Consider the following 57671-nt stretch of genomic DNA (forward strand, 5'->3'; position numbering starts at 1 on the left):
GGTTGATAGGCCAGATATGGAAGCGCCGTAAGGTGTGGAGTTGACTGGTACTAATAGGCCGAGGGCTTGTCCTCAGTTGCTCGCGTCCACTGTGTAGGTTCTGAAGTAACGACCGTTGAGCTGTGCTCCGGTTGGTTAACTTCATAGTGTTTCGGTGGTCATTGCGTTAGGGAAACGCCCGGTTACATTTCGAACCCGGAAGCTAAGCCTTTCAGCGCCGATGGTACTGCAGGGGGGACCCTGTGGGAGAGTAGGACGCCGCCGAACAATCTTTGGAAAATGCCTCGTTCCCCGAGTTTCGACTCGGGGAACGAGGCATTTTTGCGTTGGGGCATCGGCCCGAAGAACGGCGCGGCGATGGAGCATGGTGCGGGGTTTTTCCGCGTCTAGGGAACAGGTGTTCAGGGGAGAGGGCATGCCAGCGGGCGGGCAAATCAGTAACTCTTGATCGGGCGGTGGCTGTCACGGCCCCCGTAGCGCCCTCGATGAACCGCCCGCCCCCACACAGCAGACAACCCTGCCCCTCTCTTAGGGCAGGTTTTGTGCTGTGTGGGGGCGGGCGGTTCTGTCAGAGGCGGCCGGTGGACTTCAGGGTGAGGTAGGCGTCGGCCAGGTCTGGCGCCAGGTGGGTGGGGGTGGAGTCGATGACCGTGATGCCTTGGTGGCGGAGGCGGTCTGCGGTGCGGCGGCGGGCGGCCCGGGACTGTTCTGCGGCGGCGGCTGCGTAGACGGCCTGGGGAGTGTGGCGGCCGGCGGCCATTTCTTCGATGCGGGGGTCGGCGACGGCGGCGACGATGAGTTCGTGGCGCTGGGTGAGGCCAGGGAGGACCGGCAGGAGAGCCTCCTCTACGGGAGCCGTGTCGAGGCCGGTAAAGAGGACGATGAGGGACCGGCGCGGGGTGCGGTGGCGGATTGCGGCGGCCAGGCCGCGGGCGTCCGCCTCCACAAGCTCGGATTCGAGGGGGGCCAAGGCGTCGGTCAGGGCCGGGAGCAGGTCGAGGGCGGTGCGGCCCTGTACGGAGGTTCGTACACGGCGGTCGTATGCGAGGAGGTCCACCCGGTCGCCGGCGCGTGCAGCCAGGGCGGCGAGGAGGAGGGCAGCGTCCATGGAGGCATCGAGGCGGGGGATGTCGCCGACGCGGCCTGCTGAGGTGCGGCCGGTTTCCAGGACGAGCAGGATGCGACGGTCGCGTTCGGGCCGCCAGGTGCGGACGGCGAGGGTCTGACGGCGGGCGGTGGCGCGCCAGTCGATGGAGCGGGTGTCGTCGCCGGGCGCGTAGTCGCGGAGGCTGTCGAATTCGGTGCCTTCACCCCGCGTCAGGATGCTGGTGCGGCCGTCGAGTTCGCGGAGCCGGGCGAGCTTGGCGGGAAGGTGTTTGCGGCTGGTGAAGGGTGGCAGGACGCGCAGCGTCCAGGGGACGTGGTGGCTTCCCTGCCGGGCAGCCAGGCCGAGTGGTCCGTAGGAGCGGACCGTCACGCGGACTGAGTGATGGTCACCGCGGCGGGTGGGGCGGAGCGTCGTGGTGAGGCGTCTGCGTTCGGCGCCGGGGATGCGGACGGTGTTGCGGGATGCGGGGATGTCCGTGCCGGGGTGGAAAGAGCTTGGGGGCCATGCGTCGCGGATCTGGGCGCGCAGGGTGCGACGGCCAGGGTTGGTGATGGTGAGGCTGGTGTGAGCCTCGCCAGCGAGTCGAACGGTTGTGTCACCGGTTCGGGTGAAATGGAGCTTTCGCACTGGCGCAGCGAGTGCGAGGTCGCACAAAATTGCTATCAGCAGGGTGAGTTGGACGGTGAGGACACCGAGCCAGTTGGGGAGCACGAAGCCGACGAAGAGGGCTCCGACTGCGGCGATGAGGGTGGTGCGTCCGGTGAGGGCCACGGCGTCGCTCAGCGGGGGACGGGGAGGTGAGCGAGCACGGCGTTGATTACGGAGTCTGCGGTGACTCCCTCCATCTCCGCCTCGGGGCGGAGCTGGATGCGGTGTCGGAGTGTGGGGAGCGCAAGGGCTTTGACGTCGTCGGGGGTGACGTAGTCGCGGCCGGTGAGCCAGGCCCAGGCTCGAGAAGAGGAGAGCAGGGCGGTGGCGCCTCGGGGGGAGACGCCGAGAGAGAGCGAGGGGGATTCGCGAGTGGCACGGCAGATATCGACGATATAGCTGGTGACTTCGGGGGAGACGGCGGTCTTGGCGACTGCGTCTCGAGCCGCTTCGAGGTCGGCGGCGGACGCTACGGGGCGTAGGCCTGCGGCGTTGAGGTCACGGGGGCTGAAGCCGTCGGCGTGGCGGGTGAGGATGTCCAGCTCGTCCTGACGGGTGGGCAGCGGGATCGTCAGCTTGAGCAGGAATCGGTCGAGTTGGGCCTCTGGCAGTGGATAGGTGCCCTCGTACTCGACGGGGTTCTGGGTGGCGGCCACGAGGAACGGCTCGGGGAGGGGCCGGGGGGTGCCGTCGACGGTGACCTGGCGCTCTTCCATTGCTTCAAGGAGGGAGGCCTGGGTCTTGGGGGGTGTGCGGTTGATTTCGTCGGCGAGGAGGAGGTTGGTGAAGACGGGGCCGGGCTGGAAGGAGAACTCGGCGCTGCGGGCGTCGTAGACGAGGGAGCCGGTGACGTCGCTCGGCATCAGATCCGGGGTGAACTGGACGCGCTTGGTGTCGAGTTCGAGGGTGGCTGACAGGGCGCGTACGAGCAGGGTCTTGGCGACGCCGGGGACGCCTTCGAGGAGCACATGGCCGCGGCAGAGCAGCGCGACGACCAGGCCGGTGACGGCGGGGTCCTGGCCGACGACGGCCTTGGCTATCTCGGTGCGGACAGCTTCGAGTGAGGCTCGGGCGCTGTCAGCGGTCGGGGTGCTCACGGGGGGCGTGCCTCTCTTGGGAAACGATCGAGATTTCGAGTGCGTCGAGTTGGTCGGCCAGTTGCACCAGGGCCGTGTCGTCCGCGGGTGCCGGGCCGAAGAGCAGGGTGTGCAGCTCGGCTTCGGCTGTGGGTGCCTGGGGCAAGTGGGCGTGAACGGCAGGGAGAAGGGAGTCCGGGGTGTGGGCGTGCGCGGGAGGCACGCCGATGAGGGGGGCGAGTCGGGTGCGGGTGGCGGCGCGCAGGACGGTGGAGGCGCGGTCGCGGGCGTTGGCCTGCTCGTAGAGGCGGGCATGGCCTTCGGTGGTCTCGGCGGCCGGCACCGTGACCGGGAGGTGTTCGGGCACCAGGGGGCCGAGCCGGCGGGCGCGCCAGAGGGCCGCGAAGGCGGCGGCGAAGGCGAGTTGGAGCAGGCCCCAGCTCCAGCCGGAAGGGATGAGGTCGAGGAAGCCGCGCTGGTCGTCCTGGGCGGACGACGGGTCACTTAGGGAGGGGAGGTACCAGATCAGATGCTTGTGGGCGCCGAGAAGTTGAAGTGCCAGCGAGGCGTTGCCGTGCTTGGCGAGGTGGCGGTTGTAGAGGAAGTCGGGGGAGCCGAGGAGCACGGTGTCGCGGCCGGCGTCCGGGGCCGGGAGCCGCAGGAGGGTGGGCCGGCCGCCGCTGAGGTAGCAGCGGTCGGCCGTGCCGTCGGGGGCCACGTAGCGGAGGCCGCCCATGAGGGCAGTGCCCGCCCGGCGGGCTGCGGGCAGCGAACAGGCGGGGGCGCGGGTCGAGTTGTCGGTCGGGTGCTCCGCCGTGATGTGGGGGGTGAAGGTTTCGAGGGTGGCCGGACCGGGGGCGAGCAGGACGATACGGCCGGGGGTGTGTGCGGTCGCGGTGCGCAGTCCGGTCAGCTGCTGTGGGGTGAGGATGTCGGGGTCGGTGAGGAGGAGCGTGGTGCCGGGGCCGGCCGCGGCGGCGGCCTCCTCGGAGGTGGTCACGACCTGGGAGGTGACGCCGTGGGCGGCCAGGAGCTGCGCGAGGGCACGGCTGCCTGTGCGGTCCGCCGAGCGGGGGTCGAGTCTGCCGTGCTGTTCGCCGGACTGGAGGGCCGCGAGCACCACGCCGGTGACAACGAGGAGGAGGAGCGCGAGCAGCAGCCCTCGGGACCGCCGCCACAGATGGCCGACGGTGGGGGGGAGCGCGACGGGGTCCGTGGTGGCCGTGGTCATCCGCGGCTCCTGGTCGGGGCGGCAGTGAGACGGGGCTTGGCGTGCTGCAGGTCGTTGTCGAGGGCGGTCAAGAGGTCGTACTCCCGCTCCGTACCAGAGCGGCCGCCGTATGTGACGTCGTCGAAGAGGCGGGCCGCGGCACCGAGTCGGTCGGCATGTGGGGGAAGTGCCCGTCCGGCTGCTGCGGCGGCCTCGTCGGCGGTACGGCCCGGACCGGGCGTGAGCACCGCACGTTCTTCGAGGGCGAGGACGATCGCGCGCATGCGTTCCTGCATCGCCTGGTTCCAGTGGCCCTCGGCGGCATGCCGGTCGGCGGCCGAGCGGTGCTCGGCGGCGGTCCGGGGGACATCGGCGAAGAGCGCGCCGCCGGTGGTCGGGGTGCGGCGCATCGCGCCGAGCCGCCGCCGTAGTGCGACGATCAGCAGCAGCACCACCGCGGCGACGGTGACGAGGCCGATCCAGCCGCCCGGTGTGGTGCCGGCAGCCACGCCGAAGAGATCGTCGATGCGTTCCCAGAACCAATTCAGGCCCTGCTGCACCGGATTGGGATCGTGCTGGTGGTACCGGGGGTCGGACAGCTCGCGCTCCGCCGCTTCGCGGGCGGGCAGGCGCGGGGTCCGTACCGGTATGTCATCGCCGGCGCGCGCCATGAGCCGTCCGAGCGCGGCCGTGTTCCCCCCTGTTGTCACCGCATCAGCTTCCCGGAGTGGTGTCTGCGGGGGTGCCGGGGCCGACCGTATCCGTGCTGTCTGCACCGTAGCCGGGGAGGCCTGCGGCGCGGGCGAGTTCGAGGTCGAGGGCCTCGCGGCGGATGCGCTGGTCCATGTAGAGGAGGGAGGTCACCCCCGCGCTGATGGGGAAGGTGAGGGCGGAGCTGATGACGGAGCCGATGCCCATGACGACCAGGAAGTTCCAGCCGGTGTTGTTGCTGGAGCCGTACACCCAGTCCATCAGGCCGTCGCCGTCGAGGAGGAAGGCGATGGCGGTGGCCGGGATCTGGACGATGAATGCGACCAGCGCAACCAGGAGGTAGGCCAGAAGCTGAATGCCCAGCACCCGCCACCAGGAGCCCCTGACGAGCTTGGCGGAGCGGCGCATGGAGGTGATGATGCCCTGCTTCTCCAGCATCAGTGCCGGGGCGGCGAGGCTGTAGCGGACCCACAGCCAGACGGTCACGATCATCGCGGCCAGCCCGCCGAGCAGGATGAGGAGGACAGCCATGGCCGATGCGCCGGACATGGCGAGGACGATGCCCGGGGCCAGACCGACCGCTGTGACGGCCAGGAGCATGGCGGGAAGCAGGAGCAGCAGGCCGAGCAGGCGCGGGAGTTGGCCGCGGGCGTCCTGCCAGGCCCGCGCGGTGGTCACCGGGCGGCCGAGGACGGCACGGCTGATGACCATGGTCAGCAGACCGGTGGAGATGAGGGTGGCGAGGAGCCCGATCAGCGAGGTGACGCCGTTTACGGCGAGGGAGTTGCCCTGGTCGCGCATGACCTCGTGCAGGGCAGGGGTGGAGGAGCCGTCCAAGGCGGACCGGCTGCCGGGGCCCCGCAACCACAGCCCGTTGATGATCGTGATGAGGGTCTGCGAGGCGACCGCGATGACCAGCGATATACCCAGCACGGTGCGCCAGTGCGCGCGCATGGTGGAAGCCGCGCCGTCGAGTATCTCGCCGACGCCGAGGGGGCGCAGCGGGATGACGCCGGGTTTGGCGGCCGGTGGCGTCGGGGCCCAGCCGGATCCGCCGCCCCACATCGGGGAGCCCGCCGGGCCGTTCCAGCCGCCCTGGCCGGGGATGGTGCCGCCGGCGCGGGTGCGGCCGCTGCCGTGGGCGTGGTGGTCGGCCGGGCCTGCCTGGCCGGGGATCCCGGTGGGGGACGACCACTGGCCGACGGGCGGCTGTTCCTTCGACCAGTTCGGCGGGGACGGCTGCTCGGCGGCGGGTTCGTCCGGGGCGGTCTGGTGGGCGGGCTGCTCCTGGGTGCCGCGGTCCGGCTCGTCGGAGGGAGAGGATCCGGGCGAGGCCCAACCCGGAGAGTCGTTCATCTTCGCTCCTTCTTGCTGCCCGTCCGCCGGAGCGGCCGGGGTCCGGGGTCCGCGGTGTCAGTCATCGTGTCATGGCGGATGGCTCTGTGTACCCGAGCCCTGAGCAGTGAAGGACCTTCTGTTCGGAGCGGTGTCGGCGGCAGACTGAACCAATGGCCGATCAGTACGAGGTATCCGAGGCGGGCGCGCAGGCGCTCCCCATCCCGTCGTTGCGTTGGGAGGAACCACCCGAGGGACCCGTTGTGGTCCTCCTTGATCAGACCCGCCTGCCGGCGGAGGAGGCCGAGCTGGTCTGTACGGACGTTCCGGCGCTGGTTCAGGCGATCCGGACGCTGGCGGTGCGCGGTGCGCCGCTGCTGGGCATCGCGGGTGCCTACGGTGTCGCGCTGGCCGCGGCGCGCGGGTTCGATGTGGACGATGCGGCGGACTCGCTGGCGTATGCCCGGCCGACCGCGGTCAATCTCGGCTACGGCGTGCGGCGGGCGGCCGCCGCCTATCGCGAGGCGGCCGACCGCGGGGCCGGTGTCGATGCTGCCGCGGCGGCCGCGCTGGCCGAGGCGCGGGCCGTGCATGCGGAGGACATCGAGGCCAGCGCGCGGATGGCGGAGCACGGCCTGGCGCTGCTGGGAGAGCTGCTGCCGGGCGGCGGCCACCGGATTCTCACCCACTGCAATGCGGGTGCGCTGGTGTCCGGAGGCGAGGGGACCGCCCTGGCGGTGGTGCGGGCGGCGCACCGGGCCGGTGAGCTGCAGCGGCTGTGGGTGGACGAGACGCGGCCGCTGCTGCAGGGGGCGCGGCTGACGGCGTACGAGGCGGCGCGCGCGGGCATGGCGTACAGCGTGCTGGCGGACGGGGCGGCGGGGTCGCTGTTCGCCGTGGGTGAGGTGGACGCCGTACTGATCGGCGCGGACCGCATTGCGGCGGACGGGTCGGTGGCCAACAAGATCGGCAGTTATCCGCTGGCGGTGCTGGCCAGGTATCACCATGTGCCGTTCGTGGTGGTGGCGCCGACCAGCACGGTGGATCTGGAGACGGAGCAGGGGGCGGACATCGAGGTGGAGCAGCGGCCGGGCAGCGAGGTGACGGAGCTCTCTTTGCCGTACGGACAGGGTTCCGGGGCGGGATCCGGCGCCGGGATCGCGGTGGCGCCGTTGGGCGCGCAGGCCTACAACCCGGCCTTCGATGTGACTCCTCCCGAGCTGGTGACGGCGATCGTGACGGAGGCCGGAGCGGTCTCGCCGGTCACGCGGGACGGGCTTGCTCGGGTGTGTTCCACGTCACGATGGAGTAAGTCACGATCAGGTAATGGGATGATGGCCGAATGAAGGGACGCGTCCTGGTCGTCGACGACGACACCGCACTGGCAGAGATGCTCGGCATCGTGCTGCGCGGCGAAGGCTTTGAACCGTCGTTCGTGTCGGACGGTGACAAGGCCCTTGCCGCTTTCCGCGAGACCAAGCCCGATCTTGTACTTCTCGATCTGATGCTGCCCGGACGGGACGGCATCGAGGTGTGTCGGCTGATCCGGGCCGAGTCCGGGGTGCCGATCGTGATGCTGACCGCGAAAAGCGACACCGTGGATGTGGTGGTCGGGCTCGAGTCGGGGGCGGACGACTACATCGTCAAGCCGTTCAAGCCGAAGGAGCTGGTAGCCCGGATCCGGGCCCGGCTGCGGCGTTCGGAGGAGCCCGCGCCCGAGCAGCTGGCGATCGGTGACCTGGTCATCGATGTGGCCGGCCACTCGGTGAAGCGGGACGGGCAGTCCATCGCGCTGACCCCGCTGGAGTTCGATCTGCTGGTGGCGCTGGCGCGCAAGCCGTGGCAGGTGTTCACGCGTGAGGTGCTGCTGGAGCAGGTGTGGGGCTATCGCCACGCCGCCGACACCCGGCTGGTCAATGTCCATGTGCAGCGACTGCGTTCCAAGGTCGAGCGGGATCCGGAGCGTCCGGAGATCGTGGTGACCGTGCGCGGGGTCGGCTACAAGGCCGGGCCGAGCTGAGATGACCCGGGACGGTGCGGCCCCGGAGGGAAAGCGGGGGCGTTCCGTCGACCCGAAGGGGAAAATGTCCTTTTCGGGTAGATTGTCGGCTCGATTGCTGCGCGGTGGGCAGCTGCTGCCCGACGGCGCGGTCAGCGGACCGGTACACCCCGTGCTGCGGCTCTTCAGCCGCTGGGTGCGGCGGCCGCTGCTGCCCGCCCTGCGGCTGTGGCGGCGCAACATCCAGCTGCGCGTCGTCGCGACCACTTTGCTGATGTCGCTCGCGGTGGTGCTGCTGCTCGGCGTCGTGGTCGTCGGCCAGGTCCGTAACGGCCTGCTCACCGCCAAGGCGCAGGCCGCGCAGAGCCAGGCCGTGGGCGGCTTCAGCGTCGCCCAGAAGATGGCCGACGGTGCCGACGACACCCGGCCCGAAGACGCCGCCCGCACCGGCAACCGCGGCACCCAGGATTCCGCGACCTGGCTGACCGGCCTGGTCGAGCAGCTCGCCAGCGGCGGGCAGGGCGTCTTCTCCGTCGTGGCGCTCAGCTCCGACTCCGACGAACCGTTCGGCGACTCCAGCCCCGGCACCCGCGGCCCGCGCGCCTCCGGGGACGTCGATCCCGAGCGCAGCGTGCCCGCCGAGCTGCGGCGCAAGCTGGACATCAAGTCCGGGACGTTCCGCCAGTACACCCAGATCAAGCGGATCGGGTCGGACGACGGCGTGCCGGCGCTGATCATCGGCAAGCGCCTCAACGACGTCAACAGCAACCAGTACCAGCTCTACTACCTCTTCCCGTTCAGCCAGGAAGCGGAGTCCCTGAAGCTGGTGACGGGGACGCTCGCGACAGCCGGGGTGTTTGTCGTGATCCTGCTCGGGGCCATCGCCTGGCTCGTGGTGCGGCAGGTTGTCACACCCGTACGGATGGCCGCGGGGATCTCCGAGCGGCTGGCCGCGGGCCTCCTTCAGGAGCGGATGAAGGTCACCGGCGAGGACGACATCGCCCGGCTCGGCGAGTCCTTCAACAAGATGGCGCAGAACCTCCAGGTCAAGATCCAGCAGCTGGAGGAGCTGTCCCGGATGCAGCGCAGGTTCGTCTCCGACGTCTCGCACGAGCTGCGTACGCCGCTGACCACCGTACGGATGGCCGCCGACGTCATCCATGAGGTGCGGGACGAATTCGACCCGGCCACCGCGCGCTCCGCCGAGCTGCTGCGCGGCCAGCTCGACCGCTTCGAGTCGCTGCTCGCGGAACTGCTGGAGATCAGCCGGTTCGATGCGGGCGCTGCCGCGCTGGAGGCCGAGCCGATAGACCTGCGCGATGTCGTCCACCGTGTCATCGAGGGCGCCGAACCGCTCGCCGAGGCCAAGGGCACCACCATCGTGGTGCGCGGCGCCGAGCGGCCCGTGATCGCCGAGGCGGACACCCGGCGGGTCGAGCGGGTGCTGCGCAACCTCGTCGTCAACGCCGTCGAGCACGGCGAGGGCCGCGATGTCGTGGTGCGGCTGGCGTCCGCCGGCGGCCACTCCGGGGGCGCGGTGGCCATCGCGGTGCGTGACTACGGTGTCGGCCTCAAGCCCGGCGAGGCGACCCGGGTCTTCAACCGCTTCTGGCGCGCGGACCCGGCACGGGCCCGTACGACGGGCGGCACGGGCCTGGGCCTGTCCATCGCCGTCGAGGACGCCAGGCTGCACGGCGGCTGGCTGCAGGCCTGGGGCGAGCCCGGCGGCGGCTCGCAGTTCCGACTGACGCTGCCCCGTACGGCCGGTGAGGCGCTGCGCGGCTCCCCCATACCTCTCGAGCCGGAGGACTCGCGGCGCAACCGCGGCCTGGACGAGGCGGGGCAGCGCGCCGGCGGCAAGGCGTCCACGATCCCGGTGCAGCCGCGCGCGGCGGAGCCGCGGGCCGCGGCGCGCCCCGCGGCCGATCCGACGGCGCTGCCCGGCAGCGGCGGCGCCCGCGTGGTGTCGCAGACCGGGGGCGTACGGAGTGACGGCACGGCGCACGGCGAGGACGCGCGCACCGACGGGCCGTCCCATGGCGGCGCGGCCGGCGACGGAGGGACCGGGCAGGACACCGGACGGGGCGTGGAGCGGGAAGGCGAGCTGCGTGGACACTGAGCGCGGAGGCGAGGGGCAGGCGGGACACACGTCCGGTACGGGCCCCCGCAGGGGAACCGGCAGGGCGCGGAAGACCGCGCTGCTCGGCTGCGTCGCCGTACTGCTGGCCGGGTGCGCCTCGATGCCGGACAGCGGCGACGTCAAGGGGGTCGATCAGTCGCCGCGCGCCGACGGCGACTCGCAGGTGCGGGTCTACGGCGTTCCCCCGCAGGACGGCGCGCAGCCGACGAACATCGTCCGCAGCTTCCTGGACGCGACGACCAGCGACGAGGCGGATTTCCGTACCGCCAGGCAGTATCTGGCCAAATCGGCCCGCAACTGGCAGCCGTTCCGCGTCACCGATGTGCTCCAGGAGCGCCCCAAGCCGGAGCCGCAGGTGCAGCCCAACCGTGAGAACGGGAAGGGCTACACCGTCACGCTGTCCGGCAGCCAGGTGGCGAAGGTGGACGCCAATCACGCCTACACGCCGGAGGAGAAGCAGTACCGCCAGACGATCCACCTCATCAAGGAGGACGGGCAGTGGCGCATCGACCAGCTGCCCGACGGGCTGGTGCTCGGGCAGTCCGACTTCCAGCGGATCTACCGTTCCGTCAACAAGTACTACTTCGCGTCCTACAAGTCGGAGTCGTCGGGACCGAAGGCGAGCCGGAACGTCCTGGTCGCCGACCCGGTGTATCTGCGCCAGCGGATAGAGCCGATCACGGCCAGTGTGGAGGCGCTGCTGTCCGGACCCACGGACTGGCTCAGCCAGGTGACGTCGTCGGAGTTCCCGTCCGGCACCCGGCTCGCCACGCGTGATCTGTCGCTGGACGACTCCAACGCGCTACGGGTGAAGCTGAGCAAGCACGCGACCAGCACCGACAACAGCCAGTGCAAGCGGATGGCGGCCCAGCTCTTCTTCACCGTCCAGGACATGACACGCGCGTCGAAGATCAGCCAGGTGGACCTGGAGGACGCCGACGGCAACTCCCTGTGCGCGCTGAACCAGGAGCAGGCCGAACGCGACTTCTCGCCGACCCGGAACGCAGGTCACTCCGCCCAGGAGTACTTCATCGACGCCGACCACAAGGTGGTCGCCATGTCCGACTCCGCCACCGAACCGACACCGGTGCGCGGCCCGTTCGGCACCGGCAAGACCCCGCTGCGCTCGGTCGCCATCTCGCGCGGCGAGACCACCGCGGCCGCGGTGTCGGGCGACGGCCGGTCGCTGTACGTGGCCGGCCTGGAGGACGGCATCCAGCGCGGCGCCCCGCTGCTGACCTCCGAGGGCTCCGTCAAGGACCCGGACGAGGGGCTGACCGCGCCGAGCTGGGACGGCCTGGACGACCTGTGGATCGCGGACCGCGACTCCCACGGCTCGCGGCTGCTGCGGATGCGTGAGGGGCAGGGCGACCCCGAAGAGGTCGCGGTGCCCGGTCTCGGGAAGCGCCGGATCAAGGCGATCCGGGTGGCTGCGGACGGCATCCGGATCGCGATGCTGGTGGAGGACAAGGGCCGTACGACGCTCCAGCTCGGCCGGGTCGAGCGGGGTGGTTCCTCGGCGCACCCGGAGCTCTCGGTGGAGGAACTGCGTCCGATCGCACCGCAGTTGGAGGACGTCGTGGCCGCCTCCTGGGCGGGCGGCAGCCGCCTGGTGGTCGTCGGGCGGGAGTCCGGCGGGGTGCAGCAGATGCAGTTCATGGAGACCGACGGCTCGGCATCCAACGCGCAGACACTGCCCGGAGTCAACGGCGTCAAGGCGGTGGCGGCCTCGGAGGACGAGACCCGGCCGCTGATCGCCGACGCCACCGAGGGCATTGTGCGGCTGCCTCCGGATGCGAACTGGAAGACGGTGGCGACGGAAGGTACGGCGCCGGTCTATCCGGGGTGAGGCCGGTCCGTCCGGGGTGAGCTCGCGGCACGGTCCGCCGAGGTTGTCCACAGGGGTGGTGGCCCGGCGCCGTCGGCGGGACCCTGGAGTCATGCAGGGTGTATGGCGGGAGCTGGCCGGTCTGGTGCTGCCGGTCGACTGCGCGGGGTGCGGCCGGCCGCGTACGGAGCTGTGTGCGCACTGTCGCCGGGCGCTGTCGCGTGACGGGCGCGGTGCGCGACGGGTGACACCGCGGCCGGGACCTGCCGGGCTGCCCCGGGTGTGGGCCGGAGCGCCGTACGACGACGAGGTGCGGGCCGTACTGCTGGCGCACAAGGAGCGCGGTGCCCTGCGGCTGGCACGGCCGCTGGGGGCGACGCTGGCCAGGGCCGTGCGGCGGGTGCCGGCCGGCGGCCGGGCCACGGTGCTCGTACCGGTGCCGTCGAGCCGAAGATCCGTGGCCGGCCGGGGCCATGATCCGGTACGCAGAATCGCGCTGGCGGCCGCCGCCGACCTGCGGCGGAGCGGCGCCGGGGTACGGGTGCTCACGGTGTTGCGGCAGCGCCGCACGGTGGCCGACCAGGCGGGGCTGAGCGCCCCGCAGCGACTGGCGAATGTGGCCGGTGCACTGGAGGTGCCGGGCGCGGCCGGGAGGCTGCTGACGGGGGCGCCAGTGGTGCTGGTGGACGATCTGGTGACGACGGGGGCCACGCTCGCGGAGGCGGCGCGGGCGGTTGCCGCGGCGGGCGGCCGGGTGGCCGGGGCGGCGGTGGTCGCGGCAACCCGCAGCGCATTCGCACTCAACTGGAACTGACCAAGGGAATTGATCGTTGCAGGTAATGACAGGCAAAAATCACCCAAACGGAGCTGGTGGTCGCAAGGGGGTGCCGACAGCCCTCCAGGAGAGCTATGTTCGGTTGTGAGGACTTGGCAGACGCTTTGCCTCGGATGTCGTGATGGGTGCGTTTGGGAGCATTTGAGGCAACCCTGAAAACGTGGGAGTGGAGAGCTTGTCCTTGGGGGAGGAGGAGGTGAAAGTCGCCAAGTCCGAGGCTTCGGCACTCACCGGAGCCTGGTGCAAGAAGGAGTCGCTCCGCCTGCGTAGCGGAGCGATCCGGGAACGGAGTTCTGCGTGGACATCGTCGTCAAGGGCCGCAAGACCGAGGTGCCCGAGCGGTTCCGCAAGCACGTGGCCGAGAAGCTCAAGCTGGAGAAAGTCCAGAAGCTCGACGCCAAGGTGATCAGCCTGGACGTCGAGGTGTCCAAGGAGCCCAACCCGCGGCAGGCCGACCGTTCCGACCGAGTGGAGATCACCCTCCGCTCCCGTGGCCCGGTGGTCCGGGCCGAGGCGGCCGCAGCCGACCCGTACGCCGCGCTGGACCTGGCCACCGCCAAGCTCGAGGCGCGCATGCGGAAACAGCACGACAAGCGCTTCTCACGTCGCGGCAACGGCCGCATCCCGGCGAGTGATGTCGCCGTCAGCGTCCCCGACGCCGCGCGCCTGAACACCAATGGTGAGCTCGCCACCGAGAGCGAGACCGAGCCGACGGTGCCGACCACGAAGATGGGCTCGCTCGACGTCCTGGGCGAAGGTCCCCTGGTGGTCCGCGAGAAGACCCACTCGGCAGCGCCGATGACGCTCACCCAGGCGCTCTACGAGATGGAGTTGGTCGGACACGACTTCTATCTCTTCGTCGACGCCGACACGAAGCTGCCGAGTGTCGTCTACCGGCGGCATGCATACGACTACGGCGTCATCCACTTGAACCCCGATTCGTTCGGGGACGAAGAGCCGGGGGGCGCGGGCGGCGCGCTCGGCGGCTGACAATCGTCCGCTCGGTGCCCCCGGCGCGCGCCGGGGGCACCATCGTGCCTGAAGAAAGCAGGAGTTGAAGCCGTATAGTGTTTGTGCCAGCCAGGGAGTTTGTGGACGCGAAACGCCTACTTGCCGGGGAGACGGTCGTATGGCATTGATCGGGCTGGCCGCACGGGGCTGTTGTCAACCAGCCTTATATCCAAGCTCTGGCCCTTCGGCCGAGTAGTTGACGGGGAGGAACGATGGGGGACGGTTTCGGGCCCGTGAGTGACGGCGCGGACGACGAGGGACGGGGTATCGGGGACGGCGCCGCCGCGAGCGTGCCACGCAAGGAGCCGATCCGGGTCCTGGTTGTGGATGACCACGCGCTTTTCCGGCGAGGCCTGGAGATCGTTCTGGCCCAGGAAGAGGACATCCAGGTCGTCGGCGAGGCCGGGGACGGCGCGGAGGCGGTCGACAAGGCCGCCGATCTGCTGCCCGACATCGTGCTGATGGACGTACGGATGCCCAAGCGGGGCGGTATCGAGGCCTGCACCTCCATCAAGGAGGTGGCCCCCAGCGCGAAGATCATCATGCTGACGATCAGCGATGAAGAGGCCGATCTCTACGACGCCATCAAGGCCGGCGCCACGGGGTATCTCCTCAAGGAGATCTCCACCGACGAGGTGGCCACCGCAATCCGCGCGGTCGCGGACGGCCAGTCGCAGATCAGCCCGTCGATGGCGTCCAAGCTCCTGACGGAGTTCAAGTCGATGATCCAGCGCACGGACGAGCGTCGGCTGGTGCCCGCGCCCCGGCTCACCGACCGCGAGCTCGAGGTTCTCAAGCTCGTCGCCACCGGCATGAACAATCGCGATATCGCCAAAGAGCTCTTTATTTCCGAGAACACCGTGAAAAATCATGTGCGCAACATCCTGGAGAAGCTGCAGTTGCACTCCCGGATGGAGGCCGTGGTGTATGCGATGCGGGAGAAGATTCTCGAGATCCGGTGAGCCGGTGACCTTACGGGGGCCCGCGCTCGGTCCGGGGGCCTCCCGGGCCCTCGGAAGAGCCGCAGGGGCCTAATCGGGCTTGTCACTCATGTGAGTGAGTTCTGCGCGGAGGGCCTCCGCGAGCTGAGCGTTGTCGCAGCGGTCCAGGCGTACGGAGTCGCAGCCCACCCAGGTGGCGGCCTCGTGGAGGGCTCGGGCCACGCGGGGCACGGCCTTGGGGCCCGTCATCGAGACCTGGCGGGCGACGAGGGTGGTGCCCTCGCGGGCCGGGTCGACGCGGCCCACCAGGCGGCCGCCGGACAGCACGGGCATCGCGAAATAGCCGTGTATCCGCCGGGGGCGCGGGACGTAGGCCTCCAGGCGGTGGGTGAAGCCGAAGATCCGCTCCGTACGCGGGCGGTCCCAGACGAGGGAGTCGAACGGGGAGAGCAGGGTGGTGCGGTGCCGCCCGCGGGGCGGGGCGGACAGGGCGGCGGGATCGGCCCAGGCGGGCTTCCCCCAGCCCTCGACCTCGACCGGGACCAGGCCCGAGCCCTCGATCGCGGCGTCGACCTGCTCGCCCTTGAGGCGGTGGTAGTCGGCGAGATCGGCGCGGGTGGCCACGCCCATCGCGGCGCCCGCCTGGGCGACCAGACGGCGCAGGCACTCGGCGTCGTCCAGATCGTCGTGCAGCAGGGCGTCGGGGACGGCGCGCTCGGCGAGGTCGTACACCCGCTTCCAGCCGCGGCGCTCCGTGCAGACCACCTGGCCGGTGTCCAGCAGCCACTCCACCGCGATCTTGGTCTCGGACCAGTCCCACCACTCCCCGCCCTTCCGGCCGCCGCCCAGCTCGGACGTGGTCAGCGGGCCGTCCGCCGTCAGCCGGTCCAGAACGGCGGCGCAGGAGCGTTCGGAGTCCTCCATGATGTGCCAGCGGTGGCCCTTGGCGCGGTAGGCCCGGCGGCGGAAGGCGAAGTGCGGCCACTCCTCGATGGGCAGGATGCAGGCGGCGTGCGACCAGTACTCGAAGCTGTGGGCGTCGGCCCAGTAGGCGGTCTCGACGGCGGTGCGGCCGACGGCGCCGAGGCGGGCGTACGCCACCAGCTCATGGGAACGGGCCAGCACCGAGATCGTGTCCAGCTGTACTGCGCCCAAATGCCGCAGCGCCCCGCGCACGCCCGCCCGCCGGTCCGGGGCGCCCATCAGGCCTTGGGCCCGCAGCGCCATGCGCCGGGCATCGTCCCGGGAGAGCGCGGTCACGGGCGGGGGCAGAGGCTGGGTGCGCGGCACTGCGGTCATGGGGGAAAGGGTAGGGGTGGGCACTGACAACGGCCCGGCTGCGGGGCCGGGCCGGGCCGTACCGCCGTCCTCAGCCCCGGTACGGGAGGTAGGGCGTGGTGTCCGGCACGGGCCTGCCGGTGGAGCCGGGCGGTTCGGGTGCCGGGGGCAGGTCGGACGGGAGCAGTGACCCGATCCACACATCCCGCCGGGTGCCCTCGTGGACCAGCTTGGCGCGCAGGGTGCCCTCCATCTGGAAGCCGACCTTGCGGGCCACCGCACGGGAGCCCTCGTTGCCCGCCTCGGCGAGCCACTCCATTCGCTCCACCCCAAGATCCGCGAACGCCCAGTGCACCACCGCGCGGGCCGCCTCCACGGTGTACCCCTTGCCGCGGTGCTCCTTGGCCGTCCAGTAGCCCAGCTCCGCCTGGCGCTCGGAGGTGCGCAGCAGGGCCAGGCGTACCAGGCCCATGGCGCCGATCAGGGAGCCGTCGGCCCGGGAGAGCACGGCGAAGGAGTAGCTGGTGTCGGTGTGCCAGCCCTCCGGGGCTGCAGTGCCGACGAACTGCTCCGCGTCGTGTATGCCGTAGGGAGAGGGGACGCTCGTCCAGCGCGGGATGTCGGGTTCCTGACATGCTGTGTGGACCGCGGTCGCGTCGGACGGCTCGAAAGGGCGCAGGAAAAGACGCTCGGAGGTGAGGATGACAGGCTCCATACAGCGAGTCTGCGGGGGCCGGGTGGTCTGCCGCGACGGGATTTCGTGGTGATTCCCGGCACCTTCTCGCGCGCTCACGCGTTCACGTGAGGAGGGCATACCTGCCGTCGCTGCGCCTAACCTCCCGGCCTGACAGTGTCCTCCCTTACGATGGCCGTTGCGGCGGGGCCTGTCCCTGGAAAAATGCCGCGCCCCGCGCACTCGACCGTGCCAGGCCCGACCGGCAAGGAGACCAGCCCAAGTGTCCGTCTTCAACAAGCTCATGCGTGCAGGCGAAGGAAAGATCCTGCGCAAACTGCACCGCATCGCGGGCCAGGTCAACTCCATCGAAGAGGACTTCGCGGCCCTCTCCGACGCCGAGCTGCGGGCGCTCACGGATGAGTACAAAGAGCGGTTCGCGGACGGGGAGAGCCTGGACGACCTGCTGCCCGAGGCGTTCGCCACGGTCCGTGAGGCCTCGCGGCGGGTGCTCGGCCAGCGCCCCTACGACGTCCAGCTGATGGGTGGCGCGGCCCTTCACCTCGGATACGTCGCCGAGATGAAGACTGGTGAGGGCAAGACCCTCGTCGGTACCCTCCCGACGTATCTCAACGCGCTGTCCGGCAAGGGTGTCCACCTGATCACGGTGAATGACTACCTGGCCGAGCGGGACTCCGAGATGATGGGCCGGATCCACAAGTTTCTGGGTCTGACCGTCGGTTGCATCCTCGCCGACATGACGCCGGCCCAGCGCCGTGAGCAGTACAACTGCGACATCACCTACGGCACGAACAACGAGTTCGGCTTCGACTATCTGCGCGACAACATGGCCTGGTCGCAGGACGAACTCGTCCAGCGGGGCCACAACTTCGCGGTCGTCGACGAGGTCGACTCGATCCTCGTCGACGAGGCCCGTACGCCGCTGATCATCTCCGGCCCGGCGGACTCCGCCACCAAGTGGTACGGCGACTTCGCCAAGTTGGTGCAGCGCCTCAAGAGGGGCGAGGCCGCCAACCCGCAGCGCGGCGTCGAGGAGACCGGCGACTACGACGTCGACGAGAAGAAGCGCACGGTCGGCATCCATGAGTCCGGCGTCAGCAAGGTCGAGGACTGGCTGGGCATCGACAACCTCTACGAGTCGGTGAACACCCCGCTCGTCGGGTACCTCAACAACGCGATCAAGGCCAAGGAGCTGTTCAAGAACGACAAGGACTACGTCGTCATCGACGGCGAAGTCATGATCGTCGACGAGCACACCGGCCGTATCCTCGCCGGCCGCCGCTACAACGAGGGCATGCACCAGGCCATCGAGGCGAAGGAGGGGGTGGAGATCAAGGACGAGAACCAGACGCTCGCCACGATCACCCTCCAGAACTTCTTCCGCCTCTACGACAAGCTCTCCGGCATGACCGGTACGGCCATGACCGAGGCCGCCGAGTTCCACCAGATCTACAAGCTCGGCGTCGTCCCGATCCCGACGAACCGCCCGATGGTCCGGATGGACCAGGCCGACCTGATCTACCGCACCGAGCCCGCGAAGTTCGACGCGGTCGTCGAGGACATCGTCGACAAGCACGAGAAGGGCCAGCCGATCCTGGTCGGCACCACGTCGGTCGAGAAGTCCGAGTACCTCTCCCAGCAGCTCAACAAGCGCGGCGTGGCCCACGAGGTGCTCAACGCCAAGCAGCACGACCGGGAGGCGCCGATCATCGCGCAGGCCGGCCGCAAGGGCGCCGTGACGGTCGCCACGAACATGGCCGGCCGTGGTACGGACATCAAGCTCGGCGGCAACCCCGATGACCTCGCCGAGGCGGAGCTGCGCCAGCGCGGCCTGGACCCGGTCGAGCACGTCGAGGAGTGGGCGGCCGCGCTGCCCGCCGCCCTGGAACGCGCCGAGGCCGCGGTCAAGGCGGAGTTCGAGGAGGTCAAGGAGCTCGGCGGGCTCTACGTCCTGGGCACCGAGCGGCACGAGTCGCGCCGTATCGACAACCAGCTGCGCGGCCGTTCCGGGCGTCAGGGTGACCCCGGCGAGTCGCGGTTCTACCTCTCCCTCGGTGACGACCTGATGCGGCTGTTCAAGGCCCAGATGGTCGAGCGGGTCATGGCGATGGCCAATGTCCCCGACGACGTACCCATCGAGAACAAGATGGTGACGCGGGCGATCGCGTCCGCCCAGTCGCAGGTCGAGCAGCAGAACTTCGAGACGCGTAAGAACGTCCTGAAGTACGACGAGGTGCTCAACCGCCAGCGCGAGGTCATCTACGGCGAGCGTCGCCGCGTCCTGGAGGGCGAGGACCTGCAGGATCAGATCAAGCACTTCATGGAAGACACCATCGACGCCTACATCCAGGCGGAGACCGTCGAGGGCTTCGCCGAGGAGTGGGACCTGGACCGGCTGTGGGGCGCCTTCAAGCAGCTCTACCCGGTCAAGGTCACCGTCGAGGAGCTCGAGGAGGAGGCCGGCGACCGCGCGGGCATCACCGCCGAGTTCATCGCCGACGCCGTCAAGGACGACATCCACGAGCAGTACGCCGCCCGTGAGGAGCAGCTCAGCTCGGACATCATGCGCGAGCTGGAGCGCCGGGTCGTGCTGTCAGTCCTGGACCGCAAGTGGCGCGAGCACCTCTACGAGATGGACTACCTCCAGGAGGGCATCGGCCTGCGGGCGATGGCTCAGAAGGACCCGCTGGTCGAGTACCAGCGCGAGGGCTACGACATGTTCACCGCGATGATGGAGGGCATCAAGGAGGAGTCCGTCGGCTATCTGTTCAACCTGGAGGTCCAGGTGGAGCAGCAGGTCGAGGAGGTCCCGGTGCAGGAGGCCGCGGAGCAGCCCTCCCTGGCCAAGGAAGCGGACGTCGTCCCGGCCGGCGCGGGCCGCCCCGAGATCCACGCCAAGGGCCTGGAGGCCCCGCAGCGTCCGGACCGGCTGCACTTCTCCGCGCCCAAGGTGGACGGCGACGGCAGCGTCATCGAGGGTGACTTCGTCAGCGACGAGGACGGCGAGGGCCCGGCCCGCTCGGAGGCCGACGGGCTGACGCGCGCGGAGCGGCGCAAGGCGCAGAAGGGCGGCGGGCGCCGCCGCAAGAAGTAGGCACGCCAACAGGGCGCCCCGGCTGTGACGGCCGGGGCGCTTTTGTGTGTCTAGCGGGGCGCCGGGACCCAGGGGGCGGGCGTCGGGCCGATGTCGAAGGCGGCGCAGCGCCAGCGGGTGTCGGGGCAGAGTTCCAGGCGGAAGGCGAGGGCGCGGAGGCGGTCGCCGGACGCGATGCGGGCGAACGCCTCGATGACGCCGGTGCGCGGTCGGCACAGCCCGCACTCGTGGAGGGCGGGGAGGGGCGCAAGGCGGCCCGGTCGGGCGGCGGGCCGCAGCGGGGCCTGCGGGGCGAGCTCGACCAGCCGGTCGTACGCGGCGGGCAGCGTGAGCCCCAGCAGGGCGTGTACGGGGCGCTGCCCGCTGAGCGTGAGCAGCAGCTGACGGGCGAACCAGTTGTGCGGCCGCTGCTCGTGGGCCCGGCGCCGGGCGCCGACGGTGGGCAGACGGGCGGCTGCGGTCGCGGCCGCTGCGGTGGCTGCGTCGTCGGTGGTGGAGCGGCGGCCGGCGGCACCTGCGGGGCCGGTCCGGTGTGGGGGCCGGCTCAGGGGCGGGTCGGTGGGCAGGAAGCGGCCCGGGGTGGTGCGGCTGGTCGTCGACGGCCCACCGGGGCGCGTACGGGCGGGGCCGCGGCCGGGGCCGGCGCCGGGCCCGCGGCCGCTGCTCAGGGCGCGGCGAGTGGCGGGAGCGGGCTCGGCCGGGTGACCGGCGGCCGTGGCGGCATCGGGGTCGGTGCGGGGCCGAGGGGCAGGGGTGCCGGGATCGTCGGCGGCGGGGGCCGTGCGTTCGGCGGCGGGGGCCTGGCGGGGCCGGGGGACGGTCCCGGGCGTCGTCGCGGCGTCGGCGGGGGGAGCCGGACGGGGACCGGACGAGAGGGGCGTGGAGCGGGGTGCGGGGCCGCCGACGAGGGGCGGGCCGTTGCCGTGGGGCGGTGCCGCAGGCGCGTCGCTGCCGTGCCGCGGTGACGGAGCCGGGGCGCTGCTGTGAGGCGGCTCTGTGACGGTTCCGGGGGTCCGGCTCAGATCTGCGTCCGTGTCCGCCGGTGGAGACGTACGGGCCGTGGCGGCGGGGTGTGTTCCTGCTTCCGTGGGGTGGTTGGTGCTGGTCATGTGGTGCCCCCCTTGTACCGGGCTGGTTGATTACCGAGCGGTAGCTTCGGGGGATCTTCTATCGGCGGGGCGGAGTGGGCAGCAAGGCGAGCGAGGGGTGCCCGCCGGGGTGCGGGGAATTCACCCGATCGTGGTGCGGGCTTGGGAAATGGCCTTGGGAGGAGGGCGGGTTGGGGGTCTGGAGCGGGCGGCGCGGGGGGTGTGGGGGCGGCCCGATGGGGGACTCCCGCCCGTATGCTGGCTGAGCATTCTTCAGAGTCGAGCGAAGTGAGCGGAAGCGGCTGCCATGCGCGTCTATGTCCCCCTGACCCTTTCCGGTCTCGCAGAGGCGCACAAAAGCGGTGAGCTGGCCCCCGGCCCCCTGGACGCGTATGCCGTCACGCCCGCGCTGCGCGAGTGGTACGTCTCGGACGACATCGAGGAGCTGGAGTACGCGGCGCTGAACCGGGCGGCCCAGGCCTCGCTGCGCCGGATCGCCGGCGACCCGCAGGCCGCGCGGCGGCGGGTCGTGGTCGCGGTGGACGTGCCGGAGGGCGCGGCCGTGGCGGATCCGGACCGGGGGCTGGACGAGTCGGCGCTGGGTGAGGTGCGGGTGGCCGGGCCGGTGCCGCTCACGAAGGCGGCGGCGGTGCATGTGGATGCCGCCGACGCGGAGGCGGATGTCGCGGCGGCCGCGGCGGCGCTCGGCGCGGCCGACCAGGGGGATGACGACGCGCAGTTCGTGGTGGACGGCGCGGCGGATCACGACCTGATGTGGTTCGGGGTGCAGGAGATTCCGCACCTGGTGGAGTGAGGGCGGGCGCGGGCCGGGGTGAGTGCCCCGTCGGCGGCCGCTCTGCGGCGTTGTCGGTGCGGGCGGGTACTTTTTCTTCATGGGGACGAACATGGGGACGAACGGGGCCGGGCCCGCGGCGCACATCGTGTGGGACTGGAACGGCACGCTGTTCCACGACACCGATGCGGTGATCGGAGCGACCAATTCCGCCTTCGCGGAGATCGGGCTGGAGCCGATCACGCTGGAGCGCTACCGAGAGCTGTACTGCGTGCCCATTCCGCGGTTCTACGAGCGGCTGCTGGGGCGGATGCCGTCGGACGCGGAGTGGCTGGTGATGGACGAGGCCTTCCACCGGCACTACGGCGAGCACCGGGTGCGCTGCGGTCTGGCCGAGGGGGCGGATCTGCTGCTGGAGGGGTGGCAGGCGGCCGGGCACAGCCAGTCGATACTCAGCATGTTCGGCCACGACGAGCTGATACCGCTGGTGCGCGGCTTCGGGATCGAGACGCGCTTTGTGCGGGTGGACGGCCGGACCGGGCCGTCCGGCGGCAGCAAGAGCGCACACATGGTGCGGCATCTGGCGGCGCTGCGGCGCGTGGATCCGGCGCGTACGGTCGTGATCGGTGACGCGGCGGACGATGCGGTGGCCGCGCGGGACGCGGGGGCGCATGCGGTGCTCTACACCGGCGGCTCGCACAGCCGCTCCAGCCTGGAGGCGGCCGGGGCGCCGGTGGTGGACACACTCGCCGAGGCGGTGGAGGCCGCTGCCGAGCTGGCGCGGGGAGGCGTGGTCGCGTAGCCGGGAGGGGGCAGGGCAGCCCGTCTGCATGCCGCCGCCCCGCACCCCGACCGCGTCGTGCCATCGCACATCCGGCACGGCCAGACGTTGTCCGGATGGTCTAAGTTCGCAGTGGGGTTTTGTACGTACACGGCCCATGACGGCACCCATGCCGGGAGCGATAGCCTTGCACCGTGATCAGCGCGATAACCCGCGGGGGCATCGAGGCCCCCGCCGTGCGCCCGGGACACCACCGTGACCGGGCGGTCGCTGGTCTTTGCGGCCACAGGCCCATGTCGACTGTGTCAACACTCGTCGAACACGGCACGGCCCTTTCTCATCGCGGCATAGCGTCGACCTCGACAGGACACCCCGCGTCGCGGCGGCGTTGTGCAGCTTCCACGGAGTTCTTCCACGACGTCACGCAACGGCGCGCGACAGGAGCCAGAGGACATGCAGACCAAGCTGGACGAAGCCAAGACCGAGCTGCTCGCCAGGGCCGCCCGGGTCGCTGAAAGCAGCCCGGCCGGGGGACATCTCCCGGTACGCGGCCTCGACCCGGAGACCCTTACGGGATACCTCCAGCGCTACTACCTGCACACCGCCCCCGAGGATCTCACCGACCGTGACCCGGTGGATGTCTTCGGCGCCGCGCTCTCGCACTACCGCCTCGCGGAGATGCGCCCGCAGGGCACCGCGAACGTCCGGGTGCACACCCCGACCGTCGAGGAGAACGGCTGGACGTGCAGCCACTCCGTCGTCGAGGTCGTGACGGACGACATGCCGTTCCTGGTCGATTCGGTGACGAACGAGCTCTCGCGCCAGGGGCGGGGCATCCATGTCGTCATCCACCCGCAGGTGATCGTCCGCCGGGACGTCGCCGGCAAGCTGATCGAGGTCTTCGACGCCAACGGCGACGTCCACCCGAACGGCAACGGCAAGGCCGCCGAGCGGCCGCACGACGCGGTGACCGAGTCCTGGATCCATGTCGAGATGGACCGTGAGACCGACCGCGAGGACCTCAAGCAGATCACCGCCGATCTGCTGCGGGTGCTGTCCGATGTCCGCGAGTGCGTCGAGGACTGGGACAAGATGCGCGCCTGTGCGGTGCGCATCGCCGAGGAGCTGCCGTCCGAGCCGACCGCCGACGACCTGCGCGACCGGGAGATCGACGAGGCCCGTGAGCTGCTGCGCTGGCTGGCCGCCGATCACTTCACCTTCCTGGGGTACCGCGAGTACGAGCTGGCCTCCGCGCCCGGTGAGAACGGCGCCGACGAGGACGTCCTGACCGCCGTGCCCGGCACGGGCCTGGGCATTCTGCGCGCCGACCCCAAGCACCGCGAGAGCGACGCCGGCCACCCCGTCTCGCCGTCCTTCAACCGGCTGCCCGCCGACGCCCGCGCCAAGGCCCGCGAGCACAAGCTGCTGATCCTGACCAAGGCCAACAGCCGCGCCACGGTGCACCGCCCCTCGTACCTGGACTACGTGGGCGTCAAGAAGTTCGACAAGGACGGCAATGTCGTCGGTGAACGGCGCTTCCTGGGCCTGTTCTCGTCGGCCGCGTACACCGAGTCCGTACGCCGGGTCCCGGTCATCCGCCGTAAGGTCAACGAGGTCCTCGAGGGCGCCGGGTTCACCCCGAACAGCCACGACGGCCGCGACCTGCTGCAGATCCTGGAGACCTACCCGCGCGACGAGCTGTTCCAGACCCCGGTCGACCAGCTCCAGGCCATCGCCACCAGCGTGCTCTACCTCCAAGAGCGCCGCCGGCTGCGGCTCTACCTCCGCCAGGACGAGTACGGCCGCTACTACTCCGCGCTGGTCTACCTCCCGCGCGACCGCTACACCACCGGCGTCCGGCTGCGGCTGATCGACATCCTGAAGGAGGAGCTGGGCGGCACCAGCGTCGACTTCACCGCGTGGAACACCGAGTCGATCCTGTCCCGGCTGCACTTCGTGATCCGGGTCCAGCCGGGTGCCAGCCTGCCGGACCTCACCGACGCCGATGCGGACCGCATCGAGAGCCGTCTGGTGGAGGCCGCCCGCTCCTGGGCCGACGGGTTCGGTGAGGCGCTGACCGCCGAGTGCGGTGAGGAGCGCGCCGCCGAGCTGCTGCGCCGCTACAGCCACGCCTTCCCCGAGGGCTACAAGGCCGACAACTCCCCGCGCAGCGCGGTCGCCGACCTCCAGCACCTGGAGAGGCTCACCGGCGAGCCGGGCAAGGACTTCTCCGTCAGCCTGTACGAGCCGGTCGGCGCGGGCCCCGGCGAGCGCCGCTTCAAGATCTACCGCACGGGCGAGCCGGTCTCGCTGTCCCGGGTGCTGCCGGGCCTGAACCGCCTGGGTGTCGAGGTCATCGACGAGCGCCCGCACGAGCTGCGCCGCACGGACGGCACCATCGCCTGGATCTACGACTTCGGCCTGCGGATGCCGGAGCACGTCGCCGGCGACGACGCCCGCGAGCGGTTCCAGGAGGCGTTCACCGCGGTGTGGACGGGCGCCGCCGAGAGCGACAGCTTCAACAAGCTGGTGCTGCGGGCCGGCCTCAACTGGCGCCAGGCGATGGTGCTGCGCGCGTACGCCAAGTACCTGCGGCAGGCCGGTGCCACCTTCAGCCAGACGTACATGGAGGACACCCTCTCCAACAACGTCCACACCACCCGGCTGCTGGTCTCGCTCTTCGAGGCGCGGATGGCCCCGGAGCGGCAGCGGGCCGGCACCGAGCTGACCGACGCCCTGCTGGAGGAGCTGGAGGCCGCACTCGACCAGGTCGCCTCCCTCGACGAGGACCGCATCCTGCGCTCCTTCCTCACCGTCATCAAGGCGACGCTGCGCACCAACCACTACCAGAAGGACAGCAAGGGCAACCCGCACTCCTACCTGTCCATGAAGCTGGACCCGCAGGCGATCCCCGAACTGCCGGCGCCCCGCCCGGCGTACGAGATCTGGGTGTACTCGCCCCAGGTCGAAGGCGTCCACCTGCGGTTCGGCAAGGTCGCCCGCGGTGGTCTGCGCTGGTCGGACCGCCGTGAGGACTTCCGTACGGAGATCCTGGGCCTGGTCAAGGCGCAGATGGTCAAGAACACCGTCATCGTGCCGGTCGGCGCCAAGGGCGGCTTCGTCGGCAAGCAGCTGCCGGACCCGTCGGTGGACCGGGACGCCTGGCTGGCCCAGGGCATCGCCTGCTACAAGACGTTCATCTCCGGTCTGCTGGACATCACCGACAACCTGGTCGGCGGCGAGGTCGTGCCGCCGCAGAACGTCGTCCGGCACGACGAGGACGACACCTACCTGGTGGTCGCGGCCGACAAGGGCACGGCGACGTTCTCGGACATCGCCAACGAGGTCGCCCAGTCCTACGGATTCTGGCTCGGCGACGCCTTCGCCTCCGGCGGCAGCGCCGGTTACGACCACAAGGGCATGGGCATCACCGCCCGCGGCGCCTGGGAGTCGGTCGAGCGGCACTTCCGCGAGCTGGGCCACGACACCCAGACCCAGGACTTCACCACGGTCGGCGTCGGCGACATGTCCGGTGACGTCTTCGGCAACGGCATGCTGCTCAGCGAGCACATCCGCCTGGTGGCCGCCTTCGACCACCGGCACATCTTCATCGACCCGAAGCCGGACGCGGCGACCTCGTACGCCGAGCGCCGCCGGCTCTTCGAGCTGCCCCGCTCCTCCTGGGCCGACTACGACACCGACCTGCTTTCGCAGGGCGGCGGCATCCACCCGCGCTCGGCCAAGTCCATCCCGATCAATGCGCAGGTGCGGGCGGCCCTGGGCATCGAGTCCGGCGTGAAGAAGATGACGCCGGCCGATCTGATGCAGGCCATCCTCAAGGCGCCGGTCGACCTGCTGTGGAACGGCGGCATCGGCACGTACGTGAAGTCCTCGGCGGAGTCCAACGCCGACGTGGGCGACAAGTCCAACGACGCCATCCGCGTCAACGGCGAGGACCTGCGGGTCAAGGTCGTCGGCGAGGGCGGCAACCTGGGCCTGACCCAGCTGGGCCGGATCGAGTTCGCCGCGGCCGGCGGGAAGATCAACACCGATGCGATCGACAACAGCGCCGGTGTGGACACCTCCGACCACGAGGTGAACATCAAGATCCTGCTGAACTCGGTCGTCGCCGAGGGCGATATGACGGTCAAGCAGCGCAACAAGCTGCTGGCCGAGATGACCGACGAGGTCGGCGCGCTGGTGCTGCGCAACAACTACGCGCAGAACACCGCGCTGGCGCTGGCCCTCGCCCAGTCCTCCAGCATGCTCCACGCCCAGCAGCGCTTCCTGCGCCGCCTGGTGCGCGACGGCGACCTCGACCGGGCGCTGGAGTTCCTGCCCACCGACCGGCAGATCCGCGAGCGGCTGACCGCCGGGCGCGGCCTGACCCAGCCCGAGACCGCGGTGCTCCTGGCCTACACCAAGATCACGGTGGCCGATGCGCTGATCCAGACCGGCCTGCCGGACGACGCCTACCTCCAGCGGCTGCTGCACGCCTACTTCCCCTCGGCGCTCCACGACCGCTTCCCCGAGCAGGTCGACGGGCACGCGCTGCGCCGCGAGATCGTGACGACGGTGATGGTCAACGACACCGTCAACACCGGCGGTACGAGCTTCCTGCACCGCATGCGGGAGGAGACCGGCGCCTCGCTCGAAGAGGTCGTCCGGGCGCACACCGCGGCCCGCGCGATCTTCCGGCTCAACCAGGTCTGGGACGACGTCGAGGCGCTCGACAATGTCGTCGCGGCCGAGGTGCAGACCCGCATCCGGCTGCACTCGCGGCGGCTGGTCGAGCGCGGCACCCGCTGGCTGCTCAACAACCGTCCGCAGCCGCTGGAGCTGTCGGAGACCATCGAGTTCTTCAGCGAGCGGGTCGCCCAGGTCTGGGCGGAGCTGCCGAAGCTGCTGCAGGGCAGCGATGTGGAGTGGTACCAGACGATCCTGGAGGAGCTGACGGGCAGCGGGGTGACCGAGGCACTGGCCGTCCAGGTGGCCGGCTTCTCCTCGGTATTCCCGGCGCTGGACATCGTCGCCATCGCGGACCGTACGGGCAAGGAGCCGCTGGAGGTCGCCGAGGCCTACTACGACCTGGGCGACCGGCTGCGGATCAACCAGCTGCTGGACCGCATCCTGGACCTGCCGCGCAACGACCGCTGGCAGTCGATGGCCCGCGCCTCCATCCGCGAGGACCTCTTCGCGGCGCATGCGGCGCTGACCGCCGACGTCCTGGCGGTGGGCAACGGCACCTCCACGCCCGAGCAGCGGTTCAAGGCCTGGGAAGAGGCCAACGCGGCGATCCTGGGCCGCGCCCGCGCGACGCTGGAGGAGATCCACGGGTCGGAGGGCTTCGACCTGGCGAATCTGTCGGTGGCGATGCGGACGATGCGTACGCTGCTGCGGACGCACAGCTGACGCCCGGCAACGGCACGGCGGACGGCCCCGGAGCTCAGGCTCCGGGGCCGTCCCCGTTTCCGTGCGGCCGGGCCGCCCGCCTCGCCGGCCGCCCGGCCCGACGCTCTAGCGGTGCGCCTCGTACGCCTTGATCACGTCGTCCGTCGGGCCGTCCATCACGAGCTCGCCGTGCTCCAGCCACAGCACCCGGTGGCAGGTGTCCCGGATCGACTTGTTGTTGTGGCTGACCAGGAAGACCGTGCCGGCCTCCTTGCGCAGCTCGCGGATGCGGGCCTCGGAGCGCTTCTGGAAGGCGCGGTCGCCGGTGGCCAGCGCCTCGTCGATCATCAGGACGTCGTGGTCCTTGGCCGCCGCGATGGAGAACCGCAGCCGGGCCGCCATGCCGGAGGAGTACGTGCGCATCGGCAGCGAGATGAAGTCGCCCTTCTCGTTGATGCCGGAGAAGTCGACGATGCCGTCGTAGCGCTCGCGCACCTGCTCGCGGGACATGCCCATCGCCAGGCCGCCCAGGATGACGTTCTTCTCGCCGGTCAGGTCGTTCATCAGCGCCGCGTTCACGCCCAGCAGCGAGGGCCGGCCGTGCGTGGAGACCGTGCCGCGCTCCGCGGGCAGCAGGCCGGCGACCGCCTTGAGCAGCGTCGACTTGCCGGAGCCGTTGGAGCCGATCAGACCGATCGACTCGCCCCGGTAGGCGGTGAAGGAGACGCCCTTGACCGCGTGCACCTCGCGCACGCCCGAGGAGGGCTTGCGGCGGACGATGCGGTTCAGCGCCGCGGTGGCGCTGCCCTTGCCCGCTCCGGTGCCGTAGACCCGGTAGACGATGTGCAGATCGTCGGCGATCACGGTCGGTACCCGCTCCTGCGTGGCCGCCGTCGGCCGGCCGCCGTTGTTGTCCTCAGCCACGTCCATACCGCTCCTCGGCCTTCCAGAAGTACACAAAGCCGACGACGCCCAGCAGCAGCGCCCAGCCGGCCGCGAACGCCCACACGTGCGGCGGCAGCTGCTGCTGGGTGAAGCTGTCGATCAGCGCGAAGCGCACCAGGTCGATGTAGACGGTGGCGGGGTTGGCGTTGAGCAGGATCTCCACGATCTTCGGGAGGTGCTTGCCCTGGAGGATCACGCTGATGCTGAACATCACGCCGGACGCGTACATCCAGGTCCGCAGGACGAAGGGCATCAGCTGCGCCAGGTCCGGGGTCCGCGCGCCGAGCCGCGCCATGATCATCGCCAGGCCCGTGTTGAAGACGAACTGCAGCGTCAGCGCCGGGACGACCAGCAGCCACGACCAGGTTGGCAGCTGTCCGAAGCACAGCAGGATGACCGCAAGCACGCCCATGGAGTACAGCAGCTGCTGGAGCTGCGCCAGGCAGAACGAGATCGGCAGGCAGGCGCGCGGGAAGTGCAGCGCCCGCACCAGGCCGAGGTTGCCGGAGATCGCCCGCGTTCCGGCCATCACCGAGTTCTGCAGGAAGGTGAAGAGGAAGACGCCGGTCACCAGGAACGGGATGAAGTCGGGGACGTGCTTCCTCGTGTCGAGCAGCACGCCGAAGATCAAGTAGTAGACGCCGGCGTTGAGCAGCGGGGTGATCACCTGCCACAGCTGGCCGAGCTTGGCGGTGGTGTACATCGCGGTGAGCTTGGCGGTGGCGAACGAGGTGATGAAGTGCCGCCGGCGCCACAACTGGCGGGTGTACTCGGGAAGCGACGGACGGACACCGCTCACCGCGAGGCCGTGGCGTTCGGCCAGGGCGCGCAGCTCGGGGTCAGGGGACGCGCCGGGGCCGGGCATCCGGGCGGGCGCCGGGGCCGGGCTCGACGGGGCGAGGGTCTGGGGCATGAGGGCCGCTTTCGCTTGTGTACGGGGCGGCGGAACGGGTGCCGTGCGACGACGGAACGGGTCCGTATCGTCGCAACGATGTCGACACTAAAGGGAGCTCACGTCGAGACGCAACCGTAGCGTCGTGACGCTATGCTCACGCCATGGCAAAGAACGGGGCACACGAGGGCAGCGCGACAGATCCCGTGGCGGCGCGCCGGACGCCGGCCGGCGCCGCCGTGCTGCGGGAGGACAAGACCGCCGCGATCCGCGCCGCGGTCTTCGAGGAGCTGGCCGCGGTCGGCTTCGCCCGGATGTCCATCGAGGGCATCGCGCGGCGCGCGGGCGTCGGCAAGACCGCGGTCTACCGGCGCTGGCGCTCGAAGCTGCACCTCGTGCTGGACGTGGTCTCCGCGGTGGCCGCCGCGGGCCTGCCGACGCCGGACACCGGGTCGCTGCGCGGCGATGTACGGATGCTGCTGGAGGTCGCGGCCCGCGCGCTGCGGCACCCGATGGCCTCGCAGATCCTTCCGGACCTGCTGGCCGAGGCGGCCCGCAGCCCGGAGCTCGCCGAGGCGCTCAAGACGGCCCTGCACGACAGTCAGCAGGGCGTCGCCACCGCGATGGTGGCGCGGGCCGTCGAGCGCGGGGAGATCCCGGCCGGTGTCGACGGCGGGCTGGCACTGGACCTGCTGACCGGGCCGCTCTACTGGCGGCTGGTGGTCGTCCGCGACGACCTGCCCGAGGGATATCTCGACGCGCTGGCGGGCTCGGTCGCGGTGGCCCTCGGGGCGGAGTGAGCACGAGGCCGCGGTACGGCTGAGCGGTCACCCTCAGCCGTACGCGCACCGGGCCGTCACTTCTTGACCCGCCGCGGCGTGGCGGCGTCGTGTTGCTTGCACAGGGAAATCCCCCCGGTCGCGATCCGGCCGGGGGGATTTGTCTGTGCAGTCCAAGGACTCCCGTCAGCCCGCCAGTTCGATCCCGGAAGTGCCGGAGGCGTCGGAGGTCCCCGAGGTGCCCGTCATCCGGTCGCCGCCCGCCTTCCGCTGCGCCGGCAGCTTGACCAGCCCTGCCGCGGCGGCCGCCGCCCGTGGCCGCGGTGCCACGGCGCGGCGCTCCAGCGGCTCCGGCTCGGGGGCGGCCTCCTGGCCGAGGAAGACCTGGCGCACCACGCGCTCGGCGGCGTGCCCGTCGTCCCACTGGCAGAACCGCTCGCGGAAGGCGGCCCGCAGCGCGGTGGCCCGCTCGTCGTCCCAGCGGCCGCTGCGGAACGCCTCGATCAGCTCGTCCTCGCTGGTGGCGATCACGCCCGGGGTGTCGCCCGGCCTGCCCGAGAGCAGGTCGAAGGTGACGCCGCGGGAGCGGACGTAGGTGTCCCAGTCGTCGGCGTAGTTGATGATCGGCCGGTCGAGGTTGGCGTAGTCGAACATGATCGACGAGTAGTCCGTGACCAGCGCGTCGGCGGCCAGGCACAGCTCCTCGACGACCGGGTGCCCGGAGACGTCGATCAGCGCGCCGCGCTCCTGGAGCTCCTGCAGGACGGGATCCTGGTCGTAGAAGTAGTGGGTGCGCACCAGCAGGACGAAGTCCTCGCCCAGCTCGCGGGAGATCTTCTCCAGGTCGAGGCGGGGGACATAGCCGACCTGGTAGTCGCGCATGGTCGGCGCGTAGAGGACGGCGGTCTTGTCGGGGGCTATGCCCAGGCGCTCGCGGATGCCGAGGACGTCCTGCGCGGTGGCGCGGTAGTAGACGTCGTTACGGGGGTAACCGGCGTCCAGCGACGCGAAGTTGCAGGGGTAGACGCGCTCCCACTGCTCGGTGGTGTGCTGGTTGGCGGAGAGCGAGTAGTCCCAGCGGTCGGCGCGCGCGAGCAGCTTGCGGAAGCTCATGCCCTTGGCGGCGGCCGGGTAGCGCTTCTGGTCGACCCCCATCGACTTCAGCGGGGTGCCGTGGTGGGTCTGGAGGTGGATCTGCCCCTCGCGCTTGACCACACCGTCCGCAAAGTTGACGTTGTTGACCAGGTACTTGGCGCGGGCCACCACCTCCCAGTAGCGCGGCGAGTTCAGGACGACATGATCGACGCCGGCCGGGACCTGGTCGGCCAGGCCCTGCTTGACGACCCAGACGCCGTGCATGCCCGGGGCCAGCTCCTTGGCCTTCTCGTAGATCGCGAGGGGGTTGCAGGCCGGCAGCCGGTTCCAGTACGCGGAGTAGACCGCGAGGTTCTCGTCCAGCGGCTGCCGCAGCAGCGCCTGGTACCGCAGGTCCATGGCCTTCTTCTTCGCCTGCCGGACCCGCTTGCCCGCGTGCTTGCGGACCGTGCGCTGCACCTTGCCGGCGACCTTGAGGCCGGCCAGCGCCGGGTAGGAGTCCTTGGCGAGCAGCGCGTACTTGCCGCCGACGACCCCCGTCGGGCGGACGAATCCGGCCGGCACGCGCATGCGGTAGTCGCGGGCGGCGCGGTGGAAGAACTCGGCCGTGGCGCTCTGCGGCAGCCGGCCGGGCTTGTCCAGGATGGTCAGATAGTGGTCGACCATCTTGCGGAACATGTGCGGGCGCCAGCGCGAGAGCTCGGGGTGCGCGTCGAGATAGCCGAAGACCCGGCCGTACTGGTCGAAGACATCGAAGTGCTTACGGCTGGTGGTGCGCAGGATGTTGCCGCCCTGACGGCGCTGGCGGTAGTGCAGACAGACCCGGTCCAGAACGGCGATCCGCTGGGCCGTGATCAGCGTGCAGAACGTCCAGGGGGCGTCCTCGTAATAACCCACCGGGAATGCAAAACCGTGTTCCTCGATGAAGTCGCGGCGGTAGGCCTTGTTCCAGACGATCTGCAGCAGATCGAGGATCTCCGGGCGCTCGGCCAGCGCAAATGTGGGAGCGCCGGATTCATCGAGCAGTTCGGCGAGCGCATTGCGCCGGGCGGAGCCGTCCCAATACGTGCGCGCGTAATCGAAGATCAGGATTTCCGGGTCCTCGGTGGCGGCCAGCCGCTCGGCGAGCGCGTCGAGCGCGCCCGGCACCAGGGTGTCGTCGCTGTCGAGGAAGAGGACGTAGTCGCCGGTGGCCTTCTCCAGCCCGGCGTTGCGGGCCAGGCCCAGACCGACGTTCTCCGGCAGGTGCAGGACCTGGACGCGGTCGTCGAGCGCGGCGTACTCGTCCAGGATGGCGCCGCTGGCGTCGGGCGAGCAGTCGTCGACGGCGATCAGCTCGAAGTCCGGGAAGTCCTGTGCCAGAACGGAGTCCAGGCATTCCCGCAGATACCCCTGAACTCTGAAGCACGGGACGATGACGCTGAAGCGGGGTGCGGCGGCGTCGCGGACCATATCCGACATGCGGTACTACTCCTCGTGACGAGCTGAGTACAGAACGCAAAAAAGCCCTAAAGGGCAGGTTCCATTGTCAGTGATCCGACTCCCGTTCACCTGAAAAGGTTGTTGTTCGTAACCTGAAAGTTCTGTGCGACACATCGCGCGCCGAGGAAAGTGGCGACTTAGTGGATGGGGGAGATTCTCGGGGCAACCCAATAGCGGATTTGGCCGTCTTCTTTTAGATGGGCCAATGAGGAGATCTCGTTGCGCGACCGCTCCGTCGCCCCTCCGGTCCGCCGCCGGCCGCCCCGGGCAGAGGGCGGTATGTCGTAAATGTTCGTTTCGCCGCATCGGTATGCGGGAACGGAGACGTGGTGGCCGCAACCGACAATCCCCCGCCTGGTCACACCTCGCGGCCGTCCGTCTCCGTGATCGTCCCTGTCCACAACACCCGCCGCTACCTCGACCGCAGCCTCGGCTCGGTCTTCGCGCAGACGCTGCGCCAGGACCGGATCGAGGTGATCGCGGTCGACGACGGCTCCACCGACGGCAGCGGCGCCTGGCTGACGGACGCCGCCCGCACCCACCCCAACCTGACGGTCGTTCACCGCCCCGCATCCGGCGGCGCCGGCCGGCCCCGCAACATCGGCCTCGCCCGCGCCAGGGGCGACTATGTCTTCTTCCTCGACTCCGACGACCGCCTCGGCCCCGAAGCGCTCGCCCGCCTCACCCGCATGGCCGAGACCTGCCACTCCGACATCGTCTACGGCCGCACGGTCGGCGCCGACGGCCGCACCGCCCCCGTCGACCTGCGCACGACCAGCCCCCGCGTCTCCCTCTTCGACTCCCCGGTCTACTGGACCCTGGCCGCCTACAAACTCTTCCGCCGCTCCTTCCTCGACCGCCACCGCCTCCGCTTCGTCGAAGGCCGCCTCCTGGCCGAGGACCTCCCCTTCGGCATCACCGCACTGCTGCGCGCCCGCACGGTCTCCGTCCTGGCCGACTACGACTGCTACTACCTCCACGGCCGCGACGACGACAGCAACGCCAGCCGCCAGGACACCGACTGGCCCGACTACCTCGCCTACATCGCCACCGTCCTCGCCGATCTGGTCGCCGCCGAGGTCCCGCCCGGCCCCGACCGCGACAAACTGATGGTCCGCCACTTCCACGGCGAGATCCTCATGCCCTTCGCCGCCCCCTACCTCGCCCGCACCCCGGCCGGCCGCCGCGCCATGGCGAACGCCGCCCGCCCCCTCGTCGCCCGCTACCTCACCGACCGCGTCCTGGCGGCCCTGCCGCCCCGGCTACGCCTGCGCGCCCACTGCCTGCGCGCCGGCCTCGACGACCAGCTGACCGCCATCGTCCGCGCCGATACGCAGCGCCGCCCCGGCCCGCCCCACGAGCTCCCGGAAACCCGGCCCGGCCCGCCCCACGTGGACCCCGACGGCCGCGTCTACGCCGCCTACCCCTACTTCCGCGACCGCGCCCGCCCCCTCCCCGACGCCTGCTACGACCTCACCGGCCGCGTCGTCCTGCGCCAGCGCCTGACGGACTGCTACTGGAACAACGGCACCCTCCACCTCCACGGCACCGCCGAACTCCCCGGCCTCACGGCCCACTTCATCGATCTGGTGCTCCGCCACCGGGGCGCCGAACACCGCCTCCCCGCCCGTCACGTGAACGGGAGATGGCATGCCGTCCTCGACCCGGCGACCGCCGCGGACGGCGCCGCGCCGACCGACGGCGTCTGGGGCCTGAAGATCGCGGTCACCGCATACGGCGCCACCGGACCGGCCGTACGCCGCGCCGCCTGGCTGTGCCCGGAGGGCCCCGCGGGCTTCGCCCCCCGCCTCGTCGACCGCGGCCCGGCGGGCCCCGCCGTCGCCGCCCTCTTCCTCTCCCGCCCCCACGGCCATCTCCACCTCGACCTCGACGGCCGCGGCGTACGCCGCCCCCTGGGCGCCGACCTCCGGGGGGAGCTCACCTCCCACCCCACCGGCCGCACCACCCTCACCACCCGCGTCACCCTCCCCGGGTGCCCCCTGGGCGCCGAGCTTCAGCTGATCCTCTTCGACGCGAAGCATGCGGTGGCGCTGCGCACGACGGCCGAGCGGGCACCGGGGGACCGGTTCACGGTGCGGGCCCGGCTGCGCGGTGCGCCGGAGGGGACGTGGCGGGTGGCACTACGGCTCACCGCGGGGGCGCTGCGCTGCCGACTGCCGGTGCGGTCCGCCGACGGCCAGGGCCCGCTGATCCTGAGAGCCGGTGTCTCCACCCCGGCCGTGCGCTGATCCGACCGGGGTGGAGACACCGGCTCTTACGACGCGGGGACACGGCCCACAGGGCCGACGGCCCCGTGGGCACGGGGGAGCGGGTGCCTCCAGGCGCGCCCCACGGGCGGAGCGGGTGCCTCCAGGCGCGCCGCGGACGAGGAGTGGTCACGCCCCCCGGCGCAGCCCCCACCCCGCCCAGGCCGAGCTGATCATGTCCCGTACGTCGTGGTGGGCCTTCCAGCCCAGCTCCGAGGCGATCCGGTCGGCCGAGGCGACCACCCGGGCGGGATCGCCGGGCCGTCGCGGCGTGACCTTGGGGGTGACGTTCTCGTGGCCGGTGATCTCGCAGATCAGGCTGATCAGCTCGCGTACCGAAACACCTTCGCCGCGGCCGATGTTCAGGGTCAGGTCGCGCACCGGGCCGGGCTCGGCGAGTTTGCGGGCAGCGGCCACGTGGGCGTCGGCGAGGTCGGCTACGTGGATGTAGTCGCGGATGCAGGTGCCGTCGGGGGTGTCGTAGTCGTCGCCGAAGATGCGGGGGGCGGCGCCCTCGGTGAGCTTTTCGAAGACCATGGGGACGATGTTGAAGACGCCGGTGTCCGAGAGCTCGGGGGTGGCCGCGCCGGCGACGTTGAAGTAGCGCAGGCAGGCGGTGCTGATGCCGTGCGCCTTGCCGACCGCGCGGGCCATCCACTCGCCGACGAGCTTGGTCTCGCCGTACGGGTTGATCGGCAGACAGGGGGTGTCCTCGGTGACCAGGTCGACGTCGGGCATGCCGTAGACGGCGGCCGAGGAGGAGAAAACGAGGCGGCCGACGCCCGCCGCGGCCATGGCTTCCAGGAGGGTCTGGAGGCCGTGGACGTTCTCGCGGTAGTAGAGCAGCGGCATCTCGACCGATTCGCCGACCTGCTTCTTGGCGGCGAGGTGCACCACATCGGTGATGTCGTGCGCGGCGAACGTGCGGTCCAGCAGCGCGCGGTCGAGGGTGGAGCCGACGATCAGCGGGACGCCCTCGGGGAGACGGTCGGCGATGCCGGTCGTCACATTGTCGAGCACCACGACCGACTCGCCCGCCTGGTGCAGGGCCCGTACGACATGGGCGCCGATGTAGCCGGCACCACCCGTGATCAAGTAAGACATAGCGCCATCCTAGGTCGGGGGACGGGGAGCGGGACGGGAAGCGGGAGGGGAAACAGCTCAGCGGCGGAGCTTGCGGGCCGCGATGCGCCACAGGCTGCGCAGGCCGGAGGCCACCCGCAGGGAGAGAGCGCCGCCGGTCGTCGCATACGGCTGGGCCAGAAGGAAGAGGTGGCGCCGGCTGGGCAGGACGCGGCGGCGCAGACCGGGGCCGGTCGCGCGGAGCGAGGCGCGGAAGTGGGAGCCGTCCGCGCAGCGCACCTCGGCCATCAGGTCCCATGGCTCGGGGCCGGCCGAGCGGTCGGTGTCCCGCTCGGTCAGGGCCGCCAGGTTCAGGACCACCTCGGCGGTCCAGCAGGTCTCGGACCCGGTGGCGGGCGGGGGCGGGGCAGGGGTGAGTGCGGCCGTGTGGACCGGGCCGCGGCGCTCGTCCCGGCGGCGGCGCAGCTCTATGTCGATGCTGACCGGGCCCGCCGCGGCCAGCCGTCCGTAGAGGTCGTGGACGCGCAGCCGCAGCGTGCTGCGGGCGCCGATGGCCGGCTCGGCGTCGATGGTCACCGGGAGGCGGTGCATCGGCTTGGTGCCGAGGGCGTCCAGCTCGACCTCGGGGAGGTCCGAGGACCACACGGCGAGACCGTCGGCCTCGGCGTAGGGCGGCAGGAGCCGGCCGGGGCGGGCCGCCAGCTGGGTGAGGCGTTCCAGGTCGCGCGGGGCGGGGGAGGCCAGGACGACGCGGGCCAGCCAGCGGGCGGGGGCGCGGGCGGCACGGAGGTCGGCCTCGTCGAAGCCGGCCAGGTAGTCGCGGGTCAGCCGCCACCACTCCGCCCGGTACTCGGCGCCGCGGGTGTGCAGCTCACGGACGTAGAGCCGCAGGTCATGGTCGAGGAACTTGGTGTCCGCGGCATGCGCGAGGGCCTTGTGCCCGGCGTCCAGGAAGATCTGCACGCTGGCCCGGTGGGCGTCGATACGGGCCTGCCAGTTGGCGACGTTCTTGCGGTCGAGGGAGATGGACTGCTTGGCGGCGCTGCGGCGGACGTGCCAGATGTAGACGTGGTCGGGGATCGTCGCGATGCGGGGCGCGGCGGCCAGCACGCGGGCCGTGAAGACGAAGTCCTCGTACGTGTAGCGGCCCTCGGGGAAGGCGATGCCGTGCGCCAACAGGAACGTTCGTTCATACAGCTTGTTGACACACAGGGTGTCGCGGACCAGGTGCGGGCTGGCCTCGGCGGAGCCGTGCACGGCCGGCTCGCGGTAAAGGGCGGGCTGCCAGGCGACATCGCGCTTCGCGGGCAGCTCGCGGCGCACACACGCGCCCGCCGTCACCGGCGCCTCATGGCGCAGGGCGGCGGCCAGCAGGGCCTGGGCCGCCCCCGTCGGCAGGACGTCATCGCTGTCCAGGAACATCACGAAGCGGCCGGTGGCGGCGCGCAGCCCCTCGTTGCGCGGGGTCCCGCAGCCGCCGCTGTTCTCGGTGCGGTGGATCACCCGCAGCCGGGGATCGCTACGGGCGAGCGCGTCCAGGGTCTCGCCCGTGGCGTCGGTGGAGGCGTCGTTCACCGCGATCACCTCGGTGACGGTTTCACCGGGTTTGCCCTGAATGAGTGCGGAGCGCACGGCAGCGGAGACATGGGCGGCATCGTTGAAGGCGATGACGACGATGCTGACCTGCGCGGTGGGCGTGATGGTGGGCCCAGGCGGTGGCTCAAGGGCTTCTTTCACAGTCACTACATCTACATTTCGTCTCGACAGCATCTCTGGGCGTGAGCGGGATCCGGTCCTTTTGTCTGATGGGTCAGAGGGGGAATCCCGTCGCACGGTTGCACCCGTTGCCACGGTTTTCCGCGACATTGCCCTCTTGTGGCGGGTCGGAAGGCCGGGCTCGGGGTGTGCACGGCTCCGTGAGGGCGCCTGCACAATCTGTAACGACGCGAGCGCCGCGCGATGCCGATCCGGGCGCCACCACCTTGCCGCCGCCCCGTCCGCCGCCGGTCCCCGACGGCTCACCCGGTGAGCAGATCGGCCACCCGGGCCGCCGCGCCGCCGTCGTCCAGATGACAGAAGGCCTCCCGGAAATCCGCGTACGCCTCCGCACCGGCCCGCGCAATGCCCGCCAAGTCGCCCAGCGCATCGATCAGTTCACCGGTGGAGGCGAGCAGCGGGCCCGGCACCCGGGCCTCGAAGTCGAGGGTGAAGCCGCGCAGGGTGTCGCGGTAGTGCGGCAGATCGGGCGTCAGAAAGAGCATCGGACGGCCGGTGTTGGCGAAGTCGGCGGCCAGCGAGGAGTAGTCGGTGACCAGGACATCGGCGGCCAGGAGAAGTTCGGTGGCATCGGGGTGGTCGGAGACATCGAGCGCGAAGGGGGCGACGGGGGCGACGGGGGTCCCCCTGCTCGTGGGGGACGAGCCGAGCGCTCGGGGCAGGGCCGGCAGCCGGTCGGCCACCAGCGGGTGACTGCGGACCAGGAGGACATGCCCGTCCGACAGGGCGCTACGGGCCAGCCCCAGGTCGAGGGGGAGATGGAGGCGGTGGTGGGCGGCGTCGTAGGCGAGATCGTCGCGGAGGGTGGGCGCGTACAGGACGACCGTGCGGCCCGGCTCGATCCCCAGGCGCGCGCGTACGGCGGCCCCCGCCCGGTCCCGGTCCGCCGCCACCAGCGCGTCCGTCCGCGGCAGCCCGGACTCCACGAGCCCACCGCGATAGCCGAGGGCGGAGCGCAGTACGGGCGTGCTGTGCGCGTTGGGCGACAGCAGCACGCTCCACTGGCGGCCCAGGTGCGGCCGCGGCGCCAGATGGGCGAGCCCCGCGCAGAAAGTGCCCGCCAGATGCGCGCCGATCTGCTTGAGCGGGGTGCCGTGCCAGGTCTGGACGACGGTCTGCCCGTCGCGGCGCAGGAACCAGGACGGCAGATGCGTATTGGTGACGACCCAGCGGCTGTGCGCCAGCGCACCGTGCCACTCCGCGCTCCCCACGACCACCGCACGCGCGGTGTCCGGCATCGCGGCCTGCGCATCACGCACCGCCCACAGATGCGTGACATCGGCGCCCCGGCGCACCAGCTCCTCGTGCACCGCACGCGGCGAGTCCCCGTACGACCGGCCCCCGAAGCTGCTGTAGAGGACGGCCTCACGCAGCGGACGGCCCCGGTGCAGCGGATAGTGCAGCTCACGCAGCACCCGGCGGCGGTAGGGGCCGCGGTCGGTGGCGGGCAGCGCCGGACCCGCCGCCACGAACGCCTCGTCGTGCCGGTACCGGTCCAGGGTCAGCGGCTTGCCGCGCACCGTACGCGAGACGGGCAGGCCGTCGAAAACGGCGGGCGCGAAACGGACCGGCGCGTCCAGGAACGACCCCGCCCCCGAGCCCTCCGCCCCTCCCGGCCATGACGCACCCCCCACGCCCGGCTCCCGCAGATGCAGCGTCCAGCGCCCCTCGCGCAACGGCAGCTCACCCGCGAGGGACGGCAGGGCGCCGAGCGGAAGCGCGCAGTGGAAGCGGCCGCCGTCGCGGGTGGCCGGGAACCCCGCCTCGACCGCGTGCGCACCGTGCCGGAGCACGATCTCGACGGCCGGCGGCGCGGAGTCCGGCAACCACCCCGCCACCAGGAGGGTGCCGTCCGCCCGCCAGACGACACGGTCCACATACGGCTGGGGCGTACGGTCATGGAGGACGAGACATCCGGTGGCGGTGGCCGCGACGACCAGTTCACGACCGTGCGGCAGCGGATGCCCGGCAGGCGACAGTCCGGGCGGGCAGGCGATCGGCGCCGTACCGCCACCGGGCAGCACCAGCTCCGGCATCCACGTCTCACTGTGCACCGGCGGGACCGCCCGCGGCACACCCTCCCGGGCAGGGCGCGCCGCGGCCAGCGCGCCGGGACGGAGACGCAGGGTGAGGAGATCCCCGGGGCGCGCGGCTTCCCCGCGCCCCGCCGCGCCGCCCGGCGGTGCCGTGCCCGCCGCCCGGTCCGGCTCCACGGGAAACGTCACCACCGTGCCCGCCCCCTGATGGGTCAGCCGCAGGGCGACCGGCAGCGGGCCCGGCGCCGTCACGGTCAGCTCCAGGACCTCCGCCGACACGGCATGATGGCCGGTCAGACGGTGCACCGGACGTTCCACCGACAGCCGCAGCCGCCCGTCGGCACAGCGGGGCACGATCCGTACGCCGCCCTCACCCACCTCGTACGCGAGCGGCGACGCCCCCGAGCCGGTGTCCGCCACCCGCAGCGCCGCCGCCCGCACCACACCCGCCGACGCGACGATCACCCCCACCGTCCAGTCCCCCTCCTCCCAGCGCCCGCCCCTGCGCAGCCGGGCCGGATCGAGCGTCACCTCGAAGCCCGCCCCGTCGTAACAGTGCCGCTCCTGACCGGACTCCGCGGTCGCCCGCGGCATCGCCACCGGCCGCAGCGGAAGGAGAATCCGGCGCCGCCCCTGGGCAAGCACCACCGTCCGCAGCGAGCCGTGCCGGGCGGGCACATCCAGGTTGCGGATATACGCATAGCCGCGCAGCACCAGCGACCCTCCCCCACTCTCGGCTCTGCCCGAGCGGGCGGACCCCCATCGCCACACCGCCTCCAGGACCCGCGCCCGTACGGGCAGATCCGTACGGTCCAGCCGCGTCACCCCCGGCGGCAGCTCCAGCAAAGGAGCGAACGGCAGCACCGCGCGCTTGCGCAGCGGCGGGCCCACGACGTCGAATCCGGCCGGGTTACGCGCCTCGTACGCAAGCAGCGCGACAAGGTCCGCGAGACGCCCGGCCCGGATCAGATACCAGCGCATCCGCAGCTCCACCGGAAGCGTGGGGAACAGCCGCGGATCGACCCCGGCAAGGACGTCGCGGGCGCCCTCCAGGAACGCGGCACGGCACTCGGGCGCCGCCGCGGGCAGCGCCGCCACCAGGTCCAGCAGCCCGTCAGTGAGCACCCACCGGTCGTAGTCGCGCCGAAAGGCATGGCGGGCCGGGTGCGCCGGATCGGCGAGGAAGCGCCGGATCGCGCCCACCGCCGCGAACCGCTCCCGTACGCCCGGCACATCGGGCCGCCGGTGCCGCGCGGCGCCCTCCGGCAGCCGCCAGTGGACGACGTGATCGTGACGGACGGCCACCGCACGGGCCAGGAAGTGCGCGGGCACCGTCACCGCCGCGTCATCGCACAACTCCCCTTCCGGAAAAGCGAATTCCTGCAGATCCCAGAACGCGCGGCGGAAAACCTTGTTCCGGGCGAAGTGGTCGGACAACAGCGTGCGGTCCTCGGTGACATGCGTACGCAGCACGGTGTCGCGGACCGCCGGGTGCTGCCGGGACTGGCTGCGGCCGGCCGCGCCGAGCCGGTAGACATTGCCGGTCGCGAAGTCGGCGCCCGACCGGTCCAGCAGACCCGTCAGATCCTCGTACGCACGCGGCAGCAGCACATCATCGGCGTCGAGAAACGCCAGGTAGTCGGAGTGCGGAGAGGCGTGCCGGGCACCGGCGTTGCGCGCCGCGCCGAGGGTGAGGACGCCTCCCGGACGGCCGCCCCGATGACGGACGACACGGAACCTCGGGTCCCGGTCGGCGAACGCCCGCACGAGCGCGGCGCCCTCCGCAGGCCCCTCCACCGCGCACCCGCCCTCCACCAGCACCACATCCAGCTCCGTCAGCGTCTGGGCCGCCACCGACTCCAGACACTCCTCCACGTTCCGCACCGGCCCCTCCGGGCGCGGGACCGGGACGACCACGGTGAGCCGAGGCTTCATACGCGCGGACCTGCCTTTCCGGACACATGCCGATCAGTCGCAGCACGGCATTGCGCGTTCAACTCGCCCGTCGGCGGCCCGGTCACCGGATCTGCGCTGAAAGGGTGAGACGGCCAGGGCCCGCGGCAGGGCGGCGTGCCGCACCGCCCCGCTCCCCCTCGATGCCGTAGACCCTTGGGCAGCGTCATGGCACCCCACGCGCCATGTCCCCAGGGAAAGGTGACCGCGACCCGATGCCCGGCCGAACCCACAGCTCCACCGCCGCCAACAGGCCCGACGTACCCGCCCCGGAGACCCGCGGCACCCGGCCCGCGGGCGGCCCCGGCACCGCCCCGCACGCCTCCACCGCCCAAGCTCTCGAGGAGCAGGGCGGCACCCCCCTCACGGCCGGCGAACGCACCGGCGTCGTACGGCCCTTGCCCGCCCGGCCCTGCTACCGCCGGCAGCTGCGCCGCATCGGCTCCGGACGGGTACTGGACATCGGATGCGGGGTGGGCGACACCCTCGCCGACTGCGCACCCGGCAGCGTCGGCATCGACCACGACCCGCGCTCCGTCCACAAATGCCGCGCCCGCGGCCTCACCGCCTACACCGCCGACGCCTTCCTCGCGAGCCCGCACGCCCGGCCCGGCACCTTCGACGCGCTGCTGTGCGCACATGTCCTCGAGCACCTGGAGGACGAACAGGTCGAGGGCCTGCTGCGGGCCTATCTCCGCTACGTACGGCCGGGCGGCGGCGTCCTGTTGATCACCCCGCAGGAGGCCGGCCACCGCGCCGAGGCGGCCCCCGTCCGCTTCACCGACTTCACCCTGCTGCGCGCCTTCGCCGAGTCGGCGGGGCTGGCCGTACGGCGCACGTACTCCTACCCGCTGCCGCGCGCGGCCGGGAAGCTGCTGCGGCGCAATGTGTTCGCGCTGGTGGGGCAGGTACCGCGGTAGGCGTGTTCGGCACGGCCGGCGTGTCCGGCGCGTCCGGTGTGTCCGTGGCACGGAAAGGCGTACGGACCAGGCTGCGTGCCCGGACCCGTACGCCCATGTTCCGCTCGCTCAGCGCCCCGCCGAACGGCCCTTCCGGCGGGCGGAGACGATCGCCCGCGTGACGACCGGCGGCAGCACATCCAGCGCGACCCTGCGCAGCACACTGCGCTGCCGCCGGGGCGCCGGACGGCCCGCCGGCCCGGTCGCGGACGCCTTCGGGGCCGCCGGCCGCTGGGGCGGGTGCGCCGCGGCCTTCGGCTTGTGCCGGGACACCGGCTGCGCGGGCTCCTTGGCGCCCTTGGCGCTCAGCCGGATCAGCGGGGCGTCGTTGACGTACTGCACCTCGTGCCAGACGTCCTTACGGGACTGGACCCACTCCAGCAGCGCCTTCCGCAGCGGCTCCGGGTCGCCCCACGTCCCGTAGAACTTGGTGCCGGTGATGCAGACGGGACGCAGCCCCTCGTTCGCCACGGCCTGCCAGGTGGCGGCGGCCACCCCCGGGCAGTGCTCGGCGCGGTAGTCGTCCATCACGACCACACCGTCCTTGGTGAGCAGCTCGCGCACCGCCAGGATGTCGCCGTGCACATGCTCATACAGATGCGAGGCGTCGATATGGGCGAAGCGCACCGAGTCGTCGCCGACATGGTCACGGACCACGGAGCTCAGGCCCTGCACGATGGTGGGCAGCTCGTCATGGAACGAGAGGTAGTTGGCCTCGAAGGCGCGGCGGGTCAGCGTTGCGTAGGACTTCTTCATCTCCTTGGAATTGGAGGCGTCCTCGGCGGGGGAATCGAAGAGATCGCAGACCGTGAAAAGCTCGTCGGAGCGCATCCGAGCGCCCATGAAAATGGCGCTTTTGCCCATGTACGCTCCCAGCTCGAGCAGATCACCCGAGACCGCATGGTCCCGCTGATGCGCAAGGAACCAGTCGAAGAGCAGCTGGTCGGCGGTGAAGAACCAGCCCTTCACATCGGACAGCCGGGTGGGGCAAGGGAGTTGTTCGGCACTCTGGTCTGCGATGGGGGCAGTCATGTGCGGTCCGTCTCCAGACGGTCGGGAATCGATGGCGATGTGCGACTCGTATGTGGATCTACGTGGGGGGAGTGTCTGCTGTTGTAGATGCAGCCGGCGCCGGGGCCGGTTCCGCCGTGGGCGCGACCCGCGCAGGGGGCAGGGCGCCACCGCCCGGCACGCGAAACGTCCGGGCCCATCTACGCAGTGTCCACGACACGACCCCGGCGCACCATGCGTTTCACGGCACTGGCCGTCATCGGCCGTCATCGTAGGGGGACAGACATGAACGGAAGATGGCGCGCGTCACGCCCGGCCCCCGGGCTCCGGGCCCCGCGCCGCACACGGCCCTGCCGCTACTTCACCGCGCCCGCCATCACACCCGAGACGAACTGCCGCTGGAAGGCGAAGAAGACGATCAGCGGCACCACCATCGACACAAACGCACCCGGCGCCAGCACATCGATGTTGTTGCCGAACTGCCGCACCTCCTGCTGAAGCGCCACCGTGACCGGGGGACTGCCGCTGTCCGCGAAGATCAGTGCGATCAGCATGTCGTTCCACACCCACAGGAACTGGAAGATCCCCAGCGACGCGATCGCCGGCCCGCCCAGCGGCATCACCACCCGGGTGAACAACCGCAGCTCACCCGCCCCGTCCAGCCGCGCCGCCTCCAGCAGCTCACGCGGAATCTCCGCGAAAAAGTTCCGCAGCAAGAACACCGCGAACGGCAGCCCGAAGGCCGTATGGAAGAGCACCACCCCGGCCGTCGTCTCGAACAGCCCCACCGCGCCGAACAGTTTGGCCACCGGGATCAGCGCCACCTGTACCGGCACCACCAGCAGCCCGACGACCACCATGAACCAGCCGTCGCGCCCCGGAAAGTCCATCCACGCGAAGGCATAGCCGGCCAGCGACCCGATGACCACCACCAGCACCGTCGCCGGCACCGTGATCGCCGCGGTGGTCAGCAGCGAACCCATCACCTTCTCGTTGCCCAGCAGCTGGCTGTAGTTGTCGACGGTGATCTGGGCCGGCCGGACGAACACCTGCCACCAGCCCGACTCGGCGATCTGCTGCGGGCTGCGCAGCGAGGACAGCAGCAGGCCGATGGTCGGCATCAGCCAGAACAGCGCGACGAGGACAAGGAAGATCCGCAGCGCGCCGCCGCCGGTCCGGGCCGCGATACGGGTGGCCGGCGACTGTCTCGCCGGTCCCCGGCCGGCCCGGCCGCCGGCACCGTCCACGCGCCCGGCCGAAACGGCCCTCTCCGTGGTCGTCATCGGCCACGCTCCTTCCGGATGCGCCGGAGATTGACGTACATCACCGGCAGCACAAGCAGCAGCAGGAATACGGCGATCGCACTGCCCAGGCCCTCGTCGACATCCGTACCGAACGACGACTGGAAGAGCTGGAGCGCGAGCACATTGGCGGACCGGATGCTGGACCCCGGCGCGATGATGTAGACCAGGTCGAAGATCTTCAGCACATTGATCATCAGCGTGACCAGCACGACGACCAGGACGGGCGCCAGCAGCGGCACCGTGATCCGGCGGAACACCTGCCACTCGCCCGCGCCGTCCACCCGCGCTGCCTCCAGCAGCTCGCGCGGCACCGCCGCCAGCCCCGCCGCGATCAGCACCATGGCGAAACCTGCCCACATCCAGACATAACTGCCGATGATGGCCGGGGTGACCAGCGCCGGGCCCAGCCAGTCCACGCCGTTGTAGGACTCCGCGAAGTTCGCCGCGGGCAGCCGCAGCCGGGCGCCGTCCGCCTTGTCCGCGGGCAGCGCATACGTCCCGTCGGCCGCGGTCGTCGCCGAGGCAACCACCGTGCCGCCCTTGACCGCCTCGACCGTCAGCCCCGCCAGCGCCTTCTCCCTGCCGTCGATGACGTTCGGCCGGCCACCGCCCCCACGCGTGAAATCCAGCCAGACCGTGCCGGTGACCTTGCCCGGCTGCGGCCCGGCGGCGGCCGCCGGCTTTGCGTCCCGGACATCGGCCTGCTGCACGGCGACCAGCGGCAGATTCACCGGGGACGCCGACGACCCCGAGGACGCCGAGGCCCCGGAAGCGGCCGCCCGTACGGCCGACCGCGTGGTGAACGCGCCGCCGCCCGACGGCCGCAGATCGGCGTTCGGCCGGGGCTTGGCGCCCGGGAACGGCGCGGGCTCGGCGAACGTGTCGTGCACGCTCACCCACACCGCATTGGCCACCCCCCGCTCCGGGTCCTGGTCGTAGACCAGCCGGAAGATGATGCCCGCCGCCAGCATGGAGATCGCCATCGGCATGAACACGACCAGCTTGAACGCCGTGCCCCAGCGGATCCGCTCGGTCAGCACCGCGAAGATCAGCCCCAGGGCGGTGGAAACGGCCGGCGCCACCACAACCCAGATCACATTGTTCTTCAGCGCCGTACGGATCCCGTCGTCCGAGAACATCTCGCCGTAATTGCCCAGCCCCACAAAGCCGTCACCGGACGCATCGAACAGGCTGCGGTAGACGGAGAAAACAATGGGATAGACCACCAGCGCACCGAGCAACACCAGCGCCGGCAGCAGAAAGACGACCGCGACCCAGCGGCGCGTCCCCACGACGCTCCGACCCGCGCCGCGTCTCTTGACGACGGGCCTTTCGACTACGACCTCTGACTCGCTCATCGTGACGTCCCCCAGGTCCGTTCCCCGGACCGCTCACCGGACCGTTCCCGGTCGGTTCGCCGGTCCGTTTCTCGAGGCGGCCGGCGTCAGCGCCCGAACGACTTCGCGGCATCCTTCTCCAGCTGCGCCTGCGTCCCCGCGATGTCCTTGGGGTTCTTGAGGAAGTCCTGCAGGGCCTTCCACTCGCCCTGCCCCGGCTTGCCGCCGAAGGAGGCCGGAGCCTGGTCGGACATGTCGAAGCGGAAGCCGTCACCCGCCGCGACCAGCGCCTTGGCGATCTTGCGCATCACATCATTGGCGTACGCCGCCTGGTCCAGCTCCTTGTTCGGCGAGATGAACCCGCCCGCCTGCGCCCAGATCTTGGCCGCATCCGTCGACGCCAGGAACGTCAGCAGCGCCTGCGACGCCTTGCTGTCCTTGAGCGCCACCGCCACATCGCCGCCGGTCACCACCGGGGACCGGGCCCCCACCGCCGGGAACGGGAACACCTTGGCATCGGTGCCCACCGCGGCCTTCGTCTGCGCGATATTGGCCGCCGCGAAGTCCGCCGACGACACCATCGCGGCCTTCGGCGCATCGCCGCCGCTGAAGGTCTGCGTCACCGATGTCGGGAAGTCGGTCTGCAAGGCGCCGGAATTGCCGCCCGCCAGCAGATCCTTACGGCCGAAGAGCCCGCCCAGCGTGGTCAGCGCCTGCTTGACCGAGGGATCCGTCCACTTGATCCTGTGCTGCGCCAGCTGGTCGTACTTCTCCGGTCCGGCCTGTGAGAGATAGACATTCTCGAACCAGTCGGTCAGCGTCCAGCCGTCCGCACCGCCCACCGAAACCGGCTCGACACCCGAATCCGACACCGTCTGCGCGGCCTTGAGGAAGTCCTTCCAATTCTTGGGCTCGCCGACGCCCGCATTGCCGAACGCCGTGGCGTTGTACCAGACCAGCGACTTGTTGCTGGCCTTGAAATAGACGCCGTACTGCGTGCCCTTGTGGGCGCCCAGATCCTGCCAGCCCTTTGTGTAGTTCTTCGCCAGCTGCGCCTTGGCAGTGGAGCCCAGCGGCTTGAGCCAGCCCTTCTGGGCGAACTCATTGAGCACCCCGACCTGTTGGAGCATCGCAATGTCCGGCGGCCCGCCGCCGGCGATCTTGGAGCCGATGAACCCGGCCATGTCGTCACCGCTGGGCACGAAGTCGACCTTGGCACCGGTGCGCTTCTCGAACTCGTCCAGCACCTTGACGAAGTTCTCCCGCTCGGGACCCGTCCAGACCGCGGTGACCTGGAGTTTCTGTCCGCCGAGCCGCGGGAGCTGCACGGTGGGAGCGGTACTGCCACCCTTCCCGCCGCCGCCGCTGCTCCCGCCGTCGTCCTTCGTCCCGCCGCACGCCGCCAGCGCGACGGCAAGCGCAGCCGTCGCCGCCAGGGCCCCCATGGCGCGTCCAGCCGTCCGGTCGAATCGTGTGCGCATCCCCGTAGCCCCTTATCACTGCGCCTGCCGTGCGTGCGGTGGTGCCGGTGCGGTGGTGCCGGTGCGTGGTGCGGTGGTGCTCTTCGCGGTGCGGTGGTGCGGTGCGGCGTGCCGGTGCGCTGGTGTTCTCCGTGGTGCGGTGGCGCGGCGCGGCGGTGTTGTCCGCGGTGTGGTGCGGCGTGCCGGTGCGGGTGGTCCTCTTGGCGGTGCCGGTGCCGATGCCGGTGCCGGTGCGGTGGTGCGTGCGGTGGTGCCGGTGCGGCCGGTGTTCTTCGCCGTGCCGTTGCGCGGTTCTCCTGCGCCGGGCGGCCGACGTGCTCGGCTGTGCCGGGCGGCGGCCGCGGCCCGGCGTGCTCTGCGGTGCCGTTGTGCTCCGCGGTGTGCGACAGGTCTACGCCCGGATCCCCGGCGCCGCAATACCGCTTCCGGCCTCAACTGGCCATTTGTAATGGGGCTGTTACGGGCCGTCGGAGTGCCGGGCCGTGGGGCCGTGGGGCCGTCGGAGCGCCGGGCCGTCGGGGGCGGGCGCCGAGGGCCGGGCGGTAGGGCCGGGGGCGCCGCCGCCCCCACTCGCGCCGGGGAGGCGGCGCCGCGGCACTCACACCAGGAGCTTCACGCCGACACCACGTGACTCACAGCAAGGGCGGCGCGCCGGCCGCCGCCAAGGACTGGGCGGCCCGCTGCAGCGCGCTGGCCAGCAGGGCCAGATCCGTCGGGCCGTTGCCCAGCTCGCGCAGCGGCCGGCGGGCCGGCGGGTCCCCCATCCGCTGCCACTCCAGCGGTACGACCGTCGGCCGCAAGGTGGACGTCCGGGGTATCCGGCCGGTCACCCGGCCCGCCTGGAACGGCGTCGAGGAGCCGTCCTCGGCCCGGTCCAGCCGCCCGCGGCCCGGCGCCACCGGCTCGGACGGGTCGCCGGACGCGCCCAGCTGGATGCGCAGACCGGCCCGTTCGCTGGTCGCGGTCTCCCCCGTACGGTCCGGATGGCCGGTCGCCGCTATGAGATGGACGCCCAGCACGGCACCGTCCCGGGCCACCGCCTCCAGGGCACGCACCACGGAGCCGGCGGCCGGCCGGCCCGTGCTGCCGAGCGCCGGGGCCACCAGCGCGTCGAAGTCGTCGACGAGCACGAACAGCCGCGGCATCGGCGGCGCCTGGTCCTCCGCGGCCTCGTCCCCGCTGCGTGTCCGCAGTCGCAGTGTGCCTGTGCCCGACGGGTCCGCCGCTGTGCCGCCGCTTCCTTCCTTATTACGGCAACGATTACGGAGAGTAATTGGTTCCTGCGGTGTGTCACCGTCTTCGGGCGGACGGCGCGGGGCGATGATCCGCGGCGCCGGCAGATGCTTGGCGCGCCACTCGGCGAACGGCGTGCCGCCCAGTATTTCCGCGCGCCGCTTCAGCTCCGAGGACAGCGCCTGCGCGAACTCCCGCATCCGGACCGGGTCCGAGGCGGCCAGATACGTCGTGACATGCGGCAGGTCCGTACACACCCGAAGCCCCTCGCCGCGCTCGCTGCCGCCGCCGTCCACCAGGACCAGCGACAGCAGATCGGGGCGGTCCGCGGCGGCGAGCGAGGCGGCCAGCGAGCGCATCAGCTCGGTCTTGCCGCTCGCCGCCGCGCCCTCCAGGAGGAGGTGTGTGCCGTCGGCGGCGAGGTCGGCGGCCAGTGGGCCGTGCGGGCCCGCGCCGAGCACCGCCGGGGTGCTGGGCCGGTCGGTGTCCAGGGCGGCGGCCCAGCGTGCCATCAGGGATGCCGGGGTGGCGCGGGCCAGCCCCAGCTCGTCCAGCAGCCGGGAGGCATCGGGCAGGGGGACGGCGGCGCGGTGCACCTGATGGCCGCCGACCGTGGCCGTCGTGTCGGCCTCGCACAGCGGGGCCAGCGCCCGGGCGAACCGCTCGGCCCAGGCGGCGGAGACCGCGTCCACCGCCGCGACCGTGCCGTTCGGCCCGGAACCGGGCTGCACGACGCGCAGCGCCGTGGCCACATCGCCGCTGAGCACCGCCACCGCCCCGCACTCGCCGAAGGCGGGTGAGGCCTTCCGGGCGGCCTCGTATGTCGCGGCCAGCGGGAAGGCGGGGCTCGCGGCGGGCGTCTCCGCCAGACACATCAGGTGGATGCCGGCCGCCGGGCCGCCCGCCGCGAGCCGGGCCGCACTCTCGCGCAGCTCCGACGAGCCGAGGTCGCCGTCCACGATCACGACGGTGTACGGGCCCTGGTGGCGGGCCGCGGCGGCGGCCACCTCGGTGCGGTCGGCGCTGGCCCAGTCGGGGCCGAGCGGGCCGTCGTCCAGGCGGCGCACCAGCTCGGCCGTACGGGCCGCGGCCTGCTCCTTGTCGTAGGCGAGCAGCAGCCGGCAGTCCTGGCCGTGGGCCGGGCGGAGGTGCGGCAGCCACCCGAGCCAGGACCAGTCGGCCACCCGCTCCTCGGTGCCGCGCGCCCGGTCCGTGGAGATCAGCACGATCTCGAGGGCGGAGGGGGAGTGCAGCGCGGCGAGCTGGGCGACGGCGGCGCGGGCCAGCCCGGCCAGCCGTTCGCGCGGACCGGCCAGGCCCAGGGAGCCCGCCCGGCGCAGCTCGACGGTGACCGGCGCGGCGATCCGGCCGCCGCCCTTGCTGGTCGTCCCCAGCCGGACGGTCAGCGCGTCGGCGTGGTCCTGGCCGCGCTCCCACAGGCGGGGGCCCGGTCCGAGCGCCGTCAAGAGGACGGCGGCGGCATCCGGCCACCGCTCGTGCGCGGCGGCGGCCGCCTCCGCGTCCCTCTCGTCCGCCGGGCCGCCCACCGGCTCCGACGGCGCCGCCCCGGTGTCCTCCGGCGGCTCCACGGCGTACCGGCCACCGGCCAGACGGCGTGCCCAGGCGCCGATGCCGCCGCGTCGGGCCGTCCGGGGGGTGTCGGGGGGCAGCAGCGGTTGGCGACCGGCGTGGGTGCCGTCCCGGGGGGACGGCACATGGTCGTGGCGAACGTACGCGGTGCCCGGCTGCCCGGCGCCGTCGGTCCGTGGCCCGTCGTCGGGTGCCGTACCGCGCAGGGGCGTGTCCCGGCGGTCGGGGCCGCTTAGCGGAGCGCGGGCGGGTGGTGCGGCCGGCAAGGGGGCGGGGGCCGGGCCCTGGGCGCCGTAAGGACCTTCCCACGGGTCCGCCCCGCCGGGCCGGCCGCCGGGGGAGAACCGCGCCCCCATCGTGGCGGCCGCCGCGTCCCTCCCCCACTCACGGCCTCGATCGAGCGGGGGGACCCCCGTCGCCGCCCCCGGTGCGACCCGCAGATGGCCCTCGCCGTCGGGGGCGGCGGGCAGCGCCGGGTCCGGGGTGCCGGGGGAGGGCTGCAGGCGCAGCGCGGACTCGCCGACCCGCAGCAGCGCGCCGGGCCGCAGTGGTGCGGGCGCCTCGCCGAGGTCGATGCCGTCGACGGCGGTGCCGTTGGTGGAGCGCAGGTCGGCGACGTACACCGAGCCGTCGGGCTCGACCGTCACCGCGCAGTGCAGCCGGGAGACATCGGGGTCGTCCAGCGGGACGTCCGCGTCGGCGGAGCGGCCGATGCGGATCTGGCCGCCGTGCAGCAGATGGACGCCGCCGGCATCGGGGCCGGAGACGACGCGCAGCCGGGCGGGACCGTGCGGCAGGCCGTGCGCCGGGGCGGGGCCGGGGCCCTGGAGGGCGAGCACCGCGCCGTCGATCAGCGGCGGTTCGCCGATCGCCGCGCGCTGCGGGTCGAGCCGCTCGCTGCCCGCGTACAGCACGACGGGGCCGCCGCCGCCCGTGTCTGTGCCCGGGCCGGCCACGGAGGCCGCGAGGGAGCCCGCCACCGACGCCAGGGCGGTCCCGGCCGGGGCCGTCACGAGCACGTCGCAGGCCCGTGTGGTGTGGCCGCTGCGCGGCCCGAGGACGGTCAGCCGGATCTGCATCGCCGTCAACGGTCCCTTCTGCCGGGAATCCGGCAGGGGTTCCGCTCACCCCCCACCGCGCCCGAGCTCGTCGGCACGTACAAGTCCCAAGCGCACGTCGCGACGGAGAGCGCGCGCCCCCACCACAATGCGTGCTGGGGGCATCCTCGCACCTGCCACTGACAACACGCCCGCCGACCGCCGCTTGGTGATCTTGATTGGTCTTCTAAGGGCGAAAAAGTGCCGGCTTGCGCGCGCTGAACGGCCTGTTTTCGATCGCAGTGGTCAGCTGCCGCAGCGGCCGGGACCCCGTGGCGCGGCCGCCGCGCCGATCGGCCGGCGTCCGGCGGCAACCATCTGCCCGCAGCCCGCGTCTTCCCCACAAGCCCTGCCCGGCTCCAGGCTGTGGATTTTGCCCGACGGCCTACAGTGGGTCGGACGGGCCGCGAGCTGACCCAGCGGGCCAGGCAAGAGATCCTTAGACGACCAGGGAGCGCATGACGTGCGGCCGGTAGGCAGCAAGTATCTGCTCGAGGAGCCGCTGGGACGCGGCGCCACGGGCACCGTCTGGCGTGCCCGCCAGCGGGAGACGGCGGGCGCCGAGGCCGCCGTGGCCGGCGAGCCCGGCGAGACCGTCGCGATCAAGGTCCTCAAGGAGGAGCTGGCGAACGACGCGGACGTGGTGATGCGCTTCCTGCGGGAGCGCTCCGTCCTGCTGCGGCTCACCCACCCCAACATCGTCCGCACCCGCGACCTCGTCGTGGAGGGTGATCTGCTCGCCCTGGTGATGGACCTGGTCGACGGTCCCGACCTGCACCGCTACCTGCGCGACAACGGCCCCTTCAGCCCGGTGGCCGCCTCCCTGCTCACCGCGCAGATCGCCGACGCCCTGGCGGTCAGCCATGCCGACGGCGTCGTCCACCGGGATCTCAAACCCGCCAACGTCCTGCTCGCCGGCTCGGACGGCAGCAGCGAGATGCACCCGATGCTGACCGACTTCGGCATCGCCCGTCTGGCCGACTCCCCGGGCCTGACCCGCACCCATGAGTTCGTCGGCACCCCCGCCTATGTGGCGCCGGAGTCCGCCGAGGGCCGTCCGCAGACCTCCGCCGTGGACATCTACGGCGCCGGAATCCTGCTCTACGAGCTGGTCACCGGCCGTCCGCCGTTCGCCGGCTCGACCGCTCTGGAGGTGCTGCACCGCCACCTGAGCGAGGAGCCGCGCCGCCCCAGCACGCTCCCCGAGCCGCTGTGGACGGTGATAGAGCGCTGTCTGCGCAAGCGCCCCGAGGAGCGGCCCAGCGCCGAGAACCTCGCCCGTGCGCTGCGCACCGTCGCGGCCGGCGTCGGCGTGCACGCCACCCCGGCGGCGGCCGAGGCCGCACTCGGCGTCGCCGCGCTGCTCGCCCCCGACCCGGCGCCCGCCACGGTCCCCGGTACGGGCGCCGACGGCGGCCACGGCACGGGCGACGCCGACCCCACCCAGGTCCTGCCTTCCAACGCCGGTTCGTACGACCCGGCCGGGGCCACCAGCGTGCTGCCCTCGATGCCCACGGGCGCGCCCCCAGGTGGCCCCCAGGAGCCCGAGGGTCCGCATCCCTGGGAGTCCCAGCTGCGCGCCGCCCGCGACCGCAACGAACAGACCCAGGTGCAGTACCTGGACCCGAACGAGGACCCGCTGCGCCGCCGCCCCCAGCGCCGTCCCGGCCCGCAGCAGCAGCCCCCGTACGGCCAGCAGCAGGCCCCGTACGGCCAGCAGCCGCCGCCGTACGCCCAGCAGCAGCGCCCCGCCCCGCAGCGCCCGGCCCCGCAGCGCCGCCAGGAGCCCCCGCCGCAGCGCTACGAGCCGCAGCGCCCGCCCGCCCCGGAGCCCCGGCCCCGCCGCGAGCCCCGGCAGCGCAGCGCCAACCCGATGAAGATCCCGGGCCTGGGCTGCCTCAAGGGCTGCCTGTTCACCCTGCTCATCCTGTTCGTCGCGAGCTGGCTGATCTGGGAGCTGACCCCGCTCCAGGAGTGGATCGGCACCACCAAGGGCTTCTTCGCCCAGATCGGGGACATCATCACCAGCGTGAAGGACTTCGTCCAAGGAGTGAACGACGCCAAGCCCTGATCCCCTGATCCCTTGCTGACGGACGGCCGGCGCACCTGGTGTTGCCGGCCGTTCCGCTGCCCGCCTTGTGGATTTGTCGATATCTGATGGGCGATTTCGCGCACAGAAGTGAAGGTTGTGGCCGTCGGGGGCACTGAACCCCTTGGCGCCCGCGTAGCTTTGACGCCAACTTCAGCCCCTGCAGGACGCTCGGGGGCCCGACACGTCGGAGCAGTTTTGGCACGGAAGATCGGCAGCCGGTACACCGCCCACCAGATCCTGGGGCGCGGCAGTGCCGGCACGGTATGGCTGGGCGAGGGTCCCGAAGGGGCCGTGGCCATCAAGCTGTTGCGTGAGGATCTCGCCTCCGACCAGGAGCTCGTCGGCCGCTTCGTACAGGAGCGGACGGCGCTGCTGAGCCTGGAGCACCCGCATGTCGTCGGCGTCCGCGATCTTGTCGTCGACGGCAACGACCTGGCGCTGGTCATGGACCTCGTACGCGGTACGGACCTGCGCACCCGCCTGGAGCGCGAGCGCCGGCTGGCCCCGGAGGCCGCCGTCGCCATAGTCGCCGACGTCGCCGACGGCCTCGCCGCCGCGCACGCCGAACGGATCGTGCACCGCGACGTCAAGCCCGAGAACGTCCTCCTGGACATGCAGGGCGCGCTCGGCCCCGGTGGCGCGCACCCCGCGTTGCTCACCGACTTCGGCATCGCACGCCTGGTGGACTCGCCCCGCAGAACCCTCGCCCAGCCTCCGGCCGGGGGGACCTCCGTCCCGCTCCGCTCGACCAAGGTCATCGGCACCCCCGACTACCTCGCCCCGGAGATCATCGAGGGCCTGCCCCCGCGCGCCTCCGTGGACGTCTATGCCCTGGCGACCGTGCTGTACGAGCTGCTCGCCGGCTTCACCCCCTTCGGCGGCGGCCACCCCGGGGCAGTGCTGCGCCGCCATGTCACCGAGAGCGTCGCCCCGCTGCCAGGGATCCCCGACGAGCTGTGGCAGCTGCTGCTGCAGTGCCTGGCCAAGGCGCCCGCCTCCCGGCTGCGCGCCCCCGAGCTCGCCGCCCGGCTGCGCGAGCTGCTGCCGGGCCTGGCGGGCATCCCGCCGCTGGACATCGACGAGCCCGACAGCGAGCAGCCGGAGGACGACACGGAGGGCGCGGCGGCCACCGGGGGCCGCGACTACCCGCCGGCCGCCCCGGCCGAGGACACCCCGCCGCGCGGCGCGGTCCCGCTCGTCCAGGGGGCGGCGCCGGACTCCAACCGGGAGACCCATACGAGCATGCGTGTCCCGGGCCCGGACGAGCTGGCGGGCGGCGCCCACGGCACCGCCCGTACGCCCAGGGTCCCCGGCGAGCGGCGGGCCGGCTCGGCCCGGCACCGCTCCTCCGCGGAGGCGGTGCGCCGCCGCCGGATGAAGCTCGGCGCGGTCGGCGCCGCGGTCCTCGTGGCGATCGGCCTCGGCTGCTGGGCCGTCTCGGGCGGCGACGAGCCGGGTGATGCCAGGCCCGGCGTTCACCGGTCCGACGTCCCCTGAGTGCCCCCGGACCCTCCCCGTGCCCGTGGCCCAAGGCACGGGAGGGTCCGGGCGCCCCGGCCGGGACACACTGACGGCGGTAGCCGTTAGGCTGGGTGCGTGGCAGTCGTCGATGTATCCGAAGAGCTGAAGTCCCTCTCCTCGACCATGGGGTCGATCGAGGCCGTCCTGGACCTCGACAAGATGAGGGCCGATATCGCCGTGCTCGAGGAGCAGGCCGCGGCGCCGTCCCTGTGGGACGACGTGGAGAACGCCCAGAAGATCACCAGCCGGCTGTCCTACCTCCAGGGCCAGCTGCGCCGGGCCGAGGAGCTGCGCGCCCGGGTCGACGACCTCGAGGTGCTCTTCGAGCTCGCCGAGGCCGAGGCCGACGAGGACGCCCGCGCCGAGGCCGAGACGGAGCTCGAATCCGTCCGCAAGGCGGTCGACGAGCTCGAGGTCCGCACGCTGCTGTCGGGCGAGTACGACGCCCGCGAGGCGCTGGTCAACATCCGCGCCGAGGCCGGTGGCGTGGATGCCGCCGACTTCGCCGAGAAGCTCCAGCGGATGTATCTGCGCTGGGCCGAGCGCCACGGCTACAAGACCGAGCTGTACGAGACCTCGTACGCCGAAGAGGCCGGCATCAAGTCGACCACCTTCGCGATCCAGGTTCCGTACGCCTACGGCACCCTCTCCGTCGAGCAGGGCACGCACCGCCTGGTGCGCATCTCGCCGTTCGACAACCAGGGCCGCCGCCAGACCTCCTTCGCGGGTGTCGAGGTGCTGCCCGTCGTCGAGAAGACCGACCACGTCGAGATCGACGAGTCCGACCTGCGGGTCGACGTCTACCGTTCCTCCGGCCCCGGTGGCCAGGGTGTGAACACCACGGACTCCGCGGTCCGGCTGACGCACCTGCCGACCGGCATCGTTGTCTCCTGTCAGAACGAACGCTCGCAGATCCAGAACAAGGCCTCCGCGATGAACGTCCTCCAGGCCAAGCTCCTGGAGCGCCGCCGCCAGGAGGAGCAGGCCAAGATGGACGCCCTCAAGGGCGACGGCGGCAATTCCTGGGGCAACCAGATGCGTTCGTACGTCCTGCACCCCTACCAGATGGTCAAGGACCTGCGCACCGAGTTCGAGGTCGGCAACCCGTCCGCCGTCCTGGACGGCGACATCGACGGCTTCCTGGAGGCCGGCATCCGCTGGCGCAAGCAGCAGGAGAAGTAGCACTCCTGGTATCAAAACAACTGTCTCCCTTGTGGAGGCAGTTGTTTTTCGCTGCGGCGGTTTGGTCACAGTCGTATGTCCATGTATCGCCCAACCGCTAGCAATTCGGGCATCGGGACTTTATTCGACCTTGACGATGTTGGCCGAACTGGGAAGGCTGAGCGCGGCATGCGTATGTCTGGGGCGCGTGTATGAACGGGGAGTTGAGTGGCCTGCCCGCCTGTGCGGGGCCGTGACTCGCGTACCCCCATCAAAGCTCGTCGCCCCGTACAGCGGTGCTCCAATGACGAGTTCAGCTACTGGGGGTAGCAGTACATGACGAAGAAGACGCGGCTGCGCGTAGCGCGCATTGCAGCCAGTGCGGTGATCGCGGCGGGTGCGTCGCTCACCGCCGCCGGTGCCGCCTCTGCGGCCGAGACCGGTGGCCCGGGCTCCGGCCAGGACGACGGCGGCATCATCGGCGGCATCATCGGCGGGTTGTTCGGTGGTGGCGACTCCGGTGGTGACACCGGCGGCGACTCCGGCGGCGACGACTCCACCGGCGGCGCCCTCGGCGGCCTGGTCGACGGCGGCCAGTCCGGCGGCGAGGACACCG

Annotated in this window: 37 protein-coding genes and 1 rRNA gene (1 of these 38 running past the window's edge); 19 read left to right on the top strand and 19 right to left on the bottom strand. The window is 71.6% G+C overall.

Annotation, left to right across the window (positions count from 1 at the left end; all coding sequences use genetic code 11):
• Positions 1–150: 150 nt before the first annotated feature.
• Positions 151–267, top strand: a 5S ribosomal RNA gene (rrf, locus tag AB0D04_RS20945).
• Between the two features lie 301 nt (positions 268–568).
• Here the strand turns inward: rrf and AB0D04_RS20950 are convergent.
• The 5 genes from AB0D04_RS20950 to AB0D04_RS20970 are packed head-to-tail and all read right to left on the bottom strand — an operon-like array spanning position 569 to position 6109.
• Positions 569–1879, bottom strand: coding sequence for a DUF58 domain-containing protein (locus tag AB0D04_RS20950; protein WP_362705278.1), 1311 nt, complete (start codon positions 1877–1879; stop codon positions 569–571).
• Between the two features lie 8 nt (positions 1880–1887).
• Entirely contained in the window at positions 1888–2853 is a 966-nt protein-coding gene (locus AB0D04_RS20955; protein ID WP_362705281.1) for a MoxR family ATPase, read from the bottom strand.
• Positions 2834–4063, bottom strand: a complete 1230-nt coding sequence (locus tag AB0D04_RS20960) for a DUF4350 domain-containing protein (RefSeq protein ID WP_362705284.1) — start codon at positions 4061–4063, stop codon at positions 2834–2836. Before AB0D04_RS20960 ends, AB0D04_RS20955 begins: the two co-directional genes overlap by 20 nt.
• The gene (locus tag AB0D04_RS20965) at positions 4060–4752 is read right to left on the bottom strand and encodes a DUF4129 domain-containing protein (RefSeq protein ID WP_362705287.1); all 693 of its coding nucleotides are present in this window, start codon (positions 4750–4752) and stop codon (positions 4060–4062) included. The genes AB0D04_RS20960 and AB0D04_RS20965 overlap by 4 nt, the downstream gene beginning before the upstream one ends.
• 4 nt (positions 4753–4756) lie before the next feature.
• A complete protein-coding gene (locus AB0D04_RS20970; RefSeq protein WP_362705289.1) occupies positions 4757–6109 on the bottom strand; it encodes a hypothetical protein in 1353 nt (450 codons plus the stop codon).
• A 152-nt stretch (positions 6110–6261) separates the two neighbouring features.
• Here AB0D04_RS20970 and mtnA point away from each other — a divergent pair, with 152 nt between their 5' ends.
• The 7 genes from mtnA to AB0D04_RS21005 all read left to right on the top strand — a co-directional run bounded on the left by mtnA (position 6262) and on the right by AB0D04_RS21005 (position 14863).
• Entirely contained in the window at positions 6262–7434 is a 1173-nt protein-coding gene (mtnA, locus tag AB0D04_RS20975; protein ID WP_362705292.1) for an S-methyl-5-thioribose-1-phosphate isomerase, read from the top strand.
• Positions 7431–8108, top strand: coding sequence for a two-component system response regulator MtrA (gene mtrA, locus AB0D04_RS20980; RefSeq protein WP_030416996.1), 678 nt, complete (start codon positions 7431–7433; stop codon positions 8106–8108). The genes mtnA and mtrA overlap by 4 nt, the downstream gene beginning before the upstream one ends.
• 64 nt (positions 8109–8172) lie before the next feature.
• Positions 8173–10206 (top strand): MtrAB system histidine kinase MtrB, encoded by a 2034-nt coding sequence (gene mtrB, locus AB0D04_RS20985; protein WP_362705295.1) that lies wholly within the window; start codon positions 8173–8175, stop codon positions 10204–10206.
• Positions 10196–12076 carry an LpqB family beta-propeller domain-containing protein gene (locus tag AB0D04_RS20990; RefSeq protein ID WP_362705298.1) on the top strand — a complete coding sequence of 627 codons (1881 nt, stop codon included), beginning with the start codon at positions 10196–10198 and terminating at the stop codon, positions 12074–12076. The genes mtrB and AB0D04_RS20990 overlap by 11 nt, the downstream gene beginning before the upstream one ends.
• A gap of 91 nt (positions 12077–12167) precedes the next feature.
• Positions 12168–12869, top strand: a complete 702-nt coding sequence (locus AB0D04_RS20995) for a phosphoribosyltransferase family protein (protein ID WP_362705301.1) — start codon at positions 12168–12170, stop codon at positions 12867–12869.
• A 318-nt stretch (positions 12870–13187) separates the two neighbouring features.
• Positions 13188–13880 (top strand): ribosome-associated translation inhibitor RaiA, encoded by a 693-nt coding sequence (gene raiA / locus AB0D04_RS21000; RefSeq protein WP_362705303.1) that lies wholly within the window; start codon positions 13188–13190, stop codon positions 13878–13880.
• 233 nt (positions 13881–14113) lie between these two features.
• The gene (locus tag AB0D04_RS21005) at positions 14114–14863 is read left to right on the top strand and encodes a response regulator transcription factor (RefSeq protein ID WP_362705306.1); all 750 of its coding nucleotides are present in this window, start codon (positions 14114–14116) and stop codon (positions 14861–14863) included.
• A gap of 69 nt (positions 14864–14932) precedes the next feature.
• Here the strand turns inward: AB0D04_RS21005 and AB0D04_RS21010 are convergent, their stop codons facing one another.
• Together AB0D04_RS21010 and AB0D04_RS21015 are read right to left on the bottom strand one after the other, a co-directional pair.
• Positions 14933–16141, bottom strand: a complete 1209-nt coding sequence (locus tag AB0D04_RS21010; RefSeq protein ID WP_362705308.1) for a crosslink repair DNA glycosylase YcaQ family protein — start codon at positions 16139–16141, stop codon at positions 14933–14935.
• A gap of 70 nt (positions 16142–16211) precedes the next feature.
• The gene (locus AB0D04_RS21015) at positions 16212–16835 is read right to left on the bottom strand and encodes a GNAT family N-acetyltransferase (RefSeq protein ID WP_362705310.1); all 624 of its coding nucleotides are present in this window, start codon (positions 16833–16835) and stop codon (positions 16212–16214) included.
• Between the two features lie 241 nt (positions 16836–17076).
• Here AB0D04_RS21015 and secA point away from each other — a divergent pair, with 241 nt between their 5' ends.
• Positions 17077–19908, top strand: coding sequence for a preprotein translocase subunit SecA (gene secA, locus AB0D04_RS21020; RefSeq protein ID WP_362705312.1), 2832 nt, complete (start codon positions 17077–17079; stop codon positions 19906–19908).
• Positions 19909–19958: 50 nt separating this feature from the next.
• On the opposite strand, the gene AB0D04_RS21025 is transcribed toward secA, so the two are convergent.
• Complete coding sequence (locus AB0D04_RS21025; RefSeq protein ID WP_362705314.1) at positions 19959–21017, bottom strand: Rv3235 family protein; 1059 nt, start codon at positions 21015–21017, stop codon at positions 19959–19961.
• A gap of 286 nt (positions 21018–21303) precedes the next feature.
• Between AB0D04_RS21025 and AB0D04_RS21030 the strand changes: the two genes are divergently transcribed.
• The 3 genes from AB0D04_RS21030 to AB0D04_RS21040 all read left to right on the top strand — a co-directional run bounded on the left by AB0D04_RS21030 (position 21304) and on the right by AB0D04_RS21040 (position 27982).
• Entirely contained in the window at positions 21304–21810 is a 507-nt protein-coding gene (locus tag AB0D04_RS21030; protein ID WP_362705316.1) for a hypothetical protein, read from the top strand.
• Positions 21811–21889: 79 nt separating this feature from the next.
• Positions 21890–22591 carry an HAD hydrolase-like protein gene (locus AB0D04_RS21035; RefSeq protein ID WP_362705318.1) on the top strand — a complete coding sequence of 234 codons (702 nt, stop codon included), beginning with the start codon at positions 21890–21892 and terminating at the stop codon, positions 22589–22591.
• A 432-nt stretch (positions 22592–23023) separates the two neighbouring features.
• Positions 23024–27982, top strand: a complete 4959-nt coding sequence (locus AB0D04_RS21040; protein ID WP_362705321.1) for an NAD-glutamate dehydrogenase — start codon at positions 23024–23026, stop codon at positions 27980–27982.
• Between the two features lie 105 nt (positions 27983–28087).
• On the opposite strand, the gene AB0D04_RS21045 is transcribed toward AB0D04_RS21040, so the two are convergent.
• Both AB0D04_RS21045 and AB0D04_RS21050 read right to left on the bottom strand, forming a co-directional pair.
• Positions 28088–28891, bottom strand: a complete 804-nt coding sequence (locus AB0D04_RS21045; protein WP_362705324.1) for an ABC transporter ATP-binding protein — start codon at positions 28889–28891, stop codon at positions 28088–28090.
• Positions 28878–29819, bottom strand: coding sequence for an ABC transporter permease (locus tag AB0D04_RS21050; protein ID WP_362705327.1), 942 nt, complete (start codon positions 29817–29819; stop codon positions 28878–28880). Before AB0D04_RS21050 ends, AB0D04_RS21045 begins: the two co-directional genes overlap by 14 nt.
• 143 nt (positions 29820–29962) lie before the next feature.
• Between AB0D04_RS21050 and AB0D04_RS21055 the strand changes: the two genes are divergently transcribed.
• Positions 29963–30598, top strand: coding sequence for a TetR/AcrR family transcriptional regulator (locus AB0D04_RS21055; RefSeq protein ID WP_362705330.1), 636 nt, complete (start codon positions 29963–29965; stop codon positions 30596–30598).
• A gap of 165 nt (positions 30599–30763) precedes the next feature.
• On the opposite strand, the gene AB0D04_RS21060 is transcribed toward AB0D04_RS21055, so the two are convergent.
• On the bottom strand, positions 30764–33133 hold the full coding sequence (locus tag AB0D04_RS21060; protein WP_362705333.1) for a bifunctional glycosyltransferase family 2 protein/CDP-glycerol:glycerophosphate glycerophosphotransferase: 2370 nt from the start codon (positions 33131–33133) through the stop codon (positions 30764–30766).
• Positions 33134–33483: 350 nt separating this feature from the next.
• Between AB0D04_RS21060 and AB0D04_RS21065 the strand changes: the two genes are divergently transcribed.
• A complete protein-coding gene (locus tag AB0D04_RS21065; protein WP_362705336.1) occupies positions 33484–35403 on the top strand; it encodes a glycosyltransferase in 1920 nt (639 codons plus the stop codon).
• Between the two features lie 147 nt (positions 35404–35550).
• Here the strand turns inward: AB0D04_RS21065 and galE are convergent, their stop codons facing one another.
• From galE to AB0D04_RS21080, 3 genes are all read right to left on the bottom strand, one after another.
• On the bottom strand, positions 35551–36525 hold the full coding sequence (gene galE, locus AB0D04_RS21070; protein WP_362705339.1) for a UDP-glucose 4-epimerase GalE: 975 nt from the start codon (positions 36523–36525) through the stop codon (positions 35551–35553).
• Between the two features lie 57 nt (positions 36526–36582).
• Positions 36583–38241: a glycosyltransferase family A protein gene (locus AB0D04_RS21075; protein WP_362705381.1), complete on the bottom strand. Its 1659-nt coding sequence runs from the start codon at positions 38239–38241 to the stop codon at positions 36583–36585.
• Between the two features lie 281 nt (positions 38242–38522).
• Positions 38523–42251 (bottom strand): CDP-glycerol glycerophosphotransferase family protein, encoded by a 3729-nt coding sequence (locus tag AB0D04_RS21080; protein ID WP_362705341.1) that lies wholly within the window; start codon positions 42249–42251, stop codon positions 38523–38525.
• 233 nt (positions 42252–42484) lie between these two features.
• Here AB0D04_RS21080 and AB0D04_RS21085 point away from each other — a divergent pair, with 233 nt between their 5' ends.
• On the top strand, positions 42485–43189 hold the full coding sequence (locus AB0D04_RS21085) for a class I SAM-dependent methyltransferase (RefSeq protein WP_362705344.1): 705 nt from the start codon (positions 42485–42487) through the stop codon (positions 43187–43189).
• 108 nt (positions 43190–43297) lie between these two features.
• Here AB0D04_RS21085 and AB0D04_RS21090 read toward each other — a convergent pair whose 3' ends face one another.
• From AB0D04_RS21090 to AB0D04_RS21110, 5 genes are all read right to left on the bottom strand, one after another.
• A complete protein-coding gene (locus tag AB0D04_RS21090; protein ID WP_362705347.1) occupies positions 43298–44260 on the bottom strand; it encodes a class I SAM-dependent methyltransferase in 963 nt (320 codons plus the stop codon).
• Between the two features lie 335 nt (positions 44261–44595).
• Positions 44596–45522 carry a carbohydrate ABC transporter permease gene (locus AB0D04_RS21095; protein ID WP_362705349.1) on the bottom strand — a complete coding sequence of 309 codons (927 nt, stop codon included), beginning with the start codon at positions 45520–45522 and terminating at the stop codon, positions 44596–44598.
• Positions 45519–46901: a sugar ABC transporter permease gene (locus AB0D04_RS21100; protein ID WP_362705352.1), complete on the bottom strand. Its 1383-nt coding sequence runs from the start codon at positions 46899–46901 to the stop codon at positions 45519–45521. Before AB0D04_RS21100 ends, AB0D04_RS21095 begins: the two co-directional genes overlap by 4 nt.
• An 86-nt stretch (positions 46902–46987) precedes the next feature.
• Entirely contained in the window at positions 46988–48361 is a 1374-nt protein-coding gene (locus AB0D04_RS21105) for an ABC transporter substrate-binding protein (RefSeq protein WP_362705355.1), read from the bottom strand.
• Between the two features lie 632 nt (positions 48362–48993).
• Entirely contained in the window at positions 48994–52263 is a 3270-nt protein-coding gene (locus AB0D04_RS21110) for an FHA domain-containing protein (protein WP_362705384.1), read from the bottom strand.
• A 481-nt stretch (positions 52264–52744) separates the two neighbouring features.
• On the opposite strand from AB0D04_RS21110, the gene AB0D04_RS21115 reads away from it, so the two are divergent.
• The 4 genes from AB0D04_RS21115 to AB0D04_RS21130 form a co-directional block, all read left to right on the top strand.
• Positions 52745–54352 carry a serine/threonine-protein kinase gene (locus AB0D04_RS21115; protein WP_362705358.1) on the top strand — a complete coding sequence of 536 codons (1608 nt, stop codon included), beginning with the start codon at positions 52745–52747 and terminating at the stop codon, positions 54350–54352.
• A 216-nt stretch (positions 54353–54568) separates the two neighbouring features.
• Entirely contained in the window at positions 54569–55870 is a 1302-nt protein-coding gene (locus AB0D04_RS21120; RefSeq protein ID WP_362705360.1) for a protein kinase, read from the top strand.
• A gap of 99 nt (positions 55871–55969) precedes the next feature.
• Complete coding sequence (gene prfB, locus AB0D04_RS21125; protein WP_362705363.1) at positions 55970–57076, top strand: peptide chain release factor 2; 1107 nt, start codon at positions 55970–55972, stop codon at positions 57074–57076.
• 315 nt (positions 57077–57391) lie between these two features.
• Positions 57392–57671: the beginning of a hypothetical protein gene (locus AB0D04_RS21130; RefSeq protein WP_362705366.1), read on the top strand. 560 nt of this gene lie beyond the right edge of the window; the window shows 280 of its 840 coding nt (coding positions 1–280); its start codon is at positions 57392–57394; the stop codon falls past the right edge of the window.

The sequence above is a fragment of the Streptomyces sp. NPDC048483 genome, assembly GCF_040651455.1.
Classification (GTDB): Bacteria; Actinomycetota; Actinomycetes; order Streptomycetales; family Streptomycetaceae; genus Streptomyces.

Coding starts and splice junctions, on each gene's coding strand:
- AB0D04_RS20995 (WP_362705301.1), top strand. CDS start 12,168: ATGCAGGGTGTATGGCGGGAGCTGGCCGGTCTGGTGCTGCCGGTCGAC.
- mtrA (WP_030416996.1), top strand. CDS start 7,431: ATGAAGGGACGCGTCCTGGTCGTCGACGACGACACCGCACTGGCAGAG.
- AB0D04_RS21110 (WP_362705384.1), bottom strand. CDS start 52,263: ATGCAGATCCGGCTGACCGTCCTCGGGCCGCGCAGCGGCCACACCACA.
- AB0D04_RS21045 (WP_362705324.1), bottom strand. CDS start 28,891: ATGGACGTGGCTGAGGACAACAACGGCGGCCGGCCGACGGCGGCCACG.
- AB0D04_RS21080 (WP_362705341.1), bottom strand. CDS start 42,251: ATGAAGCCTCGGCTCACCGTGGTCGTCCCGGTCCCGCGCCCGGAGGGG.
- AB0D04_RS21085 (WP_362705344.1), top strand. CDS start 42,485: ATGCCCGGCCGAACCCACAGCTCCACCGCCGCCAACAGGCCCGACGTA.
- AB0D04_RS21050 (WP_362705327.1), bottom strand. CDS start 29,819: ATGCCCCAGACCCTCGCCCCGTCGAGCCCGGCCCCGGCGCCCGCCCGG.
- AB0D04_RS21095 (WP_362705349.1), bottom strand. CDS start 45,522: ATGACGACCACGGAGAGGGCCGTTTCGGCCGGGCGCGTGGACGGTGCC.
- AB0D04_RS21105 (WP_362705355.1), bottom strand. CDS start 48,361: ATGCGCACACGATTCGACCGGACGGCTGGACGCGCCATGGGGGCCCTG.
- AB0D04_RS21015 (WP_362705310.1), bottom strand. CDS start 16,835: ATGGAGCCTGTCATCCTCACCTCCGAGCGTCTTTTCCTGCGCCCTTTC.
- AB0D04_RS21005 (WP_362705306.1), top strand. CDS start 14,114: ATGGGGGACGGTTTCGGGCCCGTGAGTGACGGCGCGGACGACGAGGGA.
- AB0D04_RS21055 (WP_362705330.1), top strand. CDS start 29,963: ATGGCAAAGAACGGGGCACACGAGGGCAGCGCGACAGATCCCGTGGCG.
- AB0D04_RS21100 (WP_362705352.1), bottom strand. CDS start 46,901: ATGAGCGAGTCAGAGGTCGTAGTCGAAAGGCCCGTCGTCAAGAGACGC.
- AB0D04_RS21010 (WP_362705308.1), bottom strand. CDS start 16,141: ATGACCGCAGTGCCGCGCACCCAGCCTCTGCCCCCGCCCGTGACCGCG.
- mtrB (WP_362705295.1), top strand. CDS start 8,173: ATGTCCTTTTCGGGTAGATTGTCGGCTCGATTGCTGCGCGGTGGGCAG.
- AB0D04_RS20970 (WP_362705289.1), bottom strand. CDS start 6,109: ATGAACGACTCTCCGGGTTGGGCCTCGCCCGGATCCTCTCCCTCCGAC.
- galE (WP_362705339.1), bottom strand. CDS start 36,525: ATGTCTTACTTGATCACGGGTGGTGCCGGCTACATCGGCGCCCATGTC.
- mtnA (WP_362705292.1), top strand. CDS start 6,262: ATGGCCGATCAGTACGAGGTATCCGAGGCGGGCGCGCAGGCGCTCCCC.
- AB0D04_RS20960 (WP_362705284.1), bottom strand. CDS start 4,063: ATGACCACGGCCACCACGGACCCCGTCGCGCTCCCCCCCACCGTCGGC.
- AB0D04_RS21035 (WP_362705318.1), top strand. CDS start 21,890: ATGGGGACGAACATGGGGACGAACGGGGCCGGGCCCGCGGCGCACATC.
- AB0D04_RS21090 (WP_362705347.1), bottom strand. CDS start 44,260: ATGACTGCCCCCATCGCAGACCAGAGTGCCGAACAACTCCCTTGCCCC.
- AB0D04_RS21025 (WP_362705314.1), bottom strand. CDS start 21,017: ATGACCAGCACCAACCACCCCACGGAAGCAGGAACACACCCCGCCGCC.
- AB0D04_RS21060 (WP_362705333.1), bottom strand. CDS start 33,133: ATGTCGGATATGGTCCGCGACGCCGCCGCACCCCGCTTCAGCGTCATC.
- AB0D04_RS21040 (WP_362705321.1), top strand. CDS start 23,024: ATGCAGACCAAGCTGGACGAAGCCAAGACCGAGCTGCTCGCCAGGGCC.
- AB0D04_RS21030 (WP_362705316.1), top strand. CDS start 21,304: ATGCGCGTCTATGTCCCCCTGACCCTTTCCGGTCTCGCAGAGGCGCAC.